This window comes from Actinacidiphila acidipaludis (genome assembly GCF_019890725.1).
Taxonomy (GTDB): Bacteria; Actinomycetota; Actinomycetes; order Streptomycetales; family Streptomycetaceae; genus Actinacidiphila; species Actinacidiphila acidipaludis.
This window is the reverse complement of record NZ_JAINZZ010000044.1, coordinates 1-56,509: the sequence shown is the minus strand read 5'-3', so window position 1 is coordinate 56,509 and position 56,509 is coordinate 1. Positions and strand designations below refer to the sequence as shown.

Annotated in this window: 51 protein-coding genes and 1 riboswitch (1 of these 52 cut by a window edge); of the genes, 16 read left to right on the top strand and 35 right to left on the bottom strand. The window is 74.1% G+C overall.

All coding sequences use genetic code 11. The annotated features are described in order from the left end of the window. From K7862_RS27020 to K7862_RS27005, 4 genes are all read right to left on the bottom strand, one after another. Window positions 1-595 carry the 5' portion of an acetyl-CoA C-acetyltransferase gene (locus K7862_RS27020; RefSeq protein ID WP_222967105.1) on the bottom strand. It extends 620 nt beyond the left edge of the window, so 595 of the gene's 1,215 nt are visible here — the first part of the coding sequence; its start codon is at window positions 593-595; its stop codon lies beyond the left edge, outside the window. Window positions 596-630: 35 nt separating this feature from the next. Further along, on the bottom strand, window positions 631-1,803 hold the full coding sequence (locus K7862_RS27015; RefSeq protein ID WP_222967104.1) for a CaiB/BaiF CoA transferase family protein: 1,173 nt from the start codon (window positions 1,801-1,803) through the stop codon (window positions 631-633). Window positions 1,804-2,015: 212 nt separating this feature from the next. Beyond that, entirely contained in the window at window positions 2,016-3,569 is a 1,554-nt protein-coding gene (locus K7862_RS27010) for an APC family permease (RefSeq protein WP_222967103.1), read from the bottom strand. A gap of 40 nt (window positions 3,570-3,609) precedes the next feature. Then, window positions 3,610-4,566 carry a hypothetical protein gene (locus tag K7862_RS27005; RefSeq protein WP_222967102.1) on the bottom strand — a complete coding sequence of 319 codons (957 nt, stop codon included), beginning with the start codon at window positions 4,564-4,566 and terminating at the stop codon, window positions 3,610-3,612. Between the two features lie 260 nt (window positions 4,567-4,826). On the opposite strand from K7862_RS27005, the gene K7862_RS27000 reads away from it, so the two are divergent. From K7862_RS27000 to K7862_RS26990, 3 genes are all read left to right on the top strand, one after another. Then, entirely contained in the window at window positions 4,827-6,194 is a 1,368-nt protein-coding gene (locus K7862_RS27000; RefSeq protein WP_222967101.1) for an NsdA family TPR-like regulatory protein, read from the top strand. Between the two features lie 197 nt (window positions 6,195-6,391). After that, window positions 6,392-6,757, top strand: a complete 366-nt coding sequence (locus tag K7862_RS26995) for a nuclear transport factor 2 family protein (protein WP_222967100.1) — start codon at window positions 6,392-6,394, stop codon at window positions 6,755-6,757. A gap of 217 nt (window positions 6,758-6,974) precedes the next feature. Continuing rightward, entirely contained in the window at window positions 6,975-8,432 is a 1,458-nt protein-coding gene (locus K7862_RS26990) for an MFS transporter (protein WP_222967099.1), read from the top strand. Window positions 8,433-8,498: 66 nt separating this feature from the next. On the opposite strand, the gene K7862_RS26985 is transcribed toward K7862_RS26990, so the two are convergent. From K7862_RS26985 to K7862_RS26965, 5 genes are all read right to left on the bottom strand, one after another. Then, entirely contained in the window at window positions 8,499-8,939 is a 441-nt protein-coding gene (locus tag K7862_RS26985) for a nitroreductase family deazaflavin-dependent oxidoreductase (protein WP_222967098.1), read from the bottom strand. Window positions 8,940-9,096: 157 nt separating this feature from the next. Beyond that, window positions 9,097-9,657: a PspA-associated protein PspAB gene (gene pspAB / locus K7862_RS26980; protein WP_222967097.1), complete on the bottom strand. Its 561-nt coding sequence runs from the start codon at window positions 9,655-9,657 to the stop codon at window positions 9,097-9,099. Then, window positions 9,657-10,559, bottom strand: a complete 903-nt coding sequence (htpX, locus tag K7862_RS26975; RefSeq protein WP_222967096.1) for a zinc metalloprotease HtpX — start codon at window positions 10,557-10,559, stop codon at window positions 9,657-9,659. The genes pspAB and htpX overlap by 1 nt, the downstream gene beginning before the upstream one ends. A gap of 142 nt (window positions 10,560-10,701) precedes the next feature. Then, a complete protein-coding gene (locus tag K7862_RS26970) occupies window positions 10,702-11,655 on the bottom strand; it encodes a quinone oxidoreductase family protein (protein ID WP_222967095.1) in 954 nt (317 codons plus the stop codon). 127 nt (window positions 11,656-11,782) lie between these two features. Then, window positions 11,783-12,943, bottom strand: coding sequence for a citrate synthase (locus K7862_RS26965; protein ID WP_222967093.1), 1,161 nt, complete (start codon window positions 12,941-12,943; stop codon window positions 11,783-11,785). Window positions 12,944-13,099: 156 nt separating this feature from the next. Between K7862_RS26965 and K7862_RS26960 the strand changes: the two genes are divergently transcribed. Further along, window positions 13,100-14,428 (top strand): citrate/2-methylcitrate synthase, encoded by a 1,329-nt coding sequence (locus K7862_RS26960; protein ID WP_222967092.1) that lies wholly within the window; start codon window positions 13,100-13,102, stop codon window positions 14,426-14,428. Between the two features lie 60 nt (window positions 14,429-14,488). On the opposite strand, the gene K7862_RS26955 is transcribed toward K7862_RS26960, so the two are convergent. Then, complete coding sequence (locus tag K7862_RS26955) at window positions 14,489-14,698, bottom strand: hypothetical protein (protein WP_222967091.1); 210 nt, start codon at window positions 14,696-14,698, stop codon at window positions 14,489-14,491. A 121-nt stretch (window positions 14,699-14,819) separates the two neighbouring features. On the opposite strand from K7862_RS26955, the gene trxA reads away from it, so the two are divergent. Together trxA and K7862_RS26945 are read left to right on the top strand one after the other, a co-directional pair. Next, window positions 14,820-15,206 (top strand): thioredoxin, encoded by a 387-nt coding sequence (gene trxA / locus K7862_RS26950; protein ID WP_222967090.1) that lies wholly within the window; start codon window positions 14,820-14,822, stop codon window positions 15,204-15,206. A 77-nt stretch (window positions 15,207-15,283) separates the two neighbouring features. Continuing rightward, complete coding sequence (locus tag K7862_RS26945; protein WP_222967089.1) at window positions 15,284-16,981, top strand: bifunctional 3'-5' exonuclease/DNA polymerase; 1,698 nt, start codon at window positions 15,284-15,286, stop codon at window positions 16,979-16,981. A 54-nt stretch (window positions 16,982-17,035) separates the two neighbouring features. On the opposite strand, the gene K7862_RS26940 is transcribed toward K7862_RS26945, so the two are convergent. The 10 genes from K7862_RS26940 to K7862_RS26895 form a co-directional block, all read right to left on the bottom strand. After that, window positions 17,036-17,263, bottom strand: a complete 228-nt coding sequence (locus K7862_RS26940; protein WP_222967088.1) for a hypothetical protein — start codon at window positions 17,261-17,263, stop codon at window positions 17,036-17,038. Further along, window positions 17,260-17,715, bottom strand: a complete 456-nt coding sequence (locus K7862_RS26935; RefSeq protein WP_222967087.1) for a hypothetical protein — start codon at window positions 17,713-17,715, stop codon at window positions 17,260-17,262. Before K7862_RS26935 ends, K7862_RS26940 begins: the two co-directional genes overlap by 4 nt. Before the next feature lie 197 nt (window positions 17,716-17,912). After that, complete coding sequence (locus tag K7862_RS26930; protein WP_222967086.1) at window positions 17,913-19,376, bottom strand: sensor histidine kinase; 1,464 nt, start codon at window positions 19,374-19,376, stop codon at window positions 17,913-17,915. Next, window positions 19,373-20,065 (bottom strand): response regulator transcription factor, encoded by a 693-nt coding sequence (locus K7862_RS26925; protein WP_308012205.1) that lies wholly within the window; start codon window positions 20,063-20,065, stop codon window positions 19,373-19,375. The genes K7862_RS26930 and K7862_RS26925 overlap by 4 nt, the downstream gene beginning before the upstream one ends. A 210-nt stretch (window positions 20,066-20,275) precedes the next feature. After that, entirely contained in the window at window positions 20,276-21,685 is a 1,410-nt protein-coding gene (locus K7862_RS26920; RefSeq protein ID WP_372461684.1) for a ricin-type beta-trefoil lectin domain protein, read from the bottom strand. A gap of 210 nt (window positions 21,686-21,895) precedes the next feature. Further along, window positions 21,896-22,873 carry a lysylphosphatidylglycerol synthase transmembrane domain-containing protein gene (locus tag K7862_RS26915; protein ID WP_308012204.1) on the bottom strand — a complete coding sequence of 326 codons (978 nt, stop codon included), beginning with the start codon at window positions 22,871-22,873 and terminating at the stop codon, window positions 21,896-21,898. 329 nt (window positions 22,874-23,202) lie between these two features. Next, window positions 23,203-25,113 (bottom strand): ricin-type beta-trefoil lectin domain protein, encoded by a 1,911-nt coding sequence (locus K7862_RS26910; protein ID WP_222967082.1) that lies wholly within the window; start codon window positions 25,111-25,113, stop codon window positions 23,203-23,205. 282 nt (window positions 25,114-25,395) lie between these two features. Then, window positions 25,396-26,424: a LacI family DNA-binding transcriptional regulator gene (locus K7862_RS26905; RefSeq protein ID WP_222967080.1), complete on the bottom strand. Its 1,029-nt coding sequence runs from the start codon at window positions 26,422-26,424 to the stop codon at window positions 25,396-25,398. Window positions 26,425-26,550: 126 nt separating this feature from the next. Beyond that, window positions 26,551-27,297: a class I SAM-dependent methyltransferase gene (locus tag K7862_RS26900; RefSeq protein WP_222967078.1), complete on the bottom strand. Its 747-nt coding sequence runs from the start codon at window positions 27,295-27,297 to the stop codon at window positions 26,551-26,553. Window positions 27,298-27,411: 114 nt separating this feature from the next. Continuing rightward, the gene (locus K7862_RS26895) at window positions 27,412-28,404 is read right to left on the bottom strand and encodes an enoyl-CoA hydratase/isomerase family protein (RefSeq protein ID WP_222967076.1); all 993 of its coding nucleotides are present in this window, start codon (window positions 28,402-28,404) and stop codon (window positions 27,412-27,414) included. Window positions 28,405-28,564: 160 nt separating this feature from the next. After that, a riboswitch (ZMP/ZTP riboswitch) is annotated at window positions 28,565-28,657 on the top strand. A 22-nt stretch (window positions 28,658-28,679) separates the two neighbouring features. On the opposite strand from K7862_RS26895, the gene K7862_RS26890 reads away from it, so the two are divergent. Continuing rightward, entirely contained in the window at window positions 28,680-30,134 is a 1,455-nt protein-coding gene (locus K7862_RS26890) for a glycine hydroxymethyltransferase (RefSeq protein WP_222967074.1), read from the top strand. 82 nt (window positions 30,135-30,216) lie between these two features. On the opposite strand, the gene K7862_RS26885 is transcribed toward K7862_RS26890, so the two are convergent. Continuing rightward, complete coding sequence (locus K7862_RS26885) at window positions 30,217-30,504, bottom strand: DUF4190 domain-containing protein (protein ID WP_372461683.1); 288 nt, start codon at window positions 30,502-30,504, stop codon at window positions 30,217-30,219. Window positions 30,505-30,551: 47 nt separating this feature from the next. Then, window positions 30,552-30,704 carry a hypothetical protein gene (locus K7862_RS26880; protein WP_222967072.1) on the bottom strand — a complete coding sequence of 51 codons (153 nt, stop codon included), beginning with the start codon at window positions 30,702-30,704 and terminating at the stop codon, window positions 30,552-30,554. A 103-nt stretch (window positions 30,705-30,807) separates the two neighbouring features. On the opposite strand from K7862_RS26880, the gene K7862_RS26875 reads away from it, so the two are divergent. The 4 genes from K7862_RS26875 to K7862_RS26860 all read left to right on the top strand — a co-directional run bounded on the left by K7862_RS26875 (window position 30,808) and on the right by K7862_RS26860 (window position 34,148). After that, window positions 30,808-31,443 carry a TetR family transcriptional regulator gene (locus K7862_RS26875; protein ID WP_222967070.1) on the top strand — a complete coding sequence of 212 codons (636 nt, stop codon included), beginning with the start codon at window positions 30,808-30,810 and terminating at the stop codon, window positions 31,441-31,443. 341 nt (window positions 31,444-31,784) lie between these two features. Continuing rightward, window positions 31,785-32,924 carry an AraC family transcriptional regulator ligand-binding domain-containing protein gene (locus K7862_RS26870; protein ID WP_222967068.1) on the top strand — a complete coding sequence of 380 codons (1,140 nt, stop codon included), beginning with the start codon at window positions 31,785-31,787 and terminating at the stop codon, window positions 32,922-32,924. Beyond that, window positions 32,921-33,172, top strand: coding sequence for a hypothetical protein (locus tag K7862_RS26865; RefSeq protein ID WP_222967066.1), 252 nt, complete (start codon window positions 32,921-32,923; stop codon window positions 33,170-33,172). The genes K7862_RS26870 and K7862_RS26865 overlap by 4 nt, the downstream gene beginning before the upstream one ends. Before the next feature lie 196 nt (window positions 33,173-33,368). Further along, on the top strand, window positions 33,369-34,148 hold the full coding sequence (locus tag K7862_RS26860) for a DUF6227 family protein (RefSeq protein WP_222967064.1): 780 nt from the start codon (window positions 33,369-33,371) through the stop codon (window positions 34,146-34,148). A 235-nt stretch (window positions 34,149-34,383) separates the two neighbouring features. Here K7862_RS26860 and K7862_RS26855 read toward each other — a convergent pair whose 3' ends face one another. From K7862_RS26855 to K7862_RS26840, 4 genes are all read right to left on the bottom strand, one after another. Next, window positions 34,384-35,346 carry a carbohydrate kinase family protein gene (locus tag K7862_RS26855; protein WP_222967062.1) on the bottom strand — a complete coding sequence of 321 codons (963 nt, stop codon included), beginning with the start codon at window positions 35,344-35,346 and terminating at the stop codon, window positions 34,384-34,386. Next, the gene (locus tag K7862_RS26850; RefSeq protein WP_222967060.1) at window positions 35,309-36,115 is read right to left on the bottom strand and encodes a hypothetical protein; all 807 of its coding nucleotides are present in this window, start codon (window positions 36,113-36,115) and stop codon (window positions 35,309-35,311) included. The genes K7862_RS26855 and K7862_RS26850 overlap by 38 nt, the downstream gene beginning before the upstream one ends. 206 nt (window positions 36,116-36,321) lie before the next feature. Continuing rightward, window positions 36,322-36,918, bottom strand: a complete 597-nt coding sequence (locus tag K7862_RS26845; protein WP_372461686.1) for an RNA polymerase sigma factor — start codon at window positions 36,916-36,918, stop codon at window positions 36,322-36,324. 330 nt (window positions 36,919-37,248) lie between these two features. Then, window positions 37,249-37,776, bottom strand: coding sequence for a MarR family winged helix-turn-helix transcriptional regulator (locus K7862_RS26840; RefSeq protein WP_222967058.1), 528 nt, complete (start codon window positions 37,774-37,776; stop codon window positions 37,249-37,251). A 201-nt stretch (window positions 37,777-37,977) separates the two neighbouring features. Between K7862_RS26840 and K7862_RS26835 the strand changes: the two genes are divergently transcribed. Next, the gene (locus tag K7862_RS26835) at window positions 37,978-38,541 is read left to right on the top strand and encodes a YceI family protein (protein ID WP_222967056.1); all 564 of its coding nucleotides are present in this window, start codon (window positions 37,978-37,980) and stop codon (window positions 38,539-38,541) included. Between the two features lie 135 nt (window positions 38,542-38,676). On the opposite strand, the gene K7862_RS26830 is transcribed toward K7862_RS26835, so the two are convergent. From K7862_RS26830 to K7862_RS26810, 5 genes are all read right to left on the bottom strand, one after another. Next, the gene (locus tag K7862_RS26830; RefSeq protein ID WP_222967053.1) at window positions 38,677-39,864 is read right to left on the bottom strand and encodes a glycoside hydrolase family 6 protein; all 1,188 of its coding nucleotides are present in this window, start codon (window positions 39,862-39,864) and stop codon (window positions 38,677-38,679) included. 197 nt (window positions 39,865-40,061) lie between these two features. Beyond that, a complete protein-coding gene (locus K7862_RS26825) occupies window positions 40,062-40,958 on the bottom strand; it encodes a carbohydrate ABC transporter permease (RefSeq protein ID WP_222967051.1) in 897 nt (298 codons plus the stop codon). Beyond that, window positions 40,955-41,851, bottom strand: coding sequence for a carbohydrate ABC transporter permease (locus K7862_RS26820; RefSeq protein ID WP_222967049.1), 897 nt, complete (start codon window positions 41,849-41,851; stop codon window positions 40,955-40,957). The genes K7862_RS26825 and K7862_RS26820 overlap by 4 nt, the downstream gene beginning before the upstream one ends. Next, a complete protein-coding gene (locus tag K7862_RS26815; protein ID WP_308012203.1) occupies window positions 41,851-43,152 on the bottom strand; it encodes an ABC transporter substrate-binding protein in 1,302 nt (433 codons plus the stop codon). The genes K7862_RS26820 and K7862_RS26815 overlap by 1 nt, the downstream gene beginning before the upstream one ends. A 133-nt stretch (window positions 43,153-43,285) precedes the next feature. Beyond that, the gene (locus tag K7862_RS26810; RefSeq protein WP_222967045.1) at window positions 43,286-44,722 is read right to left on the bottom strand and encodes an aldehyde dehydrogenase family protein; all 1,437 of its coding nucleotides are present in this window, start codon (window positions 44,720-44,722) and stop codon (window positions 43,286-43,288) included. Between the two features lie 239 nt (window positions 44,723-44,961). Between K7862_RS26810 and pip the strand changes: the two genes are divergently transcribed. After that, the gene (pip, locus tag K7862_RS26805; protein WP_222967043.1) at window positions 44,962-45,924 is read left to right on the top strand and encodes a prolyl aminopeptidase; all 963 of its coding nucleotides are present in this window, start codon (window positions 44,962-44,964) and stop codon (window positions 45,922-45,924) included. A gap of 55 nt (window positions 45,925-45,979) precedes the next feature. Here the strand turns inward: pip and K7862_RS26800 are convergent, their stop codons facing one another. Then, window positions 45,980-47,167 carry an ROK family transcriptional regulator gene (locus tag K7862_RS26800; RefSeq protein ID WP_308012202.1) on the bottom strand — a complete coding sequence of 396 codons (1,188 nt, stop codon included), beginning with the start codon at window positions 47,165-47,167 and terminating at the stop codon, window positions 45,980-45,982. Window positions 47,168-47,558: 391 nt separating this feature from the next. After that, the gene (locus tag K7862_RS26795; RefSeq protein WP_222967041.1) at window positions 47,559-48,839 is read right to left on the bottom strand and encodes an alpha-L-fucosidase; all 1,281 of its coding nucleotides are present in this window, start codon (window positions 48,837-48,839) and stop codon (window positions 47,559-47,561) included. A 233-nt stretch (window positions 48,840-49,072) separates the two neighbouring features. Between K7862_RS26795 and K7862_RS38600 the strand changes: the two genes are divergently transcribed. Beyond that, window positions 49,073-52,105, top strand: a complete 3,033-nt coding sequence (locus K7862_RS38600; RefSeq protein ID WP_222967039.1) for a discoidin domain-containing protein — start codon at window positions 49,073-49,075, stop codon at window positions 52,103-52,105. 157 nt (window positions 52,106-52,262) lie between these two features. Further along, the gene (locus K7862_RS26785; RefSeq protein WP_222967037.1) at window positions 52,263-53,315 is read left to right on the top strand and encodes a LacI family DNA-binding transcriptional regulator; all 1,053 of its coding nucleotides are present in this window, start codon (window positions 52,263-52,265) and stop codon (window positions 53,313-53,315) included. Here the strand turns inward: K7862_RS26785 and K7862_RS26780 are convergent. Together K7862_RS26780 and K7862_RS26775 are read right to left on the bottom strand one after the other, a co-directional pair. Beyond that, complete coding sequence (locus tag K7862_RS26780; RefSeq protein WP_222967036.1) at window positions 53,281-54,120, bottom strand: 4'-phosphopantetheinyl transferase family protein; 840 nt, start codon at window positions 54,118-54,120, stop codon at window positions 53,281-53,283. The genes K7862_RS26785 and K7862_RS26780 overlap by 35 nt on opposite strands. After that, entirely contained in the window at window positions 54,117-54,980 is an 864-nt protein-coding gene (locus K7862_RS26775; RefSeq protein ID WP_222967035.1) for a metallophosphoesterase family protein, read from the bottom strand. The genes K7862_RS26780 and K7862_RS26775 overlap by 4 nt, the downstream gene beginning before the upstream one ends. Before the next feature lie 583 nt (window positions 54,981-55,563). Between K7862_RS26775 and rho the strand changes: the two genes are divergently transcribed. After that, on the top strand, window positions 55,564-56,509 hold a 946-nt coding region (gene rho / locus K7862_RS26770; RefSeq protein WP_222967034.1), incomplete at its 3' end, for a transcription termination factor Rho.

Below are 56,509 nucleotides of genomic sequence, written 5' to 3'. Positions count from 1 at the left end.
TGCGGTCCAGCACCGGCACGACCGAACGGGCGAAGCGGCCCTCCTTCCACGCCTCGGCGGCACGCTCCTGGGACAGCGCGGCGTAGGCGTCGACGTCGTGACGGCTCCACCCGCCGAGGGTGGCGATCAGGTCCGCGCCGATGCCCTGCGGGACGAAGCCGACCTCGAAGGAGGTCATCGGGTCCATCGCCCAGGCGCCGCCGTCGGAGCCCATGGCGACCCGGGACATCGACTCGACACCGCCGGCCAGCACCAGGTCCTCCCACCCGGAACGGACCTTGGCGGCGGCCAGGTTGACCGCTTCGAGGCCGGAGGCACAGAAGCGGTTCTCCTGCACGCCCGCGACGGTGTCGGGCAGGCCCGCCGCGACCGCGGCGATCCGCGCGATGTCCGAGCCCTGGTCGCCGAGCGGGCTGACGACGCCGAGCACGATGTCGTCGATGGCGGCGGGGTCCAGGCCGGGGAAGCGGCGCCGGAGTTCGTGGATGAGACCGACCACGAGGTCGATCGGCTTGGTCGCGTGCAGCGACCCGTTCGCCTTTCCGCGCCCGCGCGGGGTGCGTACGGCGTCGTAGACGTAGGCGTCGGTGCTCAACGTCGTGCCTTTCGGTGAGGGTGCGGGCGGGGCGGTCAGTCGGTGGCGAGCGCCGGTACGTCCCAGTCTGCGGCGACCTCGGCGGTGTGCGCGCCAGGCCGGGCCGGAGGGCGGAGCACGGCGGTGGGCGTGGCGCTGAAACGGGGTGCGGGGGCCGGCTGCACGATGCCGCCGTCCTCGGTGAAGGTGCCGCGTGCGGCCAGGTGCGGGTGGGCGGGCGCCTCGCCGAGGGTGAGGACGGGGGCCACGCAGGCGTCGGTGCCGGTGAACACGCCGGTCCACTCGTCGCGGGTGCGGGTGCGGAACCGGGCGGCGACGGCCGCTCGCAGCTCGGGCCAGCGGGCGGGGTCGGCGCGCAGCGCCGCCTCCTCCTCGGTGAGGCCGAGCGCGGCGCCGAAGGCGTCGTAGAAGCGCTGCTCCAGGGCCCCGACGGCCATGTGGCCGCCGTCGGCGGTGGCGTAGACGCCGTAGAAGGGGGCGCCGCCGTCGAGCAGGTTGGCCTCGCGGCGGTCCTGCCAGGCGCCGGCGGCGCGCAGGGCGTGGATCATCGTGGTGAGGTGGGCGGTGCCGTCGACGATGGCGGCGTCCACGACCTGGCCGCGGCCGTGCGCCCTGGCGTGGTGCAGGGCGGCGAGGACACCGGTGACCAGGTAGAGGGAGCCGCCGGCGTAGTCGCCGAGGAGGTTGGCCGGCGCGGCCGGCGGCCCGTCGGCGGGGCCGGTGAGGGCCAGCGCGCCGGTGACGGCGATGTAGCCGATGTCGTGTCCGGCCGTGGAGGCGAGCGGGCCGTCCTGGCCCCAGCCGGTCATCCGGCCGTAGACCAGACGGGGGTTGCGGGCCAGGCAGGCGTCCGGGCCGACGCCCAGGCGCTCGGCGACACCCGGACGGTAGCCCTCGATCAGGATGTCGGCGCGTTCGGCGAGGTCCAGGACGAGGGCGGCGCCCGCGGGGTCCTTGAGGTCGACGACGACGGACCGCTTGTTGCGGTTGGTCAGGTCGAAGGCCGGGGCGACGCCGAGGTCCGGGCCGCCGGGCCGGTCCACCCGGACGACGTCGGCGCCCAGGTCGGCGAGGAGCATCGCGGCGAAGGGACCGGGGCCGATCCCGGCGAGTTCGAGCACCCGCACCCCGGCGAGCGGCCCGGCCGGCCCGGTGCGGCCGGTGGACCCGGCGGGTGGTGCCGGGTGGTACGACTCGGCTGAGGTCACACCCAGGATGCTAGGAACGTGTTTCAGTTTTCGCAAGGGCTGACTGAGCGCTCGCTCACCTCTCGTGCGGTTCGCCGCACTCCCCGCACCCTCTGGCTGGCCAGGGCCGGGCCCGGGAGCATCCCGGGTTCGCCCTGCGCGGGCGGGCGGGAACGCGGACGGCCCGCTGCCGCCCGGGAGGGCGGGAGCGGGCCGTCGGAGGGTGTGCGCGGTCAGGCCGGGGCGTCCCCGGTCTGTGCGGCGGCCGCGGCCTTCTCCAGCTGGAACGCCTCGTTGCCCTGACCGATCCTGGCGTGCACCTCGGGCTTCCGGGAGTGCAGCACCAGGCCGACGACCAGGCCGATCACCGCGGCCAGGGCGATGATGCCGGGCAGGATCCAGCGCAGTCCGTGGCCGGGGTTGGCGCCGAGCAGGACCGCGAAGTCCTTCACCGAGTACACGAAGATCACCATGAGGCCGATCGCCGCGAGGCCCGAGGTGACCAGCCGCCACGCCTGCACGCCGGCCGCGCCGCGCTTGACGAAGAAGACGATGACCGCGACGGCCGCGGTGGCCATCAGCAGCACCACGCCGAGGGCGCCGACGTTGCCGGCCCAGGTGAACAGGCGCAGCACCGGCGCCGTCGGGTCGGGGCCCATCTGCTTGTCGAAGTGGCCGCTGTCGGTGAGCGCGAAGGCGGCGACGACGACCAGCGACACGGCGGACTGCAGGAACGAGCCCATCGCGGGGGCGCCGCTGGACTTCGAGGTGCGGCCGACCGCGGAGGGCAGCAGGCCGTCGCGGCCCATGGCGAAGGCGTAGCGGGCCACCACGTTGTGGAAGCTCAGCATCGAGGCGAAGATGCCGGTGATGAAGAAGACGTTCAGCACGTCGGTGAAGCCGTTGCCCAGCCGGTCCTGGTTGAGCGCGAAGATGAGGTTCGCGGACTGCTGCTGCGACTGGCCGACGACGTGCGAGGGGCCGGTGGCCACGGTGATCGCCCAGGAGCTGAACGCGAAGAAGACCGTCGCGAAGCCGATGGCCAGGAACATCACCTTGGACACCACGCGCTGCGGGTCGCTGGTCTCCTCGGCGTAGACCGGGGCCTGCTCGAAGCCGACGAAGCCGGCGATGACGAAGCAGAGGGCGGTGCCCAGACCGGCGCCGCTGAGGGTGCCCGGGTCGAACGCGTGCAGCGACACGCCCTGCGGGCCGGGGTCGCTGACGAAGCTGAAGTCGAAGACCAGCGTGAGCACGGTCTCGATGAGCAGCAGCACGCCGAGCGTCTTGGCGTTGAGGTCGATCTTCAGCGCGCCGAACACCGCGGTGACGGCGACACCGGCCAGCGCCGGGATCCACCAGGCCACGTTGTGGTGCCAGTGCTGGAAGATCTGCCCGGATATCTCGAAGCCGAAGATCCCGTAGGTGCCGATCTGCATGATGCTGTAGGCGAACAGCGCCACGTAGGAGGCGCCCGCGCCCATGGTGCTGCCCAGGCCGCGGGAGATGTACGCGTACAGCGCGCCGGCGTTGTGCACGTGCCGGCTCATCTCGGCGTAGCCGAAGCTGAACAGGGCGAGCACCGCCCCGATGATCACGAACAGCAGCGGCACGCCGACGATGCCCATGGTGCCGAACGTGGTCGGGATGACGCCGGCCACCACCATGAGCGGGGCGGTGGCCGCCAGGACGGAGAGCAGCAGGGCCGGCGCCCCGATCCTGTCGGCGCGCAGCGCGCGTTGCTCCCCCTTGAACGTGCTGATCTCGGTCGAACTGCCCGTCAGCATGGCTGCGGTCCTTCCCAGGATGTGGTGCAGGTGTCGGGTCTTACGAGGAACCGAAACCGAGCGCGTAGTTGCGCGCGGTGCGGAATGCCTTCATCGGGTCGCGGTCCGGGTACGTCCAGGGGACGCGGGTGGCCTGCGATCCGATCCGGTTGAACAGGGCGGCGGCCTCCACGGTGTCGCCGGAGTGGAACTTCCCGAAGGCCAGGTAGTTCAGGTCCAGCGGCAGCCGGGGATGGTGGCCGCCGTGCCAGTCCAGCCACCAGACGAAGGCGGCTCGCACGCTGGTCCGGGCGCGCGAGCTGGTCCAGTAGGGCAGTCCGGTCGGGTTGGGCGGCAGGGCACCGGACTCGGCCAGCACCCGGAACCGCTCGATGAGGGCCACCAGCGGCAGGGCGGCCAGCGGGGATCCGGCGCCCGCCTCGCCCGCGGCCCACTCGGCGAACTCGTACACCTCGTGGAACGGGTCGTCCCCGTCGGTCTTCTGCCGCTCGGCCAGGCACTGCGTCATCAGGTGGTGCCCGTGGTGGTGCCCGCGGTGCCGGCCGCGCACCTGGTCGAACGCCCGGACCTGTTCGTCGTCGGTGCCGGTGCGGCGGGCCAGGATCAGCAGGTTGAGCCAGGGCGTCGGGTCGGCGGGCGTCATCCGGGCGGCGCGCATGCACGCGTCGCGCGCGGTCTCCGGGCTCTGCTTGCCCGCGGCGGCGCGGAACACCGCGGCGGAGGCGGCGAGCGCGGCGGCGTCGGGGCTCTCGGGTTCGGCGAGTTGCCATTCCCGGGCCCAGGCGGCGGTGGACTTGCCCTCGCCGAGCACGACGAGGCGATGGCCGCGCAGGTCCCAGTCGGTGCCGGTCCTGGCCAGCAGCGCACGGACCTCCGTCCACCGCCCCTGCGTCAGGGCGGCCCGGGCGGCGACGAGTTCGCCGTCGCCGAGCGCTGGGTCGAAGGCCACGTCGTCCTTGCCCCGCGTGAAGCGGAAGGGTGGCGGCGGTGGGGTCATCCGCGGGCTGCCCTCCACGGCGAGCGTTACGTCAAGTGATCGCGAACAGCCAACCGGTAGGCGCCGGTCGGCTACAAGGCCACACTTGTTGTCTCGCTGTAGTCCCTTACGGTTACGGGGGTTTGGAAGGCCGATCGGCGCGGCGGCGGCACCGCGGGCCGACGCGGAAGCGCTGATTCCGGCTGGCGTCCGGGCCGTCGGGCCTGATATCGAGAGCCTGATCGTGGCAGTGCTCGGGCACAGCAGTGGGGGACCGGGGAATGGACGGCAGAAACGTGGCGCGCGACGACTCCGCCGGATCCACGCATCCCCTCGCCTACATCCGGCAGCGGCACGGCTGGAGTTACCAGGACGTCGCCCGGGTGATCGCCGAACACGCGCGGGCGCTCGGGGTGCCGATGGCGGCCCGCCGGGAGAAGGTGTGGCGCTGGGAGCACTGGGGTGTCGTCCCGGAGGCCGACAGCCAGCGGGCGCTGGCCCGCGCCCTGGGCGTGCCGGCCAAGGAACTGGAGGCACGCCCCTGGCCGCGCTGGCTGCCGGCGCACGGCGGGATGCCGGACGGCCTGCCCTGGACGGTGCAGGGCAGCAGGACCGCGCTGTCCTCGCTGGTGGACGACGGGCACGCGGATCCGCGAGGCTTCCCGATCGCCGACGGTCAGGCGCTGCGGGACGCGATCGCCGACTGGGACGCCGCGGAGGCCGAGGGCATATCCGGAACCGCGCCCGCGGAGCGGGTGCCCGCCCAAGGGGCCGTCCCCGCATCGGAGTCGGTCACGCCGGCGTTCGTGGACGGCACGGTCGTGGAGTGGCTCGAGGCGGGCGTGCTGGGTCTGCGGCGGCTGGACGACCGGCTCGGCGGGGCCGCCGTCCGGCACCGCGTGGAGGCCGATCTGCGCCTGATTTCCGGCCTGTTGGGGCGGGAGGCGCACGGGGCGGCCATGCAGCGGCGGCTGCTGCGGGTCGCCGCCGACCTCGCGCAGCTCGGCGGCTGGGCCGCCACCGACACCGGGCGGCACGGCGCCGCGCAGCGCCACTACCTGACCGGTCTGCGGCTCGCGCACAGCGCGGGCGACCGCGCGCTGGCCGTGGCCCTGTGGGGCGGCCTGGCCCTGCAGTCGGTGATCGCCGGCCGCGCGTACGAGGCCGTCGCGGCCGCCGAAGCCGGGGTGCGGGCGGCCGGCGGCACGTCACCCGCGGTGCGGGCACTGGCGGCCAGCCGGCTGGGGCGTGCCCACGCCGCGGCCGGGGCGGAGCCGGCGTTCCGGCGGGCCGTCACCGAGGCCGAGCGACAGCTGGAGGCGGCGGAGAAGGATCCCGGCCCGCCGTGGCTGTACTGGCTCGACGACGCCGAACTCGCCGCGCAGACCGGGCAGTCGCTGCTCGACCTCGGCCTGGCGTACGAGGCGCGGCCGCTGCTGGAGCAGGCGCTGGCCATGCAGGACGCCGAGTTCGTCCGCGACCGCAGCCTGTACGCCGCCCGCGCCGCGCTGGCCCGGGCCGTGACCGGCGACCTGGAGGGCGCCCGGGCGCTGGGCCGGGAGGCCGCGCAGCTCTCGCGGCACTGCGGTTCGCCGCGGCTGGCCGAGGCCCTGGACGCCCTCAAGGCCCGCCTCGACCCGCAGCGTTGACGGCCGTCCGCCCGGCCGCCCTGGACAGCGCGGATGCCGGGGCGTGACCGGTACCGGGGCGTGACGGATGCCGGGGCCGCGGCACCCCGCACCAGTACCTAACGATGACTGATTCGCCCGCACACTCCGCTCCGTACCGTCGTGACCTGCAAGAAGACGGCGCAACCCGGCGCCGCGGACCGCAGGGAGAACCGACCATGAGCGACATCCAGCACCTCGTCGAGCGCTACATCGCCGCGTGGAACGAGACCGACCCGGCCGCCCGTCGCGCGCTGATCGGCGAGGTGTTCGCCGCGGACGCCCGCTACACCGACCCGCTGGCCGACGTCACCGGCCCCGACGCGCTCGACGCGGTCGTCGGCGCGGTGCAGGACCAGTTCGCCGGCCTCGCCTTCACGCTGGGCCCGGTCGACACGCACCACCACGTCGCACGGTTCACCTGGGAGCTGGGCCCGGCCGGCGGTGAGGCGCTGGTGATCGGCTTCGACGTGGCGGTGACCGGCGAGGACGGGCTGATCCACGGCGTCCTCGGCTTCCTGGACAAGGTCCCCGCGACCGGCTGACCCGACCGGCTGACCCGGTCGGCTGATCCGACCGGCTGACCCGACCGGCTGACCCGGGCGACAGCCCCGCGCGCACCGGCTGCGCGGGGCGGCCCGCCGGCACCGGCCTCCCCACCGGCCTCCCGCACCTCCCGCACCTCCCGCACCTCCCGCACCTCCCGCTCAGCCTCCTTTGTGCCGCATCCGTGCCGCACCATTACCGCGACAGGAGTACGTCATGGCTTCGGCCTCCACCACCGCCTCCCCGTCCGTGGCCCGGGGCGTCGCCCCGGCCGCCGACCGGTACGGCCTGGGCCTGCTGGTCCTCCTGGCCGCGACCTTCATGAGCGCTCTCGACATCTTCATCGTCAACGTGGCCATCCCGGCCCTGCAGGGCGACCTGCACGCGGGGACCGCCGCCGTCCAGTGGGTGGTGGCCGGCTTCGGGCTGGCCGTCGCCACCGGGCTGATCACCGCGGGCCGGCTCGGCGACGTCTTCGGGCGGCGGCGGATGTTCGCCGTCGGGCTCGCCCTGTTCACCGTGACCTCGGCGGCCTGCGGGTTCGCCCCGACCGCCGGGACGCTGGTGGCCGCCCGGGTGCTGCAGGGCCTGAGCGCGGCCCTGATGAGCCCGCAGGTGCTGGCGATCCTGCAGACCGCCTACACCGGCAAGACACAGGCCCGCGCGTTCAGCATGTACGGGATGACGATGGGCGTGGGCGCGGTGTTCGGGCAGCTCATCGGCGGGCTGCTCATCAGGGCCGACATCCTCGGGCTGGGCTGGCGGGCCTGCTTCCTGATCAACCTGCCCATCGGAGTGGCCGCCCTGGTCATGGTGCCGCGGGCGCTCGGTGAGTCGCGTGCTCCGCGGCGGCCCCGGCTGGACCCGGCCGGGGTCGCGCTGTCCACGGCGGCGGTGGTGGCCCTCGTACTGCCGCTGATCCAGGGCCGGTCGCTGGGCTGGCCGGTGTGGACCTGGGTGTGCCTGGCCGCCTCGCCCGTCCTCTTCGCGGTGTTCGTCGTCCATCAGCACCGGCTGGGCGCGGGCGGCGGCGACCCGGTGCTCGACACGCGCCTGTTCCGGCTGCCCGGCTTCTCGCTCGGCGCCCTCGCCCAACTGGTGTTCTGGACCGGCCAGGGCTCGTTCTTCCTGGTCCTGGCGCTCTATCTGCAGGCGGGCCGCGGGCTGGACGCGCTCGGCTCCGGCACGGTGTTCCTGTCGATCGGCGCGGGCTACCTGCTGACCTCGACCACCGCGCACCGGATCGCCGCGCGCCTGGGCGCCCGTACGGTGCCGGCCGGCGCGCTGCTGATGGCCGCGGGACTCGGGACGCTGTGGGCCGCGGTGCACGCGTCGGGCACCACGGGGACCCTGTGGGAGCTGGCGCCCGGGCTGTTCGTCGACGGCGTGGGCATGGGCATGGTGATCGCACCGCTCACCCACACCGCGCTGGGCGGCGTGCCGGCGGAGATGGCCGGCTCGGCCTCGGGGGTGGTGGCCACCATCCAGCAGATCAGCGGCGCGCTGGGCATCGCGCTGATCGGCATCCTCTTCTACGGCGCGATCGGGGGCGGCGCCTCCGCCCGCTACCCGCACGCGCTCGCCCTGGGACTGGAGTTCCTGATGGTCCTGGAGCTGGCGCTGGCGGCCCTGACCGTCGGCACCGCGGTTCGGGCCGGCCGGAACGGGCGGTGACGATCCGCGGAAGCGCACAGGGGCGCCCCTCGGGGCGCCCCTGACGCGTGCGGGCCGGCGGGAGGCTCAGACCCGGCGCAGGCGGACCACCGGGATGTCCCGGTCGGTGTTCTTCTGGTAGTCCGCGTAGGGCGCGTAGACGTCGAGCAGGTGCGGCCACACCCGGGCCTTCTCCTGCGGAGACAGCACCTCGGCGCGGGCGGCGAACCGCTCGCTGTCGACGCGGACGTGGACGTCGGGGTTGTCCCGCAGGCTCAGGTACCACAGCGGGTGCTCGGGCGCCCCGCCCTTGGAGGCGACGACGAGGTAGTCGTCGCCGTCCCGGCCGTAGATCAGCACGGTCCGCAGCCACTGGCCGCTCTTGCGGCCGAGGTAGTCGAGCAGCAGACACGGGGAGCCGTTGAGGTCGGTGGCCTCGGTGCCGCCCGACTCCTCGTAGCGGCGGGCCTGTTCGGCCACCCAGCTGGTCGGGCTGACCTTGACGTCGGCGGGGTCGTACGTGGTCATGCGCTTCCTCCATCACGGGAGATCGTCACCGGTCACCCACTCTAGGCACGCCTCGCGCGCCGTCCGGCGTTGCCGGGCCGCGTCCGCGCCCCGGCTCGGGCGACGAGGTCGGCCGGCCGCCCCCTGTCCCCCCGGCGCCCGGGGCCCGGCCCGGGATTCAGTCGGCCATGCCGGGGGCGCCCCAGACCGGGAACCAGCGGGAGAGGTCGGACTCGATGCGCAGGTCGTTCTTGAGCAGCGCGGCGATCTCCAACTCCCGCGCGTTGTCGCGCTTCTGCTCACCGGGCCGCTTGCAGACCGGGTAGAAGCTGCCCCGCTTGTACAGGTAGACCAGGGCCAGGGAGGGCCCGGCCGGGTCCGAGAAGCCCACCAGCGAGCAGAGCAGCTGCGGGCCGAACCCGTGCTGTTCGAGCGTGGAGTTCACGGCGTGCAGGTCGGTGACGAGTCCGGTGACGTCCTCGGGGTCGTGGCGCGAGAGCAGCCAGGTGTACCCGTAGGAGTCGCGGCTGGACTCGGTGGCCAGCAGGGTGTGCAGGTCCTGCTGGATCTCGGTGAAGGCCCCGCCCTCGACGGCCGAGAAGCACACCGAGCCGAGCCCGGTCGGGCGCAGCTCGGTCGCGGCCTGCAGGGTGATGGCCGCCGAGGTGAGCCCGAACAGCTGGTCGAGATCGGGCTTCACCGGCTTGCTGCGGCCGAGGAGGACGTCGAGCAGACCCATCAGCGGTGGTCCAGTTCACGGGTGATGCGGCTGAGCTGCTCCAGCCGCACCTCGAGGGTGGGGTGGGTGGACATCAGCCGGGAGAACGTGGCGCCGGCGCCCAGGGCGGGTGCGAAGTAGAAGGCGTTGAACGCTTGGGAGGAGCGCAGGTCCTCGGTCGGGATGGCGGCGATCTGGCCGCTGACCTTGGTCAGCGCCGAGGCCAGCGCGGAGGGCCGGCCGGTGAGCAGGGCGGCGCTGCGGTCGGCCGACAGTTCGCGGTAGCGCGACAGCATCCGGGTGAGCAGGAAGCTGATGGCATACACGACCGCGCTCACCAGGGGCACGAGCACCGCGATCATGGCGGTGTTGGCGTCCCGGCCGCCGCGGCGGAAGCCGCCCCACAGGCCGATGCGGGTGATGACGCCGGCCAGGATGCCCAGGAAGGACGCCACCGTCATCACCGCCACGTCCTTGTGGGCGACGTGGGAGAGCTCGTGCGCGATCACGCCTTCGAGCTCGTCCGGCTCCAGGCGGCGGAGCAGGCCGGTGGTCGCGCACACCACGGTGTTCCGCTGGTTCCGCCCGGTGGCGAAGGCGTTGGGCACGTCCGAGTCGGCGATGGCCACCTTGGGCTTGGGCAGGTCGGCCAGGGCGCAGACCCGGTCCACCACGCCGTGCAGCTCCGGGGCCTCCTCGGGGGTGACCTCACGCGCGCCCATGCTGAAGGCCGCGATCCGGTCGCTGAACCAGAACTGAGCGACGAACAGCAGACCGGCGACGACCAGGATCAGCGGCCAGGAGCCGCGCAGCAGGGCGAGCAGGGCGCCCACGAAGACGACGTAGAGCAGTCCGATCAGGAACATCGTGACGACCATGCGCGTCGTCAGTCCCCGGTCGGGAGCGAAGCGGTTCCGGCTCAAGGCCCCTCCCGAATCGTGCGGGGCACGGGTCGCGGGGGCGGCCCGGGTGTGCTCCGTTGGCTGGTGGTGGTGCGTGCTTACTACCCAACGATGCAACGACCAGGACGGCCCGGACGGTTCCGCTCAACGGGTGCGGATCCGCTCAAAGGGTGGTGTCCAGGGCGAGCTTTCCCACCGTACGCCTGGCCCGCAGGTCCTGGTGGGCACGCGCCGCGTCGGCGAGCGGATAGACACCGCCGAGCAGGGGCCTGAGCCGGCCGTCGGCGGTCATGGCGAGCAGTTCGGCCATCGGCTCCCGGTACATCCCAGGACGGCCCAGGCAGTGGGCCAGCCAGAACCCGACGACGGACCGGGAACGGCCCATGAGCGCGGCGGCCTCGACCGGGGTGGCCGGGGTGCGGGAGGCCATGCCGTAGGTGACGAGCCGGCCGAACGGCGCGAGCGCGGCGAGCGAGGCGTCGAAGACCGGGCCACCGGTCATCTCCAGCACGATGTCGACCTTGCGGCCGCCGTTCGCCTCGATCAGGCGCTCCTTGAGGTCCTCCGGCGCGGCGTCGAGGGCGACGTCCGCCCCGAGGTCGAGGGCCAGGTCGCGCTTGTCCTTCGAGGAGGCGGTGGCGATCACGCGGCCCGCACCGAACGCCGCGGCGAGCTGGACGGCGAGCGAGCCGGTGCCGCCCGCGGCGGCGTGCACGACGACGCTCTCCCCCGCGGCCAGTCGCGCGGAGGTGCGCAGCAGGTGCCAGGCGGTGAGGCCCTGGACGACGAGCGCCAGCGCCTGCTCGTCGGTCACGCCGTCCAGTACCTCGTGCGTCAGGTACTCCTGGACGGCCGCCTTCTCGGCGTAGCCGCCGCCGTCGGTGAGCGCGACGACGCGCCGGCCGTCGGCGGTGCGGCCGGCGACCTCGGAGCCCGGGACCATCGGCAGGGTGGAGCGGGACAGATAGCTGTCCTCGACGGCGTGGGTGTCGGCGTAGTTGACGCCCGCCCGCTGGACGTCGACCAGGAGCTGGCCGGGGCCGGCCGAGGGTTCGGGCAGCTCCGCGACGTGCAGGACCTCGGGGCCGCCGAACTCGGTGATCTGGATGGCGCGCACGGTGACTCCTCCGCTGGACGGCACGGCCCCGTCGGCTCGGCAGGACCTTCCAGCAGAGACTACCGACTGGTAGGTATGGAGCGCACGCAGCACTTCTCCCGGCCGGCGCCACTCCCCGCACCGGCGTTCAGGCCGCCGGCACCGGGACCGCGGGCGCCGGGCCCACGTACCGCGCGGCCGGACGGATGATCTTGCTGTCCTCGGCCTGCTCCAGCACGTTGGCGCTCCAGCCGACGACCCGGGCGGCGGCGAAGGTCGGGGTGAACATCTCCCGCGGCAGCCCGCACAGCTCCATCACCACACCGGCGAAGAACTCCACGTTGATGTGCAGGTTCCGGCCCGGTTTGAGTTCGGCGAGCACCGCCTCCGCCCGTTCCTCGACCCGCACGGCGAACTCCACCAGGTCGCCGCCGAACTCGCGCGCGATGCCCTTGAGCATCCGCGACCGGGGGTCCTCGGTGGTGTAGACGGGGTGGCCGAAGCCCATGATCCGGTCGCCGGCCTGAATGTGCTCGCGCAGCCAGCCGTCGATGCGGTCGGGGGTGCCGATCGCGTCGAGGGTGTCCAGGGCGCGGCTGGGCGCACCGCCGTGCAGCGGCCCGGAGAGCGCGCCGATGGCGCCGACCAGGCAGGCGGCGAGATCGGCCCCGGTCGAGGCGATCACCCGCGAGGTGAAGGTCGAGGCGTTGAAGCCGTGGTCGACGGTGGAGATCAGGTAGCGCTCGACCGCCCAGGCCCTGGCCGCGTCCGGTTCCCGCCCGGTCAGCATGTACAGATAGTTGGCCGCGTGGGGGAGGTCGTCCCGCGGTTCGACCGGCTCCCGGTCCTGACCGAGCCGGTACAGCGCGGTGATCAGGGTGGGCACCGCGGCGCAGGCCGCCAGCGCGTCCGCGCGCCGCTCGTCCGGACCGATGTCGTACAGCGGGCGGAACCCGGCCGAGGCGCCCAGCAGCGACAGCGCGGTGCGCAGCCCGGCGAGCGGTCCGGCCGGGGCGCTCGCGCGGGCGACGACCGGGAGCGCCTCCAGGACGTCGGCGGGCAGGTGCCGCAGCCGCGCGGTGCGCGCGGTGAACGCGGCACGCTCCGCGGCGTCCGGCAGCCGGCCGTGGACCATCAGGTGCCACACGTCCTCGAAGGTCCGGGTGGCGGCCAGTTCCACGGCGGAGAACTCGCGGTAGTGGTAGAAGCCCTCGGCGCCTCTGACGTCGCCGAGGGTCGTCTCGGTCACGATCACGCCCTTCAGGCCCCGGGGTACGGCGACGGGGGCGGTGCGCTCGGTGGTCGGCATCGTGCATTCCTCCTTGGGGTATTGACTTGACTGTCGATGATTGATTGAGTTGATGTCAATATTGATTAAGCCCGAGTCAATCAACCCTCGTCGCCGGTTCCGGGGCCCGCGGGGGACCCCGGGGCGGCGGACGCGCACCCGGATACGGTGAGGCCCATGGCACAGGACGCGGCAGACCCGGCAGCCCCGGCGGATCCCCCAGCCCCGGTGGACCCGGCAGGCGCGGCCGCCGGCGACGACGGCCGGATCGGCACCCGGGAGGCGGCCCGGCGGCTCGGGGTGAAGCCCGAGACGCTCTACGCGTACGTCAGCCGCGGACTGCTCGGCAGCCGCCGGGCGCGGGGCGGCCGGGGCAGCACGTTCGACCCCGCCGAGGTCGCCGCCCTGGCCCGGCGCGGGCGCACCTCGTCCTCAGAGGACGCGGCGTCCGCTCAGTCCCCGGCCGAGGCGGACGCCGGCGGCCTGGGCCGGGTGCGCACCGGGATCACGCTGATCACCGCGGACCGGTACTACTTCCGCGGGGTCGACGCCACCGAGCTCGCCGCGGCGTACACCTTCGAGGAGGTCGCCGAGTGGCTGTGGACGGGGGTGCTGCGGCGCGGGGTGCGGTTCGAGGCGCCGCCGCAGCCGCTGGCGGCCGCCCGGCGGACGGCCGCCGCGCTGCCCGCCGACTGCGGGCCCATGGACCGGCTGCGGGTCGCCGCGATCGCCGCGGCCGCCGCCGACCCGCTGCGCTTCGACCTGGCGCCGGAGGCGGTGCTGGGCTCGGCGCGCAGCCTGATCCCGACGCTCGTGGACGCACTCCCGCCGGCCGGCCCCACGCACCGCGGAAGCGGCCCGATCGCCTGGCGGCTGTGGTCGCGGCTGACCGCCCGGCCCGCCGACGACGCCTCGCTGGAGGTGCTGGACACCGCGCTGGCCCTGCTCATCGACCACGACCTGGCCGCGTCCACCCTCGCCGCCCGGGTCGCCGCCTCGGCCCGCGCGCACCCGTACGCGGTGGTCTCGGCGGGCCTGGGCGCGCTCGACGGCCCGCTGCACGGCCAGGCGTCGGCCCTGGTCCACCGGATGCTGGCCGACGTGCTGGAACGCGGGTCGGCGGGCCCGGTCGTCGCGGAGTACCTGCGCGGCGGGCAGGGCATCCCGGGGCTCGGCCATCGGGTGTACCCCGGCGAGGACCCGCGGGCCCGGCTGCTGTTCCGCCTGCTGGAGCGGGTGCCGGCCGCGGCGCCCGCGCTGGCCGCCGCCCGGGACGTGCTGGCCACCGGCGCCCGGCACAGCACGCCGCAGGCCAACGTCGACCTGGCGCTGGGCGCCTTCTCACTGGCCTGCGGGATGCCGGCCGAGGCCGGCGAGACGGTGTTCTCGGTCGCCCGCACGGCCGGCTGGATCGCCCACGCGCTGGAGGAGTACGCCGAGCGGCCGCTGCGGATGCGGCCGGTCGGCGCGTACGACGGGCCCCGGCCGGAGCAGCCGCTGCCGTGAGCGGCCGCCGGTTCGGCGAGCGGGTCCGGGCCGGCGCCGGCCGCCAGGCCGGCGACCGGGTCAGTAACCGGTGACCCGCGGGATGCGGCCGACCAGCTCGGCCCACTCGGAGTCGGTCTGCCCGGGCACCATCCGGCCGGCGGACTGCCACTGGGCGGCGAGCGCGGTGTACAGGGGCGCGTCGGTGCTCTGCAGAACCGTTCCACCAAGGGTGGTGCGCCTGCGCTGGGCGCCGAAGTCCTCTTGCCGGACCCATTTCGTACCTGCCATGCGCTGATCAACGAGACCGGGGCCGGGCACGCCATGCGGACCGCGCCCGCTCCACTCGGACGAGTGAACGCACCGGTGTGGTGCCCCGGAATTTCCGGTGGTCCCCACCCGTTGTGGGGGCATGAGCACTGTGGAGCTGACCAAGGAGAACTTCGACGAGGTCGTTTCGTCCAACGACTTCGTCCTCATCGACTTCTGGGCCGCCTGGTGCGGTCCGTGCCGGATGTTCGCCCCGGTCTACGACAAGGCCTCGGAGAAGCACGGCGACCTGGTCTTCGGCAAGATCGACACGGAGGCGCAGCCCGAGCTGGCCGCCGCCTTCCAGATCCAGTCCATCCCGACGCTGATGATCGTCCGCGACAAGGTCGCGGTGTTCGCCCAGCCGGGTGCGCTGCCGGAGCCGGCGCTGGAGGACGTCATCGCGCAGGCCCGCGCCCTCGACATGGACGAGGTGCGCAAGTCGGTGGCCGAGACGCAGAGCGGCCAGCCGGGGCAGAGCGAGGCCTGAGGCCCCGGCCCCCGCGCCTCCCGGGCAGCGGCCCCGGACGGCTCCGGGCCGCTGTCGGAGGTGCCCGTTACGGTCGCATGGTGGGTACAGCTGTCACCGGCGAGGTGCGGATCGCGGTCGCCCCCGACCCCGTGGGGTCGGGGGGCCGGCTCCGCGTGCTCGCCGAGGACGGTTCGGCCGCGGGCCCCGTCCGGCCGGTGCCCGACCTGGCGGCCGAGGTCGCCCGGCAGGAGGCCGCCGGCCACCCGCGCTGGGTGTGGGCGGCGACCGACGAGACGTACGCGTGGCTGCTGGAGCGCGCGGCCGTGCGCCCCGCCCGCTGCCACGACGTGAAACTCGTGGAGTCGCTGCTGCTCGGGCACGAGTCCCGGCACCGGCGCCCGCGTTCGCTCGGTGCCGCCTGGGCCCGCCTGCACGACCTGCCGGAACCGCAGGACACCCCCGAGGCCGGCCTGGACGACCAGCCGGTGCTCTTCGCCGCCGACCGCCACCACCTGCCGCCCGGCACCGACCTGCTGGAGGCGCTGGTCGCCGTGCACGCCGGGCAGCTGCGCCGGGTCGCCGCCGCCGGGCAGCCCGATCGGATGCGGCTGCTGTGCGCCGCGGAGTCGGCCGGCGCCCTGGCCGCGGTGGAGATGGGCCGCGAGGGCCTGCCCTGGAGCGCGGCCGTCCACGACGAGCTGCTGACCGGGCTGCTCGGCCCCCGCCCGGCCGCCGGCGCCCGGCCCGCGGTGCTGGGCGACCTGGCGCTGCAGCTCCAGGAGGCGCTGGGCCGCCAGGTCAACCCCGACTCCCCCGCCCAGATGCTGCCCGCCTTCGCGCGGGTCGGCGTTCCGCTGAACTCGACGCGCTCCTACGAACTGCGCTCGGTCGAGCATCCGGCCGCCGCTCTCTTCCTGCGCTACAAGGAGCTGTCCCGGATCCACGCCGCCCACGGATGGGCCTGGCGCGAGCAGTGGGTGCGCGGCGGACGGTTCCGTCCCGAGTACGTGGTCGGCGGCGTGGTGTCCGGGCGCTGGGCCACGCGCGGTGGCGGGGCGCTGCAGATCCCCCGGCTGCTGCGGGCGGCCGTGGTGGCCGATCCCGGGCACCGGCTGGTGGTCGCCGACGCCGGGCAGCTCGAACCGCGGGTGCTGGCCGCGATGTCCGGCGATCCCGGTCTGTCCCGGGCGGCCGCCGCGGGGGACCTGTACGCCGCGCTCGCCCTCGACGCCTTCGGCGGCGACCGGCCGCGCGCCAAGATCGGGCTGCTCGCCGCGATGTACGGGCAGACCAGCGGTGAGGCCGGACGGCTCCTGGCGGTGATGCGGCGGCGGTTCCCCGCCGCGCTGGCGCTGGTGGAGTCCGCGGCCAGGACCGGTGAGGCGGGCGGGATCGTCCGCTCCCAGCTCGGCCGCACCTCGCCCGCGCCGTCCGCCGACCGCTTCTGGGACGAGGACGCCGACTCCGGGGACGGCGCCTCCCCCGACCGGCGCGCGGCCCGCTCCTGGGGCCGTTTCACCCGCAACTTCGTGATCCAGGCGAGCGCGTCGGACTGGGCGCTGGCGATGCTGGCGGCGCTGCGGCGCCGGCTGGCGGGGATCGGGCCGGAACCGCGGCTGGTGTTCTTCCAGCACGACGAGGTGATCGTGCACACCCCGGTGGAGCTGGCCGCCGCCGTGGAGGCGGCGGTGGCGGCGGCGGGCGAGGAGGCCCGCCGCCTGGTGTTCGGTCCGACGCCCGTCCCCATCCCGCTGGAGACGCACGTCGTGGAGTGCTACGCCGACGCCAAGTAGCCCTGGAGAGGGCCACATGGCGTGCGCGGGCGCCTCGCCGGCGCCCCCGGCGGGTCACTTGTCGCCCGAGGCGTCCTTCTCCGCGGTCGCGGCGGCCGAGTCGGCGTCGTCCACGAGCTTCTGCATGTGGGCGAGTTGGGAGGCCGAGGGCGCCGACGGGGTGACCGCCCCCGAGCTGCCCGGGTCCGCCCCGGCCGCGCCGTGGCTCCCGCAGCCGGTCAGCACCGCGAACGCCAGTGCCGCCGCGGGCAGGAGCGCCGCCGCCCTCCGGCGCCGGGTCACGAGGCGCTCTTCCCCGCGGAGTTCTTGCCCGCGGAGTTCTTGCCCGCGCCGAAGTGCTGGGTGCCGCACCAGGTGCGGACGGCGTCCAGGTCGCTGCTGCGCTTGGTGAGCGTCGGCACCAGGGACTGACGGAAGGTCAGGCGGTCCTTGAGGTAGGTGGCCACGGCCGTGTCGCCCTTGGCGTCGGCGTTGTCCACCCGCTTCTGCAGCCGGGCGATCGAACCCAGCTCCGTCACGGGGCCGTTGAGGCGCCGCAGCGCGCGGTCGATCCGCGCGTCGATCTTGGGCACGCGCTTGCACAGGGCGCGGGCGCCGTCCCCGGTTGGCGCCTTGGCGGCGGCGCTCGGCGCCGGCGTCGTGCCGCTGTCGGCGACGGCGCTGCCCGCGGCGGTCAACAGGGCGGCGACCGCGGCGGTGGCCGCGACGGCGCTGCGCGTACGGGTGGTGCGCATGATGTCCTCCCTCGACGTGCGGTGCCGCACCCGCGCGGCACCGCTTCGTCCCGGAGGGTAGGAACGCTCTTTGTGGAAACCTTGTGGGCCGCTGAGAGCTTCGGGCGGCCCCGCGACCGGCGTCTCCTGACGCGGGGCCGGGCCGCCGCCGGCGTCGCGGTGGCCCACTCGCCGGATCCGGACGGCCGGCCCCCGCGTCAGGAGGCGGCCGTGGGCGCGGGGAGCCAGGCCCGGTGGGTGGGCAGTGTGTGCGGGGTCGACGCGCGTGGCAGCAGGACCGTGATGTGCGCTCCGGGCGTCCCGTCGGGCCGGCCGGAGACCGCGACGGTGCCGCCGTGCAGGGCGATCTGCTGGGCGACGAGGGTGAGTCCCAGGCCCGAGCCGGGGCTGTCGGGCCTGCGCCGGAACCGCTGGAAGACACGGTCGCGGTCGGCGGCGGGGACGCCGGGGCCGTGGTCGGCGACGGTCAGGCTGACGGTGGACGGGTCGCCGCCCGGCCGCAGGGCCACCTCGATCCGGGCGGTGCCGTCGGCTCCGGCGCCGTGCACCGCCGCGTTGGTCAGCAGGTTGTCGACGGCCGACCGCAGACCCGGCGGCCAGGCGTGGACCACGCAGCCCGGCGCGCTGTCCACCGCGACCCGCGCCCCGGGCCGCTCCCGCCGCAGGTCGGTCACCGCGGACTCCAGCAGGTCGCCCAGGTCCAGCGGGGCGAAGGCGTCCGCCTCGACGAGGTCCCCCTGGGCGAGGGAGCGCAGCATCACCAGCAGGCCGAGCAGCCGTTCGTGCTCCGCGCGCAGGTCGGCGATGATCTCGGCGCGTTCCGCGGGGGCCGGTTCGGGGGTGCCGTCCAGCACGTCGAGGTTGATCCGCATGCTCATCAGCGGGGTGCGCAGTTCGTGCGAGGCGGCGGCGGAGAACGAGCGGGCGGTGTCCAGCGCCTCGGCGGTGCGGGCGGCCTGCTCGTCGTAGCGGGCGAGGACGGTCTGCAGGGTGCGGGCGAGGTCGTCGACCTCGGGCACCCGTGTCGGTGTGTGCTCCAGCCGGGTCGCGCTGGTGCGCGGGTCGATGCCGCCGGCGCGGCGCTGGAGCAGCAGCAGCGGACGCGCCAGCCGGGTCGCCGCCGCCCAGGCGGCGAGACCCGCGACGGGCGCGGTGAGCAGGGCCACGGTCAGGATCCGCCGGCGGACCTGGCCGATCTGCGCCTGGCTCGCGGTGTCGCTGGAGACCACCCAGAGCGTGCCGGAGATGGCCGGACGCGCGACGGACACCGGCTCGGCGAGCACCCGCCAGCTGCGCCTGCCGTCGGGCACGGTGACCGGTGCCGCGGCCCGCGCGGCGGCCGGCAGGGCGACCGACGCCCCCGGCTGCGGCCCGCCGGTCACCGTGCCGTCGGGCCCGGTGACCCGGATGCCGACATCCAGCGCGGCGGTGAACAGCCGCCGCTCCCGGGCCTGTTCGACGTTCGCCGGCCGGTCGTTGGCCATCGCGCGCAGCAGGTTGCGGGCCTCCGGCAGCACGGCCGTGGCCCGCTGCCGCAGATGGGCGTCGCCCTGGGCGTGCACGTCCCGGACGACCAGCCGGACCATGATCCAGCCCGACCCGAGCACGAGCAGCGGCACCAGGACGCCGACGGCCAGCGCGATGCGGGTGGAGAGCCTCATGACATCCCTCCCCCGGCGGCCCCCGCGCCGTCCGCGGCCGGGCGCAGCACGAAGCCGACCCCGCGGACGGTGTGCAGGATGCGCGGCCGCCCGCCGGCCTCCAGCTTGCGGCGCAGATAGCTGACGAAGGTGTCGACGGCGTCGGTGCGCACGTCGAAGTCGTAGCCCCACACGCGGTCCAGGAGCTGGTCGCGGGTGAGGACCAGCCCGGAGTTGCGGGCCAGGACCTCCAGCAGCTCGAACTCGCGGCGGGTCAGGTCGAGCGGTTCGCCGTCGCGGGCCGCGGTGCGGGCCGCCGGGTCCAGCACCAGTCCGCAGGCGCGCACCTGGTCGTCGGGCTGCGGCGGGCGGCGGCGCAGCAGGGCGTGCAGCCGGAGGACCAGTTCCTCCAGCGCGAACGGCTTGACGAGGTAGTCGTCGGCGCCCGCCTGGAGCCCGGCGACGCGATCGGCGACCTCGTCGAGGGCGGAGAGCACCAGCACGGGCAGGTCGCTGCCGGTGCCGCGCAGGGTCCGGCACACCTCGATGCCGTCGACGTCCGGCATGGAGATGTCCAGGACGAGGACGTCGGGCGGGGTGTGCCCGAGCAGGTCGAGGGCGGCGGCGCCGCCCGCCGCCTCGGTCACCGTGAAACCGCGCAGCCGCAGGGCGCGGCCCAGTGAGCGGCGGATCGCGGCGTCGTCGTCCACCACCAGGACGCGGCCCCCGCCCGCCCGGTCCGCATCCGCCTGGTCTCCCGTCCGACCGCGCGGCCGACCCCCCGGCCGGCCACCCGCCTGACCCGGTATCCCTGTCACCGAACACACCTCCGCTCCCCGGCCGCAGCATGGTTGCATCGCGGGAACCATGGTGCACGGCCGGGGAGCGGAGAGTCCTCTCCCGGTGGGTCCGGCCGGGTCTCAGCCGGTGTACTGGGCGAAGGTGCGGGTGAAGTCCCAGGCGTTCTGGGACACGCCCGAGCAGGTGTCGTCGTTGGGGTAGGCGCCGGGGCACGGCCGGTCCCGGTTGGCGGACCAGAAGGTCAGCCGGGCCAGGTGGTGGGCCTGGGCGTAGGCGAGGATGGTGCGGAAGTCGGCGACGGTGACGGTCTCGGGGTTGCTGCCGTCGGTGATGCCGTTCATCGACGAGATGCCGCTGTGCCGGTACGCCGTGTCGTCGCTGTATCCGTAGGCGCTCTTCAGCGCGTTCTTCAGGCCCTCGGCGGCCTGCGTGGTGAGGTTGCCCATGTTCTTGCCCGCGCCGCCGAAGTCGAACGGCATGATCGTCCAGGCGTCGACGGTGAGCCCGGAGGAGGCGGCGCGGTTGATCAGGCTGGTGTCGGGGCCGGTCTGGCCGGTGCCGATGGTGACGTAGACGGCCAGGCCCGGGTTGCCGGCCTTGACGGTCTTCAGCGCGTCGACCGTGCGCTGCTGGACGGTGCCGTTGCTGTAGGCGTCCGCCTCGATGTCGATGTCGATGGCCTTGAGCCCGTAGGCGCTGATCACCTTCTGGTAGGCGGCGGCCAGTTCGCCGGCGCTGGAGCAGGAGGACTCCAGCTTGTTGCCGCTGTAGCCGCCGAAGGAGGGCACCACGTCGCCGCCGGCCGCCCGGACCTTGGCGATGGTGTTCTGGTCGACGCCGCCGGTCAGCGCGCGGCCGCCGTCCCACTGGGGGTTGCAGTAGCCGTTGCTGAGCACGAAGGCGAGGGTGAACCATTTGACGCCGGTGGCGTTCATGATCGTGGTGGGGTCCGGCGGGTTGCCCCAGCCGTTGTAGAGGTACGGCGCGACCGCCTGCACTCCGCCGCCGGGCGGCGGGGTGGTGCCTCCGCCGGTGGGCAGCGTCCACTTCTGGTTGGCGCCGCCGGTGCAGTCCCAGATCTGCAGGCGGGTGCCGTTGGCGGAGCTGGGGCCCGTGGCGTCGAGGCAGCGGCCGGAGCCGGTGTTGACGAGCTGGCCGCCGGACGCGGTCCACTTCTGCGCGGCGGTGCCGTTGCAGTCGTAGAGCTGGATCGTGGTGCCGTTGGCGGTGCCGGCGGCGGTGACGTCCATGCACTTGCCTAGCGCCCGCAGCGTGCCGTCCGAACTCACCGTCCAGGTCTGGGCGTTGGTGCCGTTGCAGTCGTAGAGCTGCACGGCGGTGCCGTTGGCGCTGTTCGCGGCGGCGACGTCGACGCACTTGCCGCCGTAGCCGGTGATCGCGCCGGCGGGGTCGGCGCCGGACGCCTGGGTGACACCGAGGGTGCCGACGACGATGCCGCCCGCCAGGGCGCAGGCGAGCAGGGCGAGCGGGCGGGGGCGCGGGCGCCGGGGGGTGGCTGGTTCCGACACGACGGGTCTCCTCGGTGGGGGAACGACGGATGGAGCCGGGCAAGGCCGTGCGGGGAGGCACGCTGAGGTCATGCCCCTGACAGATTCGGGAACGCGGCGGTCGCGTGGGGTCGCCGGGGATCCGCGGGGGACTTACGTCACGTCTTAGTTCAGGACGTGATTTAAATGCGGTGGAGCAGGGCCGTCAATACTTCCGGCAAAGGTCCGTACCTAAAGTTGCCTGCAACGCATCAGCACCACCAGCACCACGACCCCCGGGATCAACGGCAGCCAGGTGGTGACCAGGCGGTACCCGAGCACCGCGGAGGTCGCCGCCACCACGGAGGCCCCCGCGGTCACCAGGGCCAGCGCCAGGGCCGCGTCCAGCGAGCCGAGACCGGCCGGGGTGGGCATCCAGCCCGCCGCCGTGCTGGCGCACAGGTAGGCCGCGACGACGCCACTGACCGGGACCGGCGCGTGCACCGCCCGCATCACCGCGACCACGACCGCCGCGTGCATCGCGGGGAACGCCAGCGCCCCGCCCCACAGAGCCGCGATCCGGGCCCGGTTGGCGTGCAGCGTGCGCACGTCCGTGGCGACCGAGGCCAGGAAGGCGCGCAGCCGCTCGCGCATCCGGCGCGCGCACCGCGTCAGCACGTAGGCGCCGGTGAGCACCGCGGCCGCCGTCAGCGCGATCACCAGCGGGTGCGCGGGCATGCCGGGACCGCCCGCGATGACACGGCGGATGTGCAGGGCACCGGGGAAGAACGCGAGGACGGCCCCCAGCAGCACCAGCCGGCCGATGACCGTCGCACACGCCCGCACCGCGAGCGCGGCCACCGACCGGGTCGGCGACAGACCGCGGCGCACCAGGAAGCGGAGGTTGACGGCGTTGCCCCCGACCCCGGCCGGCAGGACGTGGTTGGCCGCGGACGCGGCGAACTGCGCGGCCAGCAGCCGTCCGGGCGGCAGCGTCTCCACCACCGCGCCCTGCTGCGCGGTGGCCGCGCAGACCCAGGTCAGGAACGCGGCCACACCGGACACGACGAGCCACTCCCGATCGGCCTCGCCCAGCCGGCCGGCGCTGGAGCCGATCAGCTCCCAGTTGCTCGCCACCACGACGGCGACGACGACCAGCGGCAGCATGACGATCGCGGACCGCACCGAGGCGCGCTGCCAGAGAAGGGTTTCGGTGCGCGCGATGGACACGGGGGACTCCTCGCCGCGACGGGGAACGGGACGGTCCGACCAGAGTAGGTGCACGTCAGGCAGCGTTCCCACCGATGCACACCCATATGGGTCAACGCTCTGCCGAACTTCCGTCGACCAAACGGTTTCCCACGGCCCGTCAGGCCGCCGGCGGGGCGTCACGCGGTCGCCCGGACGCGCCGGACGGCTGTCCCGCTGCGGGGCACGTCATGGCGCCGACCGGGTGCGCGCGCCGCGTCGCCGGCCCGCGCGCGCGGGCCGGCGACGGCTTCCTTCAGCGCGGCCGCCGGCGGTGAGAGGGCCACCGGGGCCGTTCAGGGGGCAGTGGATCAGGCGGCGGGCGCCGTCCACTGCTGGTTGGCCGCTCCGGTGCAGTCCCAGATCTGCAGCCGGGTGCCGTTGGCCGAACTCGGCCCGGTCGCGTCCAGGCATCTGCCCGACTGCGGGTTGACCAGGCTGTTGTTGGCACCCCGGGTCCACACCTGGGACCCGGTGCCGTTGCAGTCGTAGAGCTGCACCTGGGTGCCGTTGGCGGTCCCGGCGGAGGCCACGTCCATGCACTTGCCCAGCGCCTGCAGGGTGGTGCCCGAGGCGGTCCACTGCTGGGCGGCCGTGCCGTTGCAGTCGTAGAGCTGGACGGCGGTGCCGTTGGCGCTGTTGCCGCCGGCGACGTCCACGCACTTGCCGCCGTAGCCGGTGATGGTGCCGGTGTGGCCGCCACCGCCTCCGCCGCCGCTCCCCTGGGTGCCGGCCCAGGTGAACGTCGCCGACGCGCCGCCGGGCAGGGTGTAGGAGAAGTTCTCGTTGCCCCAGTTGACCCGCACCTGCTGGGCGGAGGAGGACTCGTTGTAGGCGATGAGCGCCTTGGAGCCGTCGGGGTTCTTCCACGCGACGTTGCGGATCGTGGAGTTGTCGGTGGACGCGATGCGGGTGGCGCCCGGCTTCACGAACTTCGTGAGGTGGCCCATCGTGTAGTACTCGACCGTGTAGTCGACCTGCCCGCTGCGGCTGTCACCGTTGTGCACGGTGATCAGGCCGGTGCAGGTGCCGCAGCCGCCGTTGTGCGGGCCCATGTTCTGGTCCACCGCCAGGCTCCACTTGACCCAGCTCTGGCCCCAGTTGCGGGTGTAGTCGATCAGGTTCTCCATGTCCTCCTTCTGCTGGTTGCCGATCCAGGTGCCACCGGAGTGCTCGGTGTCGAAGGCGGGCAGCGAGGGGTACTGGTTGTGGATCGTGGTCTGCTCCGCGACGTTGCCCTCGTAGCCGTGCCAGGCGACGCCGCCGAAGTTCGGGTCGTTGCGGACCGAGGCGTCGGTGACGGTCGGGGCGGCATAGCTGTCGTAGCTGTCCCAGTTCCAGTCCAGCGCGAGCACCTTGGTCGACAGTCCGGCCGCGTGCAGCGCGGGCAGCAGGTCGGTCTTGGTGAAGTACGCCAGTCCGGAGCCGTTCCAGTTGGCGCCGGGGTAGTCCCCGCCGACCGTGGGCTCGTTCTGGGCGCTGACGTAGTCGATCGGCACACCGGCGGCCTGGTAGGCCTGGAGGTACTTCACGAAGTACTGCGCGTAGGCCGCGTAGTACTGCGACTGCAGCCAGCCCTGGATGTAGCTGCCGTTGTCCTTCATCCACGGCGGCGGGGTCCACGGGGTCCCCATCACCTTCAGGCTCGGGTTGAGCTGCTTGGCCTGCTTGGTCAGCGGCAGCACGTCGGCCTGGTCGTGGGCGATGGAGAAGTGGGACAGGCTCGGGTCGGTCTGGCCGGCCGGCATGTCGTCGTAGGTGTAGCTGTAGCGGGCGAGGTCCGAGGCGCCCATCGGGTTGCGCAGGAAGTCGATCCCGATGCCGTTGACCGGGTCGAAGAGCTTCTGCATGACGCTGTTGCGGGTACTGGCCGACAGGGCGCCGCTGGAGTTCATCAGCCACGCGGCGGTGTCGGTGAACGACGCCCCGGCGCCGGTGAACTGCTGGTACGTGGTGCCCTCGTCCACGGTGACGTTGGCGCCCGAGCCGCCGGTGCCCGACGCGAACGTCAGCGGCGTCTGCTGGGCCAGGCCCTGGACGACGTTGCGGCCGCCGGAGTCGTTGGTGGTGGTCAGGTAGACCTGGACGCTCTCCCCCGCGGCGTGCGCGGTGGCCGGGTCGGCCAGGACGGGGGCGATGGCCGCAGCCGCGGCCGTCACCACACCGAGGACGCCGCGCCGCAGACGGGTTCTGCTCCCGCCCGGGCGGTGTGCTGCTCTCATGGGTCGCTGCCTTTCTCGGCATGTCGCCGAAACGACATAGGACTGGCATGGGCCTGACATGTCCGAACAGGGCGTGACGTGCTGACGACCGTGCAGCGAGGGGGTCTGCACGCTTGTTTCACTACTTGTTTCACGCCTTATATCGTGTCGTGATTTAACTCGGGCGGATCAGGGCCGTCAAGGCATCGCACAGGGATCGGCCGTCTGAAACATCGTGAAACAGGGCTGCGGCACTGCGTGTTGGGACAGCGCGGGGCGGCCGGCCGGCGCGAGGGGGCCGGCTCAGCGCCGGACGACGGGGGCGGTGCTGCCGCGCGGCACCAGCACCGGCGGGTCCAGCCGGACGTCCGGCGCCTCCCCGCCGTCCAGCAGGGCCAGCAGCGCGCCCGCCGCCCTGCGGCCGTGCTCCGGGACGCGTCGGCTGACGGCGGTGAGCGCGGGGTGCACCAGCCGGCACAACTCGCTGTCGTCCCAGGCCACCAGGGACAGTTCGCCGGGCACGGAGACACCCATCTCCTGCGCCACGCTGAGCGCGGCCACGGTCATGACGTCGTTGTCGTAGACGATCGCGGTGGGCCGGACGGGCCCGGAAAGGAGCCGGCGGGTGGCCCGGGCACCGTCCTCGCCGGAGTAGTCGGTGAAGACGCAGTCGACTCCCGGCAGGGAGAGTTCGGCCGCGCACACGTCGAAGACCTCGCCGCGCTCGCGGGTGTGGACGAAGTGCGCGGGCCCGGCCACCCGCGCGATCCTGCGGTGGCCCAGCGCCGCCAGATACGCCAGGGTCTCGCGGACGGCGGCGCCGTCCTCGATCCACACCGAGGGCACCCCCGGCGTCCCGACGGCGTTGCCCACCACCACGGCGGGCAGGCCGAGTTCGGACACCAGCCCGATCCGCGGGTCGTCGTCGCGCAGGTCCACCAGCAGCACGCCGTCCACCCGGCGCTCGCCCCACCAGCGGCGGTAGGCGGCCTCCTCGGCGCTCGCGTCCTCGGTGACCTGGAGCAGCAGGGCGGTACCGGTGCCGGCGAGCCCGGCCTCGACGCCGGAGATGAGCTGCATGAAGAACGGCTCGATGCCCAGCACCCAGGCCGGCCGGTCCACCACCAGGCCGACGGCGCCCGCGCGGCCGTCCGACAGGGCGCGGGCCGCGCTGCTGGGGTGCCAGCCCATCCGCGCGGCGAGTTCCACTATGCGCGCCCGGGTCTGGGCCGACACCCCCGCCTTGCCGTTGAGCGCATAGGACACCGCACCCTTGGAGACACCGGCCGCCGCGGCGATGTCGGCGATGGTCGGGCGCTTGCGCGGACTCATGGCGCACACCGTAACAACGCCGCACCGGCCGTGGCAGAGCGAAGGGCGGAACCCCTGCGCGCGTCCCTGCCGCCGCCGCCCGGCCGGTTCGCGGCAGCGGGCACCCGGCCGTTCCGGGCGCCCGGCTCAGCCGGCCCGGGTGGCCGAGATCTCCAGGCGCACGTAGTCCACCACGGGCTCGGCCAGCCGCCCGGCGACCGCCTTCACGAACGGCTCGTGCTCGTCGTCCGGCATGCCGTCCAGCTCGGCGCCGAGGATCACCGTGGCGAGGAACGACTCCAGCTGCTCGCCGGGCTCGAACCGCGCCGGGTCGGGGCGCAGGGACACCTCGACGTCCGTGAAACCGGCGTCCGCCAGCCGCTGCCGGGTGTCCTCAACGCCGGCGAACTCCCAGCCGCCGGGCGTGGTGCCGCGCACCTCGGCCACCGCGGCGTTGACCGCCGCGATGTTGCCGCGCCCGCCGCAGTCGCTCACCAGCCGGGCACCCGGGCGCATGCGGGCGGCCAGCGTGCGGAAGAGCGCCGCGTGGTCCTCGACCCAGTGGAAGGCGGCCACGCTGAACACGGCGTCCACCTCGCCCTCGAAGGGCAGCGGCGGGCTGGTCAGGTCGGCCAGGACCACCTCGACCCGGTCCAGCCGGCCGGCCAGCCGCTCGCGGAGCTGGTCCAGCATGCGCACCGAGCCGTCCAGCGCCACCACGCCCCCTGCGGGCAGCCGGTCCAGCAGGCCGACGGTGTCGCGCCCGGTGCCGCAGCCCGCGTCGAGCACCCGCTCGTCGCCGCGCAGCGGCAGCCGGGCCAGCGTGCGGCGCCCCCAGCCGAGGTGCGGCAGCGGCAGGGAGTCGTAGGTCCTGGCGTCCCACTCGCGGGGCATGGCGCTCCAATCGGCCGGCACACCGTCGTCCGGCACGCGTCGTCAGATCCCGCCCGTGACGGGCGGGTTGTCCGGCCACGGTACGCCGGTCGTCCGCATCTTGAAATCGGCGTCTCAGATGACGGACGGCTCACCGGGTGACCAGGAAGGATTGCGGTCCTTGTCCACCAGCAGCGCCCGCACGCCCTCGTGGAAGTCCGGCTCACGCGCGGTCGCCCTGGAGAGTTCCAGTTCGCGCGCCAGGCAGCCCTCCAGGCCGTCCACCGCACCCGCCCGCAGCACCTCGAACGTGATCCGCAGGCTCATCGGCGAGGCCCGGCGCAGCACCTCCAGCGTCCCCCGCGCCCATTCCCGGTCCTCCCGCTCGGCCGCCAGCCGGGCGCCGACCGCCGCCAGGTCCGGGGCGCCGAAGCAGCGGGCGATCGCCTCGCGGTGCGCGGTCAGCTCGGACGGCGGCGCGACGGCGGCGAACCGCTTCAGCACGGCCTCCGGGTCGTCCGCGCCGGTGAGCGCGGCCTGCAGGGACGGCAGGTCGGCGGCGGGCACGTAGTGCGTGGCGAGCCCGCACTCCACCGCGGCCTCGGCCGAGATCCGCGCGCCGGTCAGGCCGAGGTACCAGCCGACCGCACCGGGCAGCCGCGGCAGGAAGTGGCTGGCGCCGATGTCGGGGAAGAAGCCGATCGCGGTCTCCGGCATGGCCAGCGTCGCCCGCTCGGTGACCACCAGGGCCGAGCCGTGCACCGAGATGCCCATACCGCCGCCCATCGCGAAGCCGTCGACGAGCGCGGTGTAGGGCTTGGGATAGTCCGCGATGAGCGCGTTGAGCGCGTACTCGGAGGAGAAGTACGCGGTGACCGCCGCGTCGTCGCCGCGCATCCCGGCGTCCCGCATGGCCCGTATGTCGCCGCCGGCGCAGAACGCCTTCGGGGAGGTGCTGACCACCAGGACGGAACGGACGCCGTCGTCGTCCCGCCAGCGCATCAGGGCGTCCGTCATCAGCCGCACCATGGTCAGGTCGAGGGCGTTCAGCGCGCCCGGCCGGTCCAGGGCGATCACCCCGGTGCCCGCGACGACGCGGGTGGTCACGGGCGGGGCGGTGGTGTCCATGGCACTCCAGGCGGTCGGTCGGCGGCCGGCCGCGCCGGGTGCGCGGGCCCGGCCGGACGGTCGGTTCACCCCCCATCCAAACACCCGCCTCCGGCCGTTCCGCCACGCCGTCCCGAGGGGCGGAAGCGCTCGCCGCCCTGGTCCCGGCGTTGCTATGCTCGCGGCGAGCCGTGACTGGCGCGCTGGGATGGGGTCAACCATCGGGGAGCGGCTCGTGTCCCTTCACCGAGTGCCGTGCGCCTGGGCCGTCCCGATGCCTACCCAGGAGGACTGCCATGGCAGAGTCCGCGTCCGGCCCGTACAGCACCGAGTCGGTGGCCTTCCGCAGCGCACTGGACGTCGTCCGCGGCGTGGAGCCGCGTGTGGCGGACGCCATCGCCCAGGAACTGGCCGACCAGCGCGAGATGCTCAAGCTGATCGCCAGCGAGAACTACGCCTCCCCCGCCGTGCTGCTCGCGATGGGCAACTGGTTCAGCGACAAGTACGCCGAGGGCACGGTCGGCCGCCGCTTCTACGCCGGCTGCCGCAACGTGGACACCGTCGAGGCGCTCGCCGCCGAGCACGCCCGCACGGTCTTCGGCGCCGCGCACGCCTACGCCCAGCCGCACTCGGGCATCGACGCGAACCTGGTGGCCTTCTGGGCCGTGCTGTCGCAGCGGGTGGAGAGCCCGGCGCTGGCGAAGGCCGGGGTCCGGCAGGTCAACGACATGTCGGAGCAGGACTGGGCGCGGCTCCGGGCCGACTTCGGCAACCAGCGGATGCTCGGCATGTCGCTGGACGCCGGCGGCCACCTCACACACGGCTTCCGGCCCAACATCTCGGGCAAGATGTTCGACCAGCGCAGCTACGGCACCGACCCGGCCACCGGGCTGCTGGACTACGACGCGCTGCGCGCGACGGCCCGCGAGTTCCGCCCGCTGATCATCGTGGCGGGCTACTCCGCCTACCCGCGCCTGGTGAACTTCCGCATCATGCGCGAGATCGCCGACGAGGTCGGCGCCACGCTGATGGTCGACATGGCGCACTTCGCGGGCCTGGTCGCGGGCAAGGTGCTGACCGGGGACTTCGACCCGGTGCCGCACGCCAACATCGTCACCACGACCACGCACAAGTCGCTGCGCGGCCCGCGCGGCGGCCTGGTGATGTGCGACGCGGAACTGGCCGAGCACGTGGACCGCGGCTGCCCGATGGTGCTGGGCGGCCCGCTGCCGCACGTGATGGCGGCCAAGGCGGTGGCGCTCGCGGAGGCCTCCCGGCCCGAGTTCGGCATGTACGCGCAGGCCATCGTCGACAACGCGAAGGCGCTGGCCGAGGGGCTGCTCAAGCGCGGCGGCCGACTGGTGACCGGCGGCACCGACAACCACCTGGTGCTGATCGACGTCTCCGGTTACGGGCTGACGGGGCGCCAGGCGGAGGCCGCGCTGCTGGACGCCGGCATCGTCACCAACCGGAACGCGATCCCGCAGGACCCGAACGGCGCCTGGTACACCTCGGGCATCCGGATCGGCACCCCGGCGCTGACCACGCGCGGGCTGGGCACGGCGGAGATGGACGAGATCGCCGGGCTGATCGACACCGTGCTCACCGCGACGTCCGCGGCGCCGGCGGCCAAGGGCGGTCTGTCGAAGGCCCATCACGTCCTGGACGCCGCGGTGGCCGACCAGGTCGCGCGGCGCGCGGCGGACCTGCTGACGGGCTTCCCGCTCTACCCGGGCATCGACCTGAGCTGACGCGATCCGGCACGGCCTGACACGACCTGACACGGCCTGACGGGCGGTCCGGCCGGGGCGACGGCTCCCGGCCCGACCGCCGTCAACTGAAGGACCAGATGACGCCGTGGTTGGCGATGGTGAGCGCCACCAGGACGACCAGGTCGGCGACGCCCAGGACCATGCCGAGCAGGGCGCGGCCGCGCCGGGCGGTGCCGCGGCTGAGGGCGACGGCGGCCAGCACGATGGCGGCCGGGCCGAGGACCAGGTTGAGGACCAGCAGGCCCGGCACGCCGAGCAGGAACGAGGCGACGGCCATGCCGTCGGCGTCACGGGTGGACTTCTGCGCGGCCGGTGTGCCGGTCGCGACCGGGTGGGCTGCGGTGTTCACGGTGTTCCTTTCCCGGAACTGTCGGGGTGGACGGACGGTGGGCCGCGTCAGCCGCGGTGGCGGCCGATGCGCTCGCGGACCGCGAAGCCGGCCAGCCACAGCGCGATGGCGGCGGCCGCGACGGTGAAGACGGTGAGCGAGGTGTGGGCGGCGGCGCCCATCAGGATGCCCATGCCCAGCAGGAGGACGACGAGGCTCATATCGGCTGCACCTCCGAGGAGTTGAGGTTTCGGATGACAGTTGTTCACTGACTTCCTCAGTCTACGGTGGCGAAAGTCGGCGAACGGTTGTTTACTGAATGACATGAGTCACACTTCCGGGGTCCGCCAGGCCCAGAAGCAGCAGACCCGGCAGGCCCTGCTGGACGCCGGGTTGCGGCTGCTGGAGCACCAGAACCTCAGCAGCCTGGGCCTGCGTGAGCTCACCCGGGCGGTCGGCGTCTCGCCCGCGGCCTTCTACCGGCACTTCCCCGACATGGCGGACCTCGGCGTGGCGCTCGTCGGCGAATCGCTGGGCAGCCTGCACGCGGTGATCCGGGCGGTGATGGCGGAGACCACCGACTCCGGGGACATCATCGACCGCACGGTCGCCGTCACCGAGCGGTACGTCGCGGAGCACCGGCCGCACATCCGCTTCATCGCCCGCGAGCGGTACGGCGGGGTGCGCGCCGTGCGGGAGGCCATCGCGGCCGAACTGCACCGGTTCGCCGACGAGGTGGCGGTGGGGCTGGCCACGCAGCCCGCGTCGGCCGGCTGGTCGCCGGGCGACCTGCGCGTGCTGGCCGAACTGTACGTCGACCACATGGTGATGACCGCGGCGGCGTTCCTCGAGGCGGAGCCCGACGACGACGCGGCACGGAGGCGGATAACGCACGCCGCGCGGCTGCGGATGCGGATCATCAGCATCGGCCGTGCGCACTGGCTGGACGAGCAGGGCTGATGGGCCGCACCGGGGGGCGTGTCGCACCCAACTGCCGCGCGCACGACCGCCGTGCGCCCAACCGCCGCGCGCACGACCGGGAGCCGGTGCGGACGGCCTCGGCCCGCACCGGCTCTCCCCCGCTTCCCGCTGGTTCCCCCGTGCTCCCCCCAGGCGGGCGGCAGCGGCACGCGTGGCGCGCCGTGCCACGATCTTCCCCCCGCCCGGAAGCGGAATCCAGGACGGAACGTGCCACCCGCGGGACGCAACGCGCCAGTTCACGCGTAGGCTGCGAGACCGACCACCGCGGCGGACCGGCCGGCTCCGGTACGCCGCGCCCACCGACCGCCGGAGGTGCCGGCATGCTCCCCGCAGAGCCGATCGACGACTCTCCGGGCGCCTCGGGCCCGTGGCAGGACGATCCGGTTCCCGTACCGGTGTACACCGAGAGCGTCGTCGTCCCCCGCTTCATCGCGACCGCCTCCTCCCGCGGGGAGGAGGAAGCGGAACGCCTCGTACGAGCCGCGGGGATGCCCCGTGCGCTGACCGCGCCGGAGACCGCCCGCACGCCGTCGCCGAACACCTACCGGCTCTGGGCCGAGGTGCTGGCCCGCACCGGGCGGACGGACGCCGGGCTGCTGGCCGCCGGCGCCTACCGGCCGGGGCGGCTGGACCTGTTCGACTACCTCCTGCTCACCGCATCGACCCTCGGCGAGGGTCTGGCGCAGGTGGGGGCGAACATCCATCTGGTGAGCAGCAACTCCCTGCTGACGACGGAGGAGTCCGGCGACGAGGTGACCGTCACCTACGCGGTGCGCCACGGCGACGACCGGCTGCGGGCCGTGGTCGCCGAGTTCTCGCTGGCCGTCGTCACGGCTCAGGTGCGGCACGCCACCGGGTCCGCGTTCGCGCCCCGGCGGGTGACCTTCGCCCACCGGGCGCCGGCGCACAGTGCCGCGCACCGGGCCGCGTTCGGCGCGGCGGACCTCCAGTTCGGCGCGGAGCGGGACGCGTTCACCCTGCACCGCCGCGACCTGGAGCGGCCGCTGGTGACCGCGGACCCCGCGCTCGCCGCCATCATCCGGCGCACGGCCGCCTCGCTGCCCGCCCCGCGGGAGGCCCGGCCGCAGGCCGTGCCCGGTCTTCGCGAGGTGATCGCCGGCCAGCTCCCGGACGGCAGGCCGTCCCTGGCCGAGGCGGCCCGGCAGCTCTCGGTGAGCCCCCGGACCCTGCAGCGGCGGCTGGGCGCGTCGGGCACCACCTGGCGGGCCGAACTGGACGCGGTGCGCCGCGACCAGGCCGCGGGACTGCACGCCCTGGAGACCGGCCCGGAGGCCCGCGCCGCCCGGCTGGGCTTCGCCGAGTCGCGCTCGCTGAGGCGCGCCATGCACCGCTGGGACGCGGCGCGGGGACGGGAGGACGCCGGGAGGGCCGGCCCGGGCCAGGATGGAGAGCGGCGGCACGACCGCGGACGACCCGAGGGGCAGGCGGAGGCATCATGACCGACGAGCAGCGGGCGCCGCGGCGCCATGACGACGGCGTGACGGAGGGCGGCGACCCGGTCTGCTGGCTGGAGCAGGTCTGCGACGAGTGCGGCGCGATGCGCGAGGACCGCTCGGCCGCGGCCTGCGCGCGGTGCGGCACGCCGTTCCCCTGCCCCGGCGGGGCAGCGGCCGTGACACCGGTCAGGGAGCCGCACGCGGACTCTGCCGGCGGTGACCGTACCGGTGCGGACGGCGCGGGCGCCTGACCGGGAGCCGCGCACGGCGCGTGCCGCCTCGGGGGGGGTGCGGCCGCACCCGCCCGGTCCACCGGCTCCGTGCGGGGCGGGGGCGCGTGGACGACGGTGCGCGCCGGGGAATCCAGGCGATCGCGGGTGCAATCGGCGACCGCGCTACTACCCTGAGTCGCCACACGGGAGTCGTCGGCACGACCGGGAGGGCCGGATGGACGAGGAGCCCGCGGGAACGGCACGGTCGCACGTCGAGCGGTCCGGCGGCACTCCCTCGGACCAGCTCGCCGGGCTCCTGTCCCGTGCGGCCAACGGTGCCCGCGCGACACGGCAGTTGGCGGGCGTGCGGTCGGCGCTGATGCACCACTGCGGCCTGCAGTCCTGCCGGCACACCAAGGGCCCGCCGCGCCGGATGGACCGCCGCACGTTCCGCCACAGCTTCCTGCTGCCGGACGGCGGGGTGCGGGTGGTGTGGGAACTGGAGCACAACACCGGTCCCGGCGGGCGGGTGGAGCACGCGGTGTTCACCGACCGGGAGAACCTGGCCCTCGCCGAGTGGGACGTCGACGTGGTGTTCGGACCGGCGCCGGGACCCGGCGAACTGCCGCCGCTCACCCCGGCCCCCGAGGTTCCCGAGGCGCGGGGCGAGGAGGCGTACCGCCGGGTCTACCCCGAGGGGGACTCCCCGGAGCACGCCTGGCGGCTGCTGCGCCGCGCCGCCAACCCGGGCGCCCCCGGCCCCGAGGTGCTGGCCAGGCTGCGCGACGCCATCGCGCACGACATCAGCATCGTGACCCGGCGCAGTGCCGTGGTGGCCGGCCGGCCGGTGTCGTGGGCGCTGTACGAGCACGCCTTCCTGCTGCTGGACGGCAGCGAGCTGAGCCTGTGGGAGATCGACCACACGCGTACGCCGAGCGGCGACCCGGTGTGCGAGGTGTACGTCACCCGGGACGCCGCGCTGGACACGGCTGTACGGCGGATCGAGGCCGGGTAGCGGACGCCTCGACGGCGGCCGGACGCGACGCGCGTGCGGGCCGGGGTCCGGGCCGCGCTCGCCGCCCCGCCCGCCCTCCGCCGGAGCCCGGCTCGCACCGCCCTCGTCCCCCGCCGCACCCCGCCTCGTCGCCCGCTCGTCCTCCGGCGGAGCCGGGCTCGCACGGCCGTCGCGTCCGGGGGGAATCACCTCGGAGCCGCGGACGAACCCCGAGGGCCCGTCGTGCCGCGCCCGGTCAGTTCTCCGCGTACCGCGCGCGGGACAGCGCGGACCGCAGGGCCGCCGCGCTGATGACCTCCTCGTGGGTGCCGTGGCTGCCGCACGCGTACGCCCCGCTCACCGATCCGGCCAGCACGCACTCCGCCAGGTCCGCGCCGCCGAACCGGGCGTGCAGGAAGGCGGTGAGGAAGGCGTCGCCGGCGCCGTTGCTGTCCACCACGGGACGTTCCGGCACGACCGCGGGGAAGCACCGCGGCTCCCGCTCGCCCCGCTCCAGCACGCGACAGCCCGCCGCGCCGTCCGTCGCGACCACCAGTGACGCCCGGCCGTTCGCGATGATCTGCCGCATCACCTCGGGGATGCGCTCGCCCACGGCGGCGGCGCTGAGGAACACCACGTCGGCGCCGTGGGCCCAGGGGTGCGCCGAGGGGTCGACGCCGTCCCAGGCGTGCAGGTCCGTGGAGACCGGACGGCCGAGGCGGACGGCGTCGGCGAAGACGTCCTGGGCCAGCGGGGAGCGCGAGACGTGCACGTGCCGGGCCTGGGCGAGAAACGGCAGGTAGAACTCGCGGGGCAGCCGCAGGTCCTCGGGGTGGCGGCCGTCGTAGAAGGAGAACCGGCGTCCGTGCCGGTCCACCAGGTTGACGCTGCGCGGGGTGCCGCCGGGCGCCGGGAGGTGGCTGAAGTCCAGCCCCGCCGCCGCGTACCGGTCGAGGATCATCCGCCCCTGCGGGTCGTCCCCGAGGAAGTCCAGGAACTTGGTGACCAGGCCGAGCGCGTGGAAGCCGAGGGCCACGCCGTTGCCCGTGTGCGCCACGTAGTCGCGGATCGGCGGCACGCCCACCGAGTCACCGGCGGGCAGCGCCAGTTCGTCGACCCGGACGATCGTGTCGACGCCGGTCCCGCCGACCACGAGCACGTCGTAGGCGGGCTGCTCGGCGTCAGGCCGATCTTCGGGGCGGGTGGCGGCGGTCGTCATCGTTCTGCTCCCTGTCGGTGTCCTGACGTCCGGCGTCCGGGCCGCCGTCGGACGGATCGTGGGCGGCCTGGTGGCCGGGGGCGTGGTGGTCCTCGGTGTGTTCGTACCGGTGCGAGCCGTCCTGGTACGGCTCGACGGGACGCGGGCCGCCGCGCGACGGCCCGGCGGAGTACGGACCGCTCTCGGACGGCTCGACGGGATGCGGGCGGCCGCCGGAGGGATCACCGTGGTGCGGGTGCTGCCGGTCGTCGTCCGCGCGCCGCGGTCCGCGCATCTCCGGGTCGTGGATCAGCAACGACATCCGGGACAGCGGCGGCACCGGCCCCTCGCGCCCGGCCTGCCGCCACGCGATGGTCACGTTGAGCCGCAGCATCTTCCGCGCGACGTACACCAGCAGCCCGGCGAGCGGGAGTTCGGCGACGACCGCCGTGATGACCGAGCCGAGCAGCTCGTCGCTGTTCCAGTCCAGGACGATGTCGAACCAGGCGTCGCAGCACAGCAGCGTGGCGGTGACGATGGCCCAGGGGATGAAGAGTTGCAGCCGCCGCCAGGCGCACCAGGCGGTGAAGCCGATCGCGGCGATCAGGGCCCCGTCGAACCCGACCCAGGCCAGCCGCCACTGGCTGACCTCGTGGTGCGACGGCAGGCTCACGGACAGGTAGGCGATCCAGGGGATCAGGAACAGAAAGCTCCCCGTGGTCACGGCGAGGAACAACTGCCGCAGATGGCGCACATGCGGGTCGTTCGGCGACGGGACCTCGGGCAACATGCCTTCCACTCTGCCCGATCACCGCCCCGACCTGCACGTCGCCCCCCGATTTCCATGGTCGTCCCGGGGCCGGACCCGGCCGCGCCAAGGCGCACGGCCCGGGCAGCCGTGCGGACCGCGGGCCGCGGTGCGGCGGGACGGGGTGCGGGGCGGCCCCCGGCCGGCCGTCGGCGGTGGCGGCCCGGGACAGGGTTCCCGTGCCCGGGTCAGGCCTCCCGGTGGACCGGCGGCGGACCGAGCTGCTCGGCGAGCCGCCGCAGCCCGCGGTGGGCGGCCGTGCGCACCGCCCCCGGGCGCTTGCCCAGGACTTCCGCGGCTGCCGGCCCGCTCAGGCCGATGACGACCCGCAGCAGGACCGCCCCGGCCTGGTCCGGCGGCAGGGCGGCGACCAGCGCGAGGGCGTCGGCGGTCGACAGGTTCTCCAGCGCCACGCGGGCGGAATCGGGGGCCGGCGCGGGTTCGGTGGGGACGGCGTCGAGCGCGGTGGTCCGCGGGCGCTTCCCGGCCCGCCGCAGATGGTCCATCGCGCGGTGCCGGGCGATGGTGGCCGCCCAGGCGCGGAAGGCGTCGCCGTCGCCGCGGAAGCCGGACAGGTCGCGCACGATGTCGTGCCAGGCCTCGGACGCGACGTCGTCCGCGTCGTCGCCCACGATCCCGCGGACGTAGCGCAGCAGCATCGGCTGCACCGTGCGGTACACGTCGCCGAACGCCGCCTCGTCACCGCCGCGTGCCCGGCTCACCGCGTGCCCGAGACGGCCGTCGTCGGGCCGCGCCCGCCGCCGCACCGCGCCGGGCGGCCGCACCGTGCCGTCCGGCCGCGCCGGGCCGCCCGCGCCGGCCGCACTCCCGTCGCGGGCCGGACCCCCCGTGCGGATCCGACCCGGCACCGGGACCAGGGTCGCGACCGCCGGCGCGGTCACCTCCGGGCCTGCCGGCACGGAGGGGTGTGTGGTTCCTCGCGCTGCGTCGCGGACGGTTCCCGCATGCCACCTGCCTTCGCGCTCGCGCTCTGCCGCAGAGACAGGACCGCGCACCGCCCTCAGGTGCGCGGTCCTACACCACTCAGCGCCCAGGGTCGCGAAATCGTCACACCGGCATCAGGGGTACCGCTCGCCACCGGCCCGGGGTCCGGTTCAGCACTCCCCGGTGGCGGGCGCGAGCGAGGCGATGGCCTGGGCGATCCTGGCGAAGAGGTCCTCGCCGAGCGGTTCGACGACGCGGGTGCGCAGCACCCGGGCCAGCGTGCGGGACGCGGCCAGCACCCGCTCGGCGCCCTCGGTGGTGAGCGCGGTGTAGGTGACGCGGCGGTCGGAGCCGGAGGGGCGCCGCTCGACCAGCCCGGCGCCCGCCAGCCGGTCGACCACCTTGGTGGTCCCGGCGGTGGAGAAGCCGAGCGCCTGCGCGAGCTGGTTCATCGGAGCGGCCTGCCCGGGGGCGGCGACGAGGAACATCAGCGCCTGGAAGGACGAGGGGGTGAGGCCGTTCTCCGCCTCGACGTCGGCCAGCAGGCCGGAGGTCAGCCGCTGCACCCCGGAGTGCAGGCTGTGCCACTGCTGGAGGAGGGCGAGTTCGCGCACGCTGGGGGCCAGGCCGCCGTCGAGCCCGAGCCGGCCGGCGACGCCGTTCGCCGCCGCGCCGTCCGGCTGTGCCGGTCCTGTCATCCCCTGCGCTCCCCTGCGTCCGCCGATCGCGCCGCGGCCGCCCTCGGGAGGCTCACGTGCTATGGCACAAGGATAACCTCCCGGTAATCATCTCGCTGGTTAGCTAATCGCTGGCTACCTAATACCTGGTAGCGTATTTAGCCCTGAAGCAGTCGCGCTCCAGGGCGGTCGCGCCCGCCCCCCAGGGAAGGACCACTTGCCATGCCCGACACCACCGGCACCACCGGGACCGGTACACAGAACACTCCCCACCCCGCAGGCGCCGTGAACACCGGTCGCTGGACTCTCGACGCCGAGCGCTCCTCGGTGCGTTTCAGCGCCAAGGGGTTCTGGGGCCTGGCCCACGTCAAGGGCTCGTTCACGGAGATCCGCGGCGAGGGCGAGGTGCTGGCCGGCGGTGCCGCGCACGGCACGCTCACCCTCCGGTCGGGCTCACTGGACACCGCCCACGCCAAGCGCGACAAGCACCTGCGCTCCGGCGACTTCTTCGACGCCGAGGCCCACCCCGAGGTGGTCTTCACCGCCCGCTCGGTCACCCCGGCCGGCGCCGACACCGTCGAGGTGGCGGGCGACCTGACGATCCGCGGCACCAGCCGGCCGCTGACCTTCACCGCCCGGCTCACCGACGCCGGGCCGGACGCCGTAACGCTCTCCGCCGATCTGCCCGTGCGCCGGCTCGACTTCGGCATGGACTGGAACTGGATGGGGTCGCTCAAGGACCCGGCCCAGGTCTCGGTGACGGCCCGCTTCGTGCATCAGGGCTGAGCGGGACGGACGTGCCGCGACCCGCCGGACGGTCGAGGGCCGGTGCCGGCCGGCGGGCCGCGGGGCACGGAAGGGCGTTTGCGGCGCCGCGGCGGCGGCCCCGGTGACGCCGTGACGCCGTGACGCCGTGACGCCTCAGGGAAGCAGCCTGGGATTCGCGTTGCGGGCCAGCTCCAACGCCTGCTGCGGGAACCACTTGCCCGCCGCGGGGTCCTGGTAGCCGCGTTCGGGGTCGTCCGGGCCGGCGGTGCCGCGGGTGCACTGGCCGTCCGACTCGCCCGGGATCTTCACCCAGAGCTTGGCGTCCTGGAGCGGGTCACCGGTGTTCAGGGTGGGCCGGGCGCCGGTGCCGCGGCCGGGCGGGTTGCACCAGTCCTGCGGGTCGGAGTAGACGCCGGCCGGGGGGGTCCACGGGCCCTGCCCGTTGCGGCTGGTGTCGGTGACGAAGTGCTTCATCGCCGACGGGGCCGCCGGCACGTTCGCGTCCAGCCAGCTCTGCGCGTCTGCCGTGGGCCAGTACTGGTTCGGGCAGGACGCCGCGGCGCCGCCGCCCGCCACATAGCTCAGGCAGGACGAGATCAGCTTGCCGTACCAGGCGAGTTCGCCGTCCGAGCGGTAGTTGGAGATATTGAGGAAGAAGCCGGCGGCGTCGTCGACGCCGCCGCTGATCAGCCGCGGCACGATGTCGTTGACGCTGTGCCAGCCGCTGTGCCCGGCGTCCAGGTAGACCTTGGTGCCGGCCAGCGGCTCCAGGGCGTCCACCGCGTAGTGGATCTCGTCGTAGCGCTCGGCGGTCTTGCCGCCCTGGGCGTCGTCCATGCCACAGTCCGACGGCAGCAGGGCGAGCGAGTCGGGTTCCAGGATCACGTCGGCGGGCTGGTCGCCGATGCCGGCCCGGACGGCGTCGATCCATGCCTCGTAGTCGGCGGTGTCGGCGGCGCCGCCCGCCGAGTACTGGGCGCAGTCGCGGCCGGGGATGTTGTAGAGCGCGAGCACCGGCAGGGCATGCCGGCGGGCCGCGGAGGCGACCGTGGTGTGCACCGCCGTCCGCACGTCCGCCGGGGTGCCGCCGCCGTCGAACCACACGGCCTGCGGGGTCAGGGTCATCGCCAGCACCCCGGCCGCGTCCTGGAGCCGGCCGTGCCGCGCGAGGTCCAGGATCTGCGCGTTCGCGTCGGGGTTGGCCGGCGGGGTGTACAGCGCGGCGGGCCGGGCGGAGCGCGCCGGGCCCACCGCGTGGGCGGGGACGGCGGCCGTGACGGCCGCCAGGGCTGCGGCGGCCGCGGCCACCGAGAGCGTGCGGGTACGGGCGCGAGCGGTCATGCGGGCGGGCTCCTCGGTACGGGGGCACGGTCGGCCGGAGCCATGGGACAGCGCTCCCCGGCGAGTGGGAGCGCTCCCATGACTCACGCCAAGGAATTAACTCCTCACCACGGACCGGCGTCAATCCCCTGTGCGGGCTTCAAGAAGTGAAGCCCGCACAGGAGTCGGGCCCGCCGCGGGCAGCGGCCGCGCCTCCGCTACTTGAGCGCCCCCGTCACCAGGTCGATCCGCCAGAACCGCTGCAGCGACAGGAACAGCGCGATCACCGGCAGCACGGACAGCAGCGTGCCGGTGATCACCAGGGAGTACAGCGACGCCTCGGCCGCGCCGTGCCGCAGCAGGCTGTACAGCCCCACCGTGAGCGGGAACTTGTCGTCGCTGGTGAGCATCACGAACGGCAGCAGGAAGTTGTTCCAGATCGCGATGAACTGCAGCAGGAAGACGGTCACCAGCCCCGGTCCCATCAGCCGCAGCCCCACCGAGAGGAACAGCCGTGCCTCGCTCGCCCCGTCGATCCGCCCCGCCTCCAGCAGGGAGTCGGGCACGGCCGAGCGGGCGTAGATCCGGCAGAGGTAGATGCCGTAGGGGTTGAACAACTGCGGCAGCAGGACGCCGATCGCGCTGTCCGTCAGGCCCGCCTTGGACAGCAGCAGGTACTGGGGGACGGCGAGCACGATCTGCGGCAGCAGGACGCCCGCGAGGATGGTGTTGAACAGCGCGTTCCGGCCGCGGAAGGTGTACTTGGCCAGCGCGTAGCCGGTCGCCGCGGACACCAGGGAGGCGAGGACGCCGCCCACCGTGGCGTAGAAGAAGCTGTTCAGCATCCAGCGCCAGAAGATCCCGCCCTGGTAGTGCGACAGGTCGCGGATGTTGTGCACCAGGCCGAGGTCGAGGGAGGGGGCGTAGGTGTCGGTCGAGAACAGTTTGGTGCGGGACTTGGTGGCCGCCACGAGGATCCACAGCGTCGGCACGACGCAGTACAGGGTGCCGAGCACCAGCGCGGCCGTGGGCAGCAGCGCGGGCCGGGGGCGGGCGGCGGGCCCGGCGGCCGTGCGGACCGGTGCCGCCGCGGGGGCACGGGTCAGGGTGGTCATTGCGCCTCCTGCTGGATCCGGGACTGGATGAGCCGGGCGGTCAGGAAGGACACCGCGAGCGCGGCGGCGGCCAGCACGACGGAGGTGGCCGCCGCGGAGTGGATGTCGGAGTTGCCGAACGCCTCGTCGTAGATCGCCATGAGCGGCACCCAGGTGGAGGTGACCGCGTTCGACAGCGGCTTGAGGGTGTTGGGTTCGTTGAAGACCTGGAGCGCGGCGAGCGTTGAGAACAGGGGGCACATCACCACCGCGGGCATGACCAGCGGCACCTTGACGCGCAGCACGATCTGCCACTCGCCGGCCCCGTCGAGCCGGGCGGACTCGTGGAGTTCGGGCGGCAGGGCCCGCAACGCGGTGTAGATGACGATCATGTTGAAGCCGACGGCGCCCCACACCACCACGTTGCCGACCGAGAAGTAGACCGCGACCCGGCCGAAGAAGTCGACCCGGTCGCCGCCGATCGGGCTGGTCGCGGGCAGGTAGAGGAACCCCCACATCAGCGAGGCGATGACGCCGGGGACGGCGTAGGGCAGGAAGATCGTCAGCCGGGTGAACCGGCGCAGCCGGGTGCCCTCCAGGTCCAGCAGGACGGCGAAGAGCAGCGCGAACAGCACGGTCGCGGGCACGGTGATCGCGCCGAGCGCGAGCATCCGCAGCACGCCGGACCACAGGTCCGCGTCCCCGAACACGTCGCGGTAGTTGGCGAGTCCGGCGAAGACGGTGTGCGTTCCGCCGCCCAGCAGGCCGCCGTTGACCTTGCGGCGCTGGAAGCTGAGCAGCAGCGCGTACGCGCCGGGCGCGACCACGAAGGCGGCGAGGAGCAGCACGGCGGGCAGGACCAGGAGGTGGGGGAACCGGCTGGCCCTGCGCGCGCGGACGGTGGTGGGTGCCATCAGCCGACCGTGAATCCGAGCTTCTCCAGGTCCGCCACGGCGGCGGTCTGCATCCCGCCGAGTGCGCCGGTGAACGACCCGCCGGACTGCAGCGCCCTGCTGAACGCGTCGGTGTAGCCGGTGAAGGTCACGGTGACGTTGGGTCCCCACATCGGGAAGCTGCGGGCGGCCGGTGCGACCTTCTTCACCTCGGCGTAGAAGTCCGGCTCGTTGGGGAAGAAAGCGGGCGCCGCCTGCAGGACGGGCAGCGAACGGCCGCTGGTCGCGGCGGGGTAGACGTTGATCTGCTTGACCTGTTCGGTGACGGCGGCGTCGTCGGTGTTCAGCCAGGACGCGAACTGGGCGGCTTCCGCCGGGTGGTGGGAGTCGCTGGTGACCGTGGTGGCCGAGCCGCCCCAGATGCCGGTGGTGGGGTCGCCGGCCGTCCAGGCGGGCAGCGGAGCGACGGCCCACTCGCCCTTGGTGGCCGGGGCGATGCCGCCGAGCTGGGCGGGCGCCCAGGCGCCGGAGATCCAGGCGAGCAGGGTGCCGTCGTTCATCTGCTTGTTCCACTGCGGCGAGAACGACGGGTTCTTGGCCACGGCGCCGGCGCCGACCAGTCCCTGCCAGTAGGCGGCGACCTTGCGGGTGGGCGCGCCGTCGATGTCGACCTTCCAGCTGTCGCCGTCGGCCGACCACCAGTCGGCGCCGGCCTGCTGGGCGAGGCCGGTGAACCAGCCGGGGTCGGCGGCGTCGAAGTTGGTGAGCCAGGACGTCGGGGCCTTGGCGCGGACCGCGCGGGCGGTGGCCGCGAACTGGTCCCAGGTGGTGGGGACGGTGAGGCCGTACTTCCGGAACAGGTCGGCGCGGTAGAAGAGCATCAGCGGGGCCACGTCCTGCGGGACGCCGTAGACCTTGCCCTGGAACACCGTGGCGCGCAGTGTGGCCTGGTCGAACCTGGTGACCGTGTCCTTGGTGAAGCCGGTGATGTCGCGGACGACGCCCTTGGAGACCAGCGCGGGCAGCGACTGGTACTCCACCTTCGCAATGTCCGGGCCGTTCTTCGCCTCGTGCGCGGTGATCATCTTGGCCACGAGCTGGTCGCCGCCCGCCGGGTTGGAGAGCTTGACCTGGATGCCGGGGTGGCCGGCGTTCCACCGGGCCACCACCTTGTCCATGTTGGGGTCCCAGTCCCAGAAGGTCAGCGTGACCTTGCCCTTGCCGCCGCCGGTGCCGCCCTTGGCGCCGGATGCGTCCGAGGAGCCGCCGCCCCCGCAGGCGGACGCGGCCAGCAGCAGGCCGGCGGTCAGCAGCACGGCCACGGCGGCGCGCCGCCGGGCGGGTGCCGCGCTTCCGGACGCGGAGCTTCCTGTCGCCGTGGTTCGCGGCGCCGTGGTTCTCGGTGCCGTGGTTCTCGGTGCCGTGCTTCTCCGGGTGGTGCGCATGGGCGGGTCCTCAGCTTTCGTCGGTGGCGGGCGCGGCGGCCCAGGCGGGGAGGTTCACAGGGGTGCGCTGGAGCCCGATCCACTGGCGCCGGGTGAAGCCGGGCATCTGGTTCTCCGCGCCGTGCCGGGCGTGGGCGTCGTTGACGTGCACCTCACCGGCCTGCAGTCGCTCCGCGACGCCGTAGCCGCGGATCAGGTCGCGGGTGAAGACGGAGTTCATCAGCATGGGCAGGCCGTTGGTCAGGGCGACCGCCTCCTCCTCGGTGTCGACGACGGTCACCGGGATCACCGGCCCGAAGATCTCGTCGCGGAAGGCCGGCATCCCCGGGGTGACGTCCGCCAGCACCGTGGGCCGGTAGAACAGCCCGTCGTGGGTGCCGCCGGTGAGCAGCCGGGCGCCCATCGCCAGTGACGGCTGAACGATCGTGCGGTGCACCCGGTCGACCTGCGCGGCGCTGATCAGCGGACCGAGGACGGTGCCGGGCGCGAAGGGGTCCCCGACCGTCATCGCGGCGGCCCGGCTGGTGACGGCGTCGAGGTAGGCGTCCGCGACGGACCGCAGCACGATGTGGCGGCTGGCGCTGATGCAGGTCTGGCCCTGGAACTCCAGGGAGGCGATCATCGCGCAGCTCGCGGCGAAGTCCACGTCGGCGTCGTCCAGCACCAGGAAGGCGTTGCTGCCCCCGAGTTCGAGCCGGATGTCCCGCAACTCCCCCGCCGCGGCCCGGGAGATGGCGACACCGACCTCGCGTGAGCCCGTGAAGTCCAGCATGTCGAGGCCCTGGTGGCGGGCGAGCGGCCAGCCGGTCGCCGGCCCGTCGCCGGTGACGACGTTGAACACGCCGGGCGGCAGGCCCGCGTGGTCGGCGGCGGCGGCCAGGACCTGGCCGCCGATCGCCGGGGTGAGCTCGGCGGGTTTGAGCACCACGGTGTTGCCGAAGGCCAGGCCCGGCGCGAGGGCGCGCATCGCCAGGTTCATCGGGTAGTTCCAGGGGGTGATGAGCCCGAGCACACCCAGCGGCACCGCCCGGGACAGCGACAGCTTCCCGGCCTTGTACGGGGGCAGGATGTCGCCCGCGTGCTCGCTCACCTGCACGGCGGACAGGGCGAGTTGACGGATGCCGGTGCCCACCTCGTCCTCGGCCTTGGCCCGCACACCGCCGGTCTCGCGCATGCTCAGCTCGACCAGCTCGTCGTAGTGGTCCTCCAGGTAGCCGCAGAACCGCCTCAGGTACGCGGCGCGTTCGGGTGCGGACAGGGCCGCCCAGCCGGGCTGCGCGGCGCGGGCGGCGGCCACCGCGCGGTCCACGTCGACGGCCTCGCCGAGCGCGTAGCCGCCGATCCGCTTGCCGGTGGCCTTCTCCTCGACGTCACCGGTCAGCCCGGAGGCGGCGGGGACGAAGGCGCCGTCGATGTACAGCCGGCCGTCGCCGGGTCGTTCGGGCATGCGTGCTCCAGGGGCGGGGTGTCAGGGTTGGGGAAGCGTGCGCGGGCAGCGTTGCGCGGGCAGGGGTGCGCGACCGGGTGCCGCAGCGCCTCGCCTGCTTTTTCTGCGACTTAAACTAAGTAGCTAGGGATCCCGGGTCAATCGTCGCGCACGGCCTTTTTCCCGCCCCTCCGGCGGCCCCGGCTAATATGACAGCGCTGTTATATCCAGGAACCGACTGCTGCCGGAGGGGTCCCGCCATGCCCGAGCTGTATCCGCCGATCGAGCCGTACGAGCAGGGCGTGCTGGACGTCGGCGACGGCAACCACGTGTACTGGGAGGTCTGCGGCGACCCGCGGGGAAAGCCGGCCCTCGTCGTGCACGGCGGCCCGGGCTCCGGCTGCACACCCGGCATGCGGCGCTTCTTCGACCCCGCGAAGTACCGGGTCGTCCTGTTCGACCAGCGCAACTGCGGGCGCAGCACGCCACACGCGAGCGACCCGGCGACGGACCTGGAGCACAACACCACGCACCACCTGATCGCCGACATGGAGCGGCTGCGCGAGCACCTCGGCATCGACGCCTGGCTGCTGCACGGCTTCTCGTGGGGCTCGACGCTCGCCCTCGCCTACGCCGAGCGGCACCCCGGGCGGGTCAGCGAACTCGTCATCTCCAGCGTGACCACCACCCGCCGCTCCGAGACCGACTGGCTCTACCGCGGGGTCGGCCGGTTCTTCCCCGAGGCGTGGGACCGGTTCCTGGCCGGCGCGCCGGGCACCCCGCGGGACGGCGACGTCGTCGCGGCCTACGCCCGCCTGACCGAACACCCCGACGCCGCGGTCCGGGAGAAGGCCACGGCCGACTGGTGCGCCTGGGAGGACGCCGTACTGTCCGGTGAGACCAAGGGCTCCGGCAACCCCTACGGCGACCGCCCGACCACCGCCCGGCTGGCCTTCGTCCGGATCTGCGCGCGCTACTTCTCGCGGGGCGCCTGGCTGGAGGAGGGCGAACTGATCCGCGAGGCGCACCGGTTGACCGGCATCCCCGGTGTGCTCGTGCACGGCCGGCTGGACATGGGCGGCCCGCTGACCACCGCGTGGGAGCTGTGCCGCGGCTGGACCGACGCGGAGCTGACCGTCGTCGAGGACGCCGGTCACCTGGGCACCGAGGCGACCCGGGGGCATGTGCTGCGGGCGCTCGACCGGTTCGCCGCACACGGCTGACCGGGGCCGGGGCCGAGCCCACCGGAGACCGGCCGGACTTCCGGCCCGGAGCGGCCTACTTCCCGCCGGCGGTGAGGAGTTCGTGCACCGGCAGGGTCGCGGCGCCGAGCGCCACGGCCTCCTGGCCGAGCCGGCCGAGTTCGACGACCGTGCTCCCGGCCATGTAGTCCAGGGTGTGGCGCCGCATGGCGTCCCGCACCGCCGGCAGCATGGCGGGGCCCATGGCGGCGCTGACCCAGCCGGACAGGATCACCCGGTCGGGGCTGAGCAGGTTGATCAGGTTGGCGATGCCGATGCCGAGGTACTCGGCTGTCCGCTGGACGGTCCGCGCGGCCGGCCCCGGCTCGGCCGCCGCGGCCACCAGGTCGGCGACGCGCTGCTCGGTGCCGGACGGCCCGGGGCGCGCCACCCCGGCGAGACCGGCGTAGTGCTCCAGGATGGCGTCGGCGCCGACGTACGCCTCCAGGCAGCCGTGCGAGCCGCAGCGGCACGCGGCGCCGCCGGCCTCGACCACGGTGTGGCCCCACTCACTGGTGGCGCTGGTGACCCCGCCGGGCGACCCGGTGGCCACCGCCGCGCCCACGCCGACCGCGAGCAGGGCGACGATCGCCCGCTCGGCCCCGCGCCCGGCCCCCCGCCACATCTCGGCCTGGCCCAGCGTGCGGGCGCAGTTGTCCAGGTGCAGCGGTGCCGCGACGTCCGGCGCCAGCAGCTCGCCGAAGGGCACCCCCGACCAGCCCAGGGTGGGCGCGTGCACCAGGCCGCCGGGCAGCACCGCGCCCGGCACGCCGACCCCGACGCCCAGCAGGCCCGCAGGGTCGACCGCGGCCTTGGCGGTCACCTCCGCGATGCCGGCCGTCACCAGCGCCGCCAGCACCCCGGGCTCGGGGCGGCCCGCGTCCATCGGGAAGGTGGCGGTCGCCAGCGTGTCCAGCGTCCAGTCGAAGAGACCGACCTGGACGTGGGTCTCGCCGATGTCGACCCCCACGACCTGGGCGTAGCCCGGCCGGACCTCCAGCAGGGTGCGCGGCCGGCCGCCGTCGGAGTCCAGCAGTCCCGCCTCGGCGACCAGCCCGTCGGCCACCAGGTCCGTGACGACGTTGCTCACGGTCGCCGAGCTGAGGCCGGTGGCCCGCATCAGGTCGAAGCGGCTGGCCGGGCCGTGGAGGTAGAGCCGGGTCAGCACGGACGTACGGTTGTGGCGCCGGAGATCCCGGGTCGTCTGCCCCACGTCGCGCTTCACCGGACTCCCCCTCATGAGGTCGGGGGCGGTCACGGCCCCAGGGCCCCGGCCGCCGCGCCGCGACCTGCGGGGAGCTGCCTGCCCGGGCGCCGCGGCGCCGGTTCGTGACACAGCGCCCCCTGCGGTCGTGGCAGACGTTCACATCCGTACCCGGCACATAGTGCCAGATGGCGGACGTCCGGCAACCGTTCGGGGAGCGCTCTCCCACAGTGTGGGACGGCCTCACGGCACTTCCGTCCCCGGCGCCGGCCCGGCCCTGGAACGGGCGCGGCAGGGTGCACCTCGGCCCGTGCCCGTGACAGCACGCAGGGCGACGCGCCCAGACATCGGACGCCTGGCCCGCCCCGGGAAAAGGGGGCGGGCCAGGCGTCCGTGCCGCGGGTACACCCGGTCAGACCCGGCCGGCGCCCCGGTAGAGGTCGAGCTCGCCGTCCAGCTCCACGGCCAGCACCGTGGCGTGCGCGTCGACGTCCGCGGCGGCGGGCGCGTCGATCCACAGCACCCCGGGCACCTCGTGCAGGCCGCCGGTGACCTGGTGTCCGAGCTCCGCGCCGGTGCCCAGGACCGTCACCCGCCGCACCGGCGTGCGCAGGCCGCGTACCGACACGGTCTCGCGCGGTGCGTCGAAGCAGGTCAGATACAGGGTGCGCCGGTCGGCGGAGAGGGTGCTGGGGCCGTAGTGGTGCCCCGCGGGCAGCCCGGCGACCGTGCCGTACACGGCATCGGCGTGCCGCGCGATCCAGGCGCCCAGTCCTTCCAGCCGCCCGGTCTGCGCCTCGGTGATGGTGCCGTCCTCGCGCGGGCCGACGTCCAGGAGCAGGTTGCCGCCCGCGCCGATGGTCTCGGTGAAGTAGCGGACGAGCTGCCCGACCGACTTGTGGCGGTCGTCGTGCGCCTGGTAGCCCCAGGAGTCGTTGACGGTCAGGCAGAGCTCCCAGGGGCCGGCCGGCGGCTCCATCGGGACGCCCTGCTCGGGCGTGGCGTAGTCGCCGCGGCTGAGCATGCGGGCGTTCAGCACGGCCTCCGGGGTCACCGCGAGGATCTGGTCGGCCAGCCCGCCGATCCCCCACTGCTCCTCGGACCGCTCCCACTCGCCGTCGAACCACAGCAGGTCGGGACGGTAGCGCGTGGTCAGCTCCCGCACCTGGGCGTCGCGGTAGGCGAGGTAGCGGCGCCAGGCCGCCGGGTCCTCGGCGCCGGGCGCCGCGCTGCTGAGGCGGCTGTCGTTGACCGCCGCCTGGGCGGGGTCGGGGGCCGGGTGACGGACGCTCGGGTAGTCGGGGTGGGACCAGTCGGAGTGCGAGTAGTACAGGCCCACCTTCAGGCCCTCGGCACGCAGCGCGTCGGCGTAGCCGGCGACCAGGTCGCGGCCGGCCGGGGTGTCCCGGGCGACCGACAGCCCCTGCGGCGCCGCGGTGTCCCAGAGGGCGACGCCGTCGTGGTGCCGGGCGGTGAGCACCGCGTAGCGCGCCCCGGCGCGCGCGAACAGCCGCGCCCAGGCGGCGGGGTCGTAGGCGGAGGCGGTGAAGCCGCCGAGCTGCTTCATGTACTGCTCCCGCGTCGTCTGCCCCAGGTAGAAGGCCCAGGACTCGGGGACGCCGTCCACGGCGTAGATGCCGTAGTGCACGAAGATGCCGAGCTTGGCGTCGGGGAACCAGGGCTGCATGGGCATGGGTACGTCCTCACACACGGGGAAATTCATCGGAGGTATGGCCGCCGCCCCCGACCCTAGGCCCCACCGCGGGCGCCGATCAATCCCGGTCCGGTCCGATCCCTTGACACTCCGGAAATCGAGCGGCAACCATCGTGACCACGAGGAGAGCGCTCTCCCACACTCCCCCCTCACGTCCTCCCCGGGAGTCGCACCCTCACCTCCTCCCCCATCCCCCACAGGAGAAATACGGCATGAGAGCGTCGGCGCGTCTCCCCGTCCGGGTGCTGATCCCGTTCCTACTGGCCGTGTGCCTGGCGCTCTACGCGCTGGTCTTCCCCGCCGCACCCGCGCACGCGGCCGACTCCCTGCTGTCGCAGGGCAGACCGGCCACCGCCTCCAGCACCGAGGGCGCCGGGTACGCGGCGTCCCTCGCCGTCGACGGCGACCCCGGCACCCGCTGGGCGAGCGCGTGGAGCGACCCGCAGTGGCTCCAGGTCGACCTCGGCACCACCTCGACCGTCAGCAAAGTGGTGCTGACCTGGGAGGCCGCGTACGCCAAGGCCTTCACGATCCAGACGTCGAACGACGGCACCACCTGGACCGACGTCGCCGCCACGACGAGCGGCGCCGGTGGCACCCAGTCGCTGGCCGTCAGCGGCTCCGGCCGCTACGTCCGCATGTACGGCACCCAGCGCGCCACCGGCTACGGCTACTCCCTGTGGGAGTTCCAGGTCTACGGGACGACGGGCGGCGGGACCTCGGGCGGCGGCTCCGCGGGCACCACCGGCGGCGGCAGCGGAGGCTCGACGCCGCCGCCCGGCAACTGGACCACCGTGTGGAGCGACGACTTCGGCGGCGCCGCGGGCGCCCGGCCCAGCAGCGCCGACTGGCAGCTCGACACCGGCACCGCGTACCCGGGCGGCGCCGCCCAGTGGGGCACCGGCGAGGTCGAGACGGCCACCGACTCCCCCGCCAACGTCGGGCTGGACGGCGCCGGGCACCTCGCCATCACGGCGCTGAAGTCGGGCGGTGCGTGGACGTCGGCGCGGATCGAGACCAGGCGCAGCGACTTCGCGGCCCCGGCGGGCGGCCAGTTGCAGATCTCCGCGGTGCTGAAGCAGCCCGCGCCGGCGAAGTCCCTCGGCTACTGGCCGTCGTTCCGGGCGATGGGCGCCGCCTACAAGGGCGACACCACGACCTGGCCCGCGGTGGGCGAGAGCGACATCATGGAGGACGTCAACGGCCGTGACCAGCTCTCGGCCACGCTGCACTGCGGCACCGCCCCCAACGGCAACTGCCGTGAGTACAACGGGATGACGAGCGGCCTGGCCACCTGCGCCGGCTGCCAGAGCGGCTACCACACCTACTCCGAGATCGTCGACCGGACGACCTCCGACGAGCAGATCCGCTACTACCTCGACGGCCGTCAGGTGTGGCAGGTCAGCGAGTCCCAGGTGGGCACGGCGACCTGGCGGGCGGCCGTGGACCACGGCGTCTACCTCGACTTCAGCCTGCGGATCGGCGGTTCGTACCCCAACGCGGTGTGCGGCTGCACCTCTCCCGCCGACGACACCTCCTCGGGCGGCGTGCTGAGCGTCGACAGCGTCACCGTGGCGCAGAGCACCGGGAGCGCGCCGGCACCGCTCGCCGACCCGCCGGTGCCGTCCGGGGCCAGCAGCGTGCACGTCACCGGCTCCCAGGGCAACTGGCAGCTGACGGTGGACGGCAGGCCCTGGCAGGTCAAGGGCGTGACGTGGGGCCCGTCGACCGCGACCGCCGACGCGCACATGCGGGACCTGAAGGCGATGGGCGTCAACACCCTGCGCACCTGGGGCACGGACGCCACGTCGAAACCGCTGCTCGATTCCGCGGCCGCGTACGGCCTGAAGGTGATCAACGGCTTCTGGCTCAACCAGGGCGCGGACTACGTCAACGACACGACGTACAAGACCAACACCCTCAACGACATCAAGAACTGGGTGACGACCTACAAGGACCATCCCGGCGTGCTGATGTGGGACGTCGGCAACGAGGTCCTGCTGACCACCCAGGACCACTACTCGGGCGATCAGATCGAGCAGGAGCGGGTGGCCTACGCGAAGTTCGTGGAGCAGGTGGCCCAGGCGATCCACGCCATCGACCCCGACCACCCGGTGACCTCGACGGACGCGTGGACCGGCGCCTGGCCGTACTACAAGCAGTACACGCCGTCCCTGGACCTGTACGCCGTCAACTCCTACGGCGCGGTGTGCAACGTCCGGCAGGACTGGATCAACGGCGGCTACACCAGGCCGTACATCGTCACCGAGTCCGGCGAGGCCGGCGAGTGGGAGGTGCCGAACGACGCCAACGGGGTGCCCACCGAGCCGACCGAGGCCCAGAAGCGCGACGGCTACACCGGGGCGTGGAACTGCGTCGCCGGGCACACCGGGGTGGCGCTGGGCGCGACGATGTTCAACTACGGCGAGGAGAACGACTTCGGCGGCATCTGGTTCAACCTCACACCCGAGGGCTGGCGGCAGCCGGCCTACTACTCGGTCGCCCGGGCCTACGGCGGCAGCGCGCAGGCGAACACCCCGCCGGTGATCGGGTCGATGACGCTGAGCAACACCGCGTCGGTGCCCGCGGGCGGCACGTTCACCGTGTCCGCGCCGGCCACGGACCCGGACGGCGATCTGGTCCGCTACACGCTGATGTACTCCTCGAAGTACGTGGACAGCCAGACGGCCCTGCGGCAGGTGGACTTCGCCCAGACCGGCGACGGGCAGTTCACCGTCACCGCGCCGCACACGCTGGGCGTGTGGAAGGTGTACGTCTACGCCTTCGACGGGCACGGCAACGTGGGCGTCGAGACCCGGTCGTTCCGCGTGGTGGCCCCGCCGGTCGCGGGGACCGACGTGGCCAAGGGCCGGCCGACCACCGCGTCGTCGTACCAGCAGACCGGCACGGGTGCGCCGTTCCCGCCGTCGAACGCGACGGACGGCTCGTGGAGCACCCGGTGGGCGAGCGACTGGAGCGACCCGCAGTGGATCCAGGTCGACCTCGGCCAGGTGACCGCGGTCAAGCACGTGCAGCTCGGCTGGGAGTCCGCCTACGGCAAGGCCTACCAGGTGCAGGTCTCCAACGACGGCAACGCCTGGACGACGGTGTCCAGCACGTCGTCCGGCACCGGCGGCGTCGACACCCTCGACGTCAGCGGGTCCGGCCGGTACGTGCGGGTGACCATGACCCAGCGGGGCACCGCGTACGGCTACTCCCTCTACGAGTTCGGCGTCTACGCCTGAGGGACCGGGCGGGGTGCGGGGTGCGGATGTGCCCGCACGGGGGCCGCACCCGGCCCCCGGCGCGGGGGCCGGAAACGCCCCCGCCGGGCCGCTTCCTGACCGGCGGCTCGGCGGGGACATTCTGGGAGAGCGCTCTCCTACGTGGTATAACAGCCCCATGACCAGCAGCCGTCCGGTCGGGCCCCGCCAGCCCACCCTGGAAGATGTCGCCCGTTCCGCGGGGGTGTCACGGGCCACGGTCTCCCGGGTGGTCAACGGCACCCGTAACGTCGACCCGGCGATCCAGAAGATCGTCCAGGAGGCGGTGGCGGCCACCGGCTACGTGCCCAACCGCGCGGCCCGCACCCTCGTCACCCGGCGCACCGACTCGGTCGCCCTGGTCTTCTCGGTGCCGGACCACCACGCCGAGGACGACCCCTTCCTCGGCCAGGTCTTCACCGACCCGTTCTTCGGCCGGATCGTCGGCGGCCTGCTCACCGTGCTGCGCCCGCGCGGCGTGCACCCCGTGCTCATGCTCGCGGACTCCGAGGACGCCCGGCGGGGTCTGCTGGCGGGGCTGCGCAGGGAGCACACCGACGGCGTGGTGCTGGTGTCGATAGCGCCCGACGACCCCCTGCCGCTGCTGCTCACCGAGGCCGGGCTGCCGGCGGTGCTCTTCGGGCGCCCGACGGCCGAGGTGCCGATCAGCTTCGTGGACGTCGGCCAGCAGGCCGGGGCGCGGCTGGCGGTGGAGCACCTGCTCGGTCGCGGCTGCCGCCGGATCGCCACCGTCGCCGGCCCCTCCGACTCCCCCGCCGGACGCGACCGCCTCACGGGCTTCCGGCAGGCGATGGCCGCGCACGGCCACGACCGCCCGATCGGTGTCGAGGGCGACTTCACCCAGGAGGGCGGGGAGCGGGCGATGCGCCGGCTGCTCGCCGAACACCCGGACGTCGACGGGGTGTTCGTGGCCAACGACCTGATGGCCCAGGGCGCGCTGCACGTGCTGCGCGATCACGGCCGCCGGGTGCCGGACGACGTCGCGGTGATCGGTTTCGACGACAGCAGCGCCGCCCTGGCGTCGCGCCCGCTGCTCACCACGGTGCGGCAGCCGGTGGAGGACATGGCCGCGGAGATGGCGAAGCTGCTGATGGCGCTCATCGACGACCCGGCGCAGCAGAGCCGGTCGGTGATCTTCAAGACGACGCTGGTGCGGCGGGAGTCGGCCTGACCGAAGGCCCCTCCGCCTCGCCCGCCTGTTCGTCCGCCGGCGCACCGGCCCGGCGTCCTTCCGTGGCCGCCTGCCGCGAACCTCTGAGGTGGGCGCCCGCCTGCCCGGCGAGGGGGCCGGTGGCGCCGGGCACGGCGATGGCCGTCACCAGCAGCCCGTCGCGGACCAGCCAGCGCCCGCTGAACACGTCGGGGCCGACGCCCTCGGCGAGCAGCGGCCCGGGAACGAGCAGCCGCGCGGTGTACGCGCCGCGGTCGTCGGCGTCCGGGTCGCGGGTGAACGTCAACTCGGCCTCGTTGAAGCCCAGCATGCGGCGGTGGAACGGGTACCACGCCTTGTAGACCGTCTCCTTGGCGCTGAACAGCAGCCGGCCCCAGTGCAGGCCGGGGCTCTCCTCGGTGAGGGCGGCGAGCGCCTCGCGTTCGGCGGCGGTGGAGTGCACGACGTCCAGGACGCCCTCGGGCAGCGGCCCGTGCGGTTCGGCGTCGATGCCCAGGGTGAGGATCTCCGGACTGCGGGCGACCGCCGCGGCCCGGTAGCCCTCGCAGTGCGTGATGCTGCCGACCACGCCCCGCGGCCACACCGGCGCGCCGCGGTCGCCGTCCCGCGGGACCGGAAGCGGCGGGAGGCCGAGGGCGCCGAGGGCCGCGCGGGCGCAGGCCCGCCCGGCGGCGAACTCGCCCTTCCGTTTGGCCACGGCCCGGGCGACCGCCGCGGCCTCCTCGGGGTGCAGCGGCGCGCGGTCGAGCGCGTGTCCGCGCACGGCCCGGCAGCGGACGGCGGCGGGCAGCACGTGTTCGATCACGAGCGGGCTCCCTGGGGTCCGGAGAGGATCTGCCGAGGTCCCTGCGGCCCGTCCGGGCGGGGGCCCCACTCGCGGGGGTAGCCCAGCGAGACCTCGGTGAAGCGGACGCCGTCGCGCCAGGTGACGCGCGGGATGTGCAGATGGCCGTAGACCACCTCGGCGGCCCGGAAGCGGACGTGCCAGTCCTCGGTGAGTTCGGTGCCGCACCACAGGGCGAACGACGGATGGCGCAGCACCTCGGTGGGGTGGCGGTGCAGCGGCCAGTGGCCGGCCAGGACGGTGGGCAGTCCGGGGTCGAGGGCCTCCAGCCGCGCCCGGGTCTCCGCGACGCGCGCCCGGCACCAGTCGTCGATGCCCGGCAGCGGGTCGGGGTGCAGCAGCATCTCGTCGGTGCACACCACGCCCAGGTCCGTGGAGTACGCGAGCGCCTCCGCCTTGGTGGCGGCGCCGGGTGTGCCGTCGCGCCAGGAGTAGTCGTACAGCAGGAACAACGGGCAGACGGCGACCGGGCCTTCGGGGCCCTCCCACAGCGGGTACGGGTCCTCGGGCGTGGTGATGTCCAGGGCGCGCAGCTCGGCCACCAGCCGGCGGTAGCGCGCCTCGCCGCGCAACGTGACGGTGTCGCCCCGCGGCGTCCACAGTTCGTGGTTGCCGGGCAGCCACAGGACCTTCGCGAAGTGCCGCCGCAGGGTGGACAGCGCCCACAGGATGTCGTCGAAGCGCTCGCCGACGTCGCCGGCGACGATCAGCCAGTCGTCGTCCGTGCCCGGCCGCATCCGCTCGACGATCGCGCGGTTGGCGTCGTATCCGACGTGCAGGTCGCTGACGGCGAGGAGGCGGCCCCCGCGGGAGGCGGTCACCGCGGGTCCGGGCGGAGGAGTGCGCACACGGCGACGAGTCTCGCAGAGGCGGTGCGCCCCGAGCGGCTGACGGCCCGCAGGTTGGCAGGTGGCGGCCACGGCGCGCGGGCGTTGCGGCGCGGGCGGCGCGCGGTGACCGCCGGTCTTCCCGGCGGCCGGGGACGGCGTGCTACAGTGCAGTCGGGGACTTGGAGTCTGTGCCCTTCAGCGGCAGCCATCCCCTCCTTGCATTTCTCCGCGTTCCGGACTGTGCATCCGGACCGCGCATCCCGGCTTGCGTGTCCCGGATCGCATCTCCCGGAATCCCCGGATCGCACAGCCCCGGACCTCCGTTCCCGGATTTCCTCCGGACCTGTTGCGATCGCCGCCCGACGAGGTTTCCCGAAGCGCTCGGGGCCTTCCGTCGGGGCGTCTTTCCCCGGAGTTCTCGCCGGTGCTCCCGCCGGTGGCTCCTTCGCACCGGCCGGTGCTCTGCCGCACCGGACGCCGGTCGCCTCTCGCGGTCCGCGGAGCGTGAACCTCCCGCTCGCGCCGCACCTCTCTTCGCTGTGCCTTCCCCCCGTCCGCGAAAGGACGAACCTTCATGACCACCACACTCGAACGCCCCGCTGTCCGGCAGGAGTCGCCGCAGCAGGTGCGGGGCGTCCTCGACATCGAACGCGGCGGCCACGGCCGCCTCAGGAGCGCGAACCTGCTCCCCGGGCCCGACGACGTCCGCGTCCACCAGGCCGAGATCCGCAAGGCAGGCCTGCGGCCCGGCGACCTGGTGGAGGGCCTGGCCCGGCGGCCGGGCACCCTCGGCGAGGTCCGCCTCGTCAACGGCCGGGCCCCGGGCCTGCCCCGGCCCGACTTCGCCGACCTGACACCCCTGCACCCGCGCGAACGGCTGCGGCTGGAGAGCCCGGTGCTCACCGGCTCCGGTGCCGCCGCGGGCCGGATCACCGACCTGATGGCCCCGGTCGGCAAGGGCCAGCGCGGCCTGATCGTCGCACCGCCCAAGGCGGGCAAGACCGTGCTGCTGCAGAGCATCGCCGCCGCCGTCTCCGCCAACCACCCCGAGTGCCACCTGATGGTGCTGCTGCTCGACGAACGCCCGGAGGAGGTCACCGACATGCGCCGCCGGGTGCGCGGCGAGGTCATCGCCTCCACCTTCGACCAGCCGGCCCGGCAGCACATCGCGGTCGCCGAACTGGCCGTGTCCCGGGCACGGCGTCTGGTGGAGCAGGGCGAGGACGTCGTCATCCTGCTGGACTCGCTGACCCGGCTGTGCAGGGCGCACAACACCGCTTCCGCAGGCAGCGGCCGCACCCTGTCCGGCGGTGTGGACGCCGCCGCGCTGCTCGGCCCCAAGCGGCTGTTCGGCGCGGCCCGACTGGCCGAGGAGGGCGGCTCGCTGACCATCCTGGCCACAGCCCTGGTCGAGACCGGATCTCGCGCCGACGACTTCTACTACGAGGAGCTCAAGGGCACCGGCAACATGGAACTGCGGCTGGACCGCACGCTCGCGCAGCGGCGGGTCTACCCGGCGG

Coding starts and splice junctions, on each gene's coding strand:
- pip (WP_222967043.1), top strand. CDS start 44,962: ATGCCCGAGCTGTATCCGCCGATCGAGCCGTACGAGCAGGGCGTGCTG.
- K7862_RS27010 (WP_222967103.1), bottom strand. CDS start 3,569: ATGCTGACGGGCAGTTCGACCGAGATCAGCACGTTCAAGGGGGAGCAA.
- trxA (WP_222967090.1), top strand. CDS start 14,820: ATGAGCACTGTGGAGCTGACCAAGGAGAACTTCGACGAGGTCGTTTCG.
- K7862_RS26935 (WP_222967087.1), bottom strand. CDS start 17,715: ATGCGCACCACCCGTACGCGCAGCGCCGTCGCGGCCACCGCCGCGGTC.
- K7862_RS26825 (WP_222967051.1), bottom strand. CDS start 40,958: ATGACCACCCTGACCCGTGCCCCCGCGGCGGCACCGGTCCGCACGGCC.
- K7862_RS26880 (WP_222967072.1), bottom strand. CDS start 30,704: ATGAGCCTCGTCGTCCTCCTGCTGGGCATGGGCATCCTGATGGGCGCC.
- K7862_RS26830 (WP_222967053.1), bottom strand. CDS start 39,864: ATGACCGCTCGCGCCCGTACCCGCACGCTCTCGGTGGCCGCGGCCGCC.
- K7862_RS26895 (WP_222967076.1), bottom strand. CDS start 28,404: ATGGACACCACCGCCCCGCCCGTGACCACCCGCGTCGTCGCGGGCACC.
- K7862_RS26820 (WP_222967049.1), bottom strand. CDS start 41,851: ATGGCACCCACCACCGTCCGCGCGCGCAGGGCCAGCCGGTTCCCCCAC.
- K7862_RS26960 (WP_222967092.1), top strand. CDS start 13,100: ATGGCACAGGACGCGGCAGACCCGGCAGCCCCGGCGGATCCCCCAGCC.
- K7862_RS26860 (WP_222967064.1), top strand. CDS start 33,369: ATGGACGAGGAGCCCGCGGGAACGGCACGGTCGCACGTCGAGCGGTCC.
- K7862_RS26965 (WP_222967093.1), bottom strand. CDS start 12,943: ATGCCGACCACCGAGCGCACCGCCCCCGTCGCCGTACCCCGGGGCCTG.
- K7862_RS26875 (WP_222967070.1), top strand. CDS start 30,808: ATGAGTCACACTTCCGGGGTCCGCCAGGCCCAGAAGCAGCAGACCCGG.
- K7862_RS26955 (WP_222967091.1), bottom strand. CDS start 14,698: ATGGCAGGTACGAAATGGGTCCGGCAAGAGGACTTCGGCGCCCAGCGC.
- K7862_RS26840 (WP_222967058.1), bottom strand. CDS start 37,776: ATGACAGGACCGGCACAGCCGGACGGCGCGGCGGCGAACGGCGTCGCC.
- K7862_RS26795 (WP_222967041.1), bottom strand. CDS start 48,839: ATGCCCATGCAGCCCTGGTTCCCCGACGCCAAGCTCGGCATCTTCGTG.
- K7862_RS26835 (WP_222967056.1), top strand. CDS start 37,978: ATGCCCGACACCACCGGCACCACCGGGACCGGTACACAGAACACTCCC.
- K7862_RS26985 (WP_222967098.1), bottom strand. CDS start 8,939: ATGACCACGTACGACCCCGCCGACGTCAAGGTCAGCCCGACCAGCTGG.
- K7862_RS26870 (WP_222967068.1), top strand. CDS start 31,785: ATGCTCCCCGCAGAGCCGATCGACGACTCTCCGGGCGCCTCGGGCCCG.
- K7862_RS38600 (WP_222967039.1), top strand. CDS start 49,073: ATGAGAGCGTCGGCGCGTCTCCCCGTCCGGGTGCTGATCCCGTTCCTA.
- K7862_RS26905 (WP_222967080.1), bottom strand. CDS start 26,424: ATGAGTCCGCGCAAGCGCCCGACCATCGCCGACATCGCCGCGGCGGCC.
- K7862_RS26785 (WP_222967037.1), top strand. CDS start 52,263: ATGACCAGCAGCCGTCCGGTCGGGCCCCGCCAGCCCACCCTGGAAGAT.
- K7862_RS26990 (WP_222967099.1), top strand. CDS start 6,975: ATGGCTTCGGCCTCCACCACCGCCTCCCCGTCCGTGGCCCGGGGCGTC.
- K7862_RS26810 (WP_222967045.1), bottom strand. CDS start 44,722: ATGCCCGAACGACCCGGCGACGGCCGGCTGTACATCGACGGCGCCTTC.
- K7862_RS26855 (WP_222967062.1), bottom strand. CDS start 35,346: ATGACGACCGCCGCCACCCGCCCCGAAGATCGGCCTGACGCCGAGCAG.
- K7862_RS26900 (WP_222967078.1), bottom strand. CDS start 27,297: ATGCCCCGCGAGTGGGACGCCAGGACCTACGACTCCCTGCCGCTGCCG.
- K7862_RS26865 (WP_222967066.1), top strand. CDS start 32,921: ATGACCGACGAGCAGCGGGCGCCGCGGCGCCATGACGACGGCGTGACG.
- K7862_RS26930 (WP_222967086.1), bottom strand. CDS start 19,376: ATGAGGCTCTCCACCCGCATCGCGCTGGCCGTCGGCGTCCTGGTGCCG.
- pspAB (WP_222967097.1), bottom strand. CDS start 9,657: ATGGGTCTGCTCGACGTCCTCCTCGGCCGCAGCAAGCCGGTGAAGCCC.
- K7862_RS27005 (WP_222967102.1), bottom strand. CDS start 4,566: ATGACCCCACCGCCGCCACCCTTCCGCTTCACGCGGGGCAAGGACGAC.
- K7862_RS26890 (WP_222967074.1), top strand. CDS start 28,680: ATGGCAGAGTCCGCGTCCGGCCCGTACAGCACCGAGTCGGTGGCCTTC.
- K7862_RS26945 (WP_222967089.1), top strand. CDS start 15,284: ATGGTGGGTACAGCTGTCACCGGCGAGGTGCGGATCGCGGTCGCCCCC.
- K7862_RS27000 (WP_222967101.1), top strand. CDS start 4,827: ATGGACGGCAGAAACGTGGCGCGCGACGACTCCGCCGGATCCACGCAT.
- K7862_RS26910 (WP_222967082.1), bottom strand. CDS start 25,113: ATGAGAGCAGCACACCGCCCGGGCGGGAGCAGAACCCGTCTGCGGCGC.
- K7862_RS26850 (WP_222967060.1), bottom strand. CDS start 36,115: ATGTTGCCCGAGGTCCCGTCGCCGAACGACCCGCATGTGCGCCATCTG.
- K7862_RS26995 (WP_222967100.1), top strand. CDS start 6,392: ATGAGCGACATCCAGCACCTCGTCGAGCGCTACATCGCCGCGTGGAAC.